66 protein-coding genes and 1 pseudogene (2 of these 67 cut by a window edge) are annotated in these 55,470 nt (G+C 41.8%); 20 read left to right on the top strand and 47 right to left on the bottom strand.

What is annotated here, in order from left to right:
- Both GVT53_RS07670 and GVT53_RS07665 read right to left on the bottom strand, forming a co-directional pair.
- Window positions 1–563, bottom strand: the 5' portion of a protein-coding gene (locus GVT53_RS07670; RefSeq protein WP_166248094.1) for a 3-keto-disaccharide hydrolase. It extends 385 nt beyond the left edge of the window; only the first 563 of its 948 coding nucleotides appear in the window; it begins with the start codon at window positions 561–563; the stop codon falls past the left edge of the window.
- Between the two features lie 74 nt (window positions 564–637).
- Window positions 638–1,720 (bottom strand): vWA domain-containing protein, encoded by a 1,083-nt coding sequence (locus GVT53_RS07665; RefSeq protein ID WP_166248093.1) that lies wholly within the window; start codon window positions 1,718–1,720, stop codon window positions 638–640.
- Between the two features lie 215 nt (window positions 1,721–1,935).
- On the opposite strand from GVT53_RS07665, the gene GVT53_RS07660 reads away from it, so the two are divergent.
- Together GVT53_RS07660 and GVT53_RS07655 are read left to right on the top strand one after the other, a co-directional pair.
- Window positions 1,936–2,187: a MoaD/ThiS family protein gene (locus tag GVT53_RS07660; RefSeq protein WP_166248092.1), complete on the top strand. Its 252-nt coding sequence runs from the start codon at window positions 1,936–1,938 to the stop codon at window positions 2,185–2,187.
- A 17-nt stretch (window positions 2,188–2,204) separates the two neighbouring features.
- Complete coding sequence (locus tag GVT53_RS07655; protein WP_240905176.1) at window positions 2,205–2,834, top strand: NTP transferase domain-containing protein; 630 nt, start codon at window positions 2,205–2,207, stop codon at window positions 2,832–2,834.
- Here GVT53_RS07655 and GVT53_RS07650 read toward each other — a convergent pair.
- Genes GVT53_RS07650 through GVT53_RS07640 form a run of 3 tightly spaced genes read right to left on the bottom strand, consistent with a single transcriptional unit; the run spans window position 2,831 to window position 4,183 of the window.
- Complete coding sequence (locus tag GVT53_RS07650) at window positions 2,831–2,977, bottom strand: hypothetical protein (protein ID WP_166248091.1); 147 nt, start codon at window positions 2,975–2,977, stop codon at window positions 2,831–2,833. The genes GVT53_RS07655 and GVT53_RS07650 overlap by 4 nt on opposite strands.
- A 57-nt stretch (window positions 2,978–3,034) precedes the next feature.
- On the bottom strand, window positions 3,035–3,673 hold the full coding sequence (locus GVT53_RS07645) for a GntR family transcriptional regulator (RefSeq protein WP_166248090.1): 639 nt from the start codon (window positions 3,671–3,673) through the stop codon (window positions 3,035–3,037).
- 33 nt (window positions 3,674–3,706) lie between these two features.
- On the bottom strand, window positions 3,707–4,183 hold the full coding sequence (locus tag GVT53_RS07640; RefSeq protein WP_166248089.1) for a DUF5004 domain-containing protein: 477 nt from the start codon (window positions 4,181–4,183) through the stop codon (window positions 3,707–3,709).
- A gap of 148 nt (window positions 4,184–4,331) precedes the next feature.
- Here GVT53_RS07640 and GVT53_RS07635 point away from each other — a divergent pair, with 148 nt between their 5' ends.
- From GVT53_RS07635 to GVT53_RS07625, 3 genes are all read left to right on the top strand, one after another.
- Complete coding sequence (locus GVT53_RS07635; RefSeq protein WP_166248088.1) at window positions 4,332–5,120, top strand: hypothetical protein; 789 nt, start codon at window positions 4,332–4,334, stop codon at window positions 5,118–5,120.
- A 107-nt stretch (window positions 5,121–5,227) separates the two neighbouring features.
- Complete coding sequence (locus GVT53_RS07630; protein WP_166248087.1) at window positions 5,228–6,598, top strand: aldehyde dehydrogenase; 1,371 nt, start codon at window positions 5,228–5,230, stop codon at window positions 6,596–6,598.
- 133 nt (window positions 6,599–6,731) lie between these two features.
- Window positions 6,732–7,505, top strand: a complete 774-nt coding sequence (locus tag GVT53_RS07625) for a universal stress protein (RefSeq protein ID WP_166248086.1) — start codon at window positions 6,732–6,734, stop codon at window positions 7,503–7,505.
- Between the two features lie 89 nt (window positions 7,506–7,594).
- Here the strand turns inward: GVT53_RS07625 and GVT53_RS07620 are convergent, their stop codons facing one another.
- Window positions 7,595–8,476: a hypothetical protein gene (locus tag GVT53_RS07620; RefSeq protein ID WP_166248085.1), complete on the bottom strand. Its 882-nt coding sequence runs from the start codon at window positions 8,474–8,476 to the stop codon at window positions 7,595–7,597.
- A 28-nt stretch (window positions 8,477–8,504) separates the two neighbouring features.
- The gene (locus GVT53_RS07615) at window positions 8,505–8,735 is read right to left on the bottom strand and encodes a helix-turn-helix transcriptional regulator (RefSeq protein ID WP_166248084.1); all 231 of its coding nucleotides are present in this window, start codon (window positions 8,733–8,735) and stop codon (window positions 8,505–8,507) included.
- Window positions 8,736–8,927: 192 nt separating this feature from the next.
- Between GVT53_RS07615 and GVT53_RS07610 the strand changes: the two genes are divergently transcribed.
- Entirely contained in the window at window positions 8,928–9,155 is a 228-nt protein-coding gene (locus GVT53_RS07610) for a hypothetical protein (protein ID WP_166248083.1), read from the top strand.
- A 76-nt stretch (window positions 9,156–9,231) separates the two neighbouring features.
- On the opposite strand, the gene GVT53_RS07605 is transcribed toward GVT53_RS07610, so the two are convergent.
- Window positions 9,232–10,473 (bottom strand): glycosyltransferase, encoded by a 1,242-nt coding sequence (locus GVT53_RS07605; RefSeq protein WP_166248082.1) that lies wholly within the window; start codon window positions 10,471–10,473, stop codon window positions 9,232–9,234.
- Between the two features lie 235 nt (window positions 10,474–10,708).
- A complete protein-coding gene (locus GVT53_RS07600) occupies window positions 10,709–12,220 on the bottom strand; it encodes a DEAD/DEAH box helicase (protein ID WP_166248081.1) in 1,512 nt (503 codons plus the stop codon).
- Window positions 12,221–12,463: 243 nt separating this feature from the next.
- Here GVT53_RS07600 and GVT53_RS07595 point away from each other — a divergent pair, with 243 nt between their 5' ends.
- On the top strand, window positions 12,464–13,327 hold the full coding sequence (locus tag GVT53_RS07595) for a sigma-70 family RNA polymerase sigma factor (RefSeq protein WP_100818963.1): 864 nt from the start codon (window positions 12,464–12,466) through the stop codon (window positions 13,325–13,327).
- A 403-nt stretch (window positions 13,328–13,730) separates the two neighbouring features.
- Here GVT53_RS07595 and GVT53_RS07590 read toward each other — a convergent pair whose 3' ends face one another.
- Complete coding sequence (locus GVT53_RS07590; RefSeq protein ID WP_166248080.1) at window positions 13,731–14,084, bottom strand: hypothetical protein; 354 nt, start codon at window positions 14,082–14,084, stop codon at window positions 13,731–13,733.
- A gap of 13 nt (window positions 14,085–14,097) precedes the next feature.
- Window positions 14,098–14,874, bottom strand: coding sequence for a hypothetical protein (locus GVT53_RS07585; RefSeq protein ID WP_166248079.1), 777 nt, complete (start codon window positions 14,872–14,874; stop codon window positions 14,098–14,100).
- 129 nt (window positions 14,875–15,003) lie between these two features.
- Between GVT53_RS07585 and GVT53_RS07580 the strand changes: the two genes are divergently transcribed.
- Window positions 15,004–16,290, top strand: a complete 1,287-nt coding sequence (locus GVT53_RS07580) for a dipeptidase (protein ID WP_166248078.1) — start codon at window positions 15,004–15,006, stop codon at window positions 16,288–16,290.
- Here the strand turns inward: GVT53_RS07580 and GVT53_RS07575 are convergent.
- Complete coding sequence (locus tag GVT53_RS07575; protein WP_166248077.1) at window positions 16,287–16,706, bottom strand: acyl-CoA thioesterase; 420 nt, start codon at window positions 16,704–16,706, stop codon at window positions 16,287–16,289. The genes GVT53_RS07580 and GVT53_RS07575 overlap by 4 nt on opposite strands.
- 589 nt (window positions 16,707–17,295) lie before the next feature.
- On the bottom strand, window positions 17,296–18,180 hold the full coding sequence (locus GVT53_RS07570; RefSeq protein ID WP_166248076.1) for a DUF72 domain-containing protein: 885 nt from the start codon (window positions 18,178–18,180) through the stop codon (window positions 17,296–17,298).
- Between the two features lie 154 nt (window positions 18,181–18,334).
- Here GVT53_RS07570 and GVT53_RS07565 point away from each other — a divergent pair, with 154 nt between their 5' ends.
- The gene (locus GVT53_RS07565; RefSeq protein WP_166248075.1) at window positions 18,335–18,652 is read left to right on the top strand and encodes a hypothetical protein; all 318 of its coding nucleotides are present in this window, start codon (window positions 18,335–18,337) and stop codon (window positions 18,650–18,652) included.
- Window positions 18,653–19,103: 451 nt separating this feature from the next.
- Here GVT53_RS07565 and GVT53_RS07560 read toward each other — a convergent pair whose 3' ends face one another.
- The 3 genes from GVT53_RS07560 to GVT53_RS07550 form a co-directional block, all read right to left on the bottom strand.
- The gene (locus GVT53_RS07560; RefSeq protein ID WP_166248074.1) at window positions 19,104–19,535 is read right to left on the bottom strand and encodes a hypothetical protein; all 432 of its coding nucleotides are present in this window, start codon (window positions 19,533–19,535) and stop codon (window positions 19,104–19,106) included.
- 25 nt (window positions 19,536–19,560) lie between these two features.
- Entirely contained in the window at window positions 19,561–19,950 is a 390-nt protein-coding gene (locus tag GVT53_RS07555; RefSeq protein ID WP_166248073.1) for a hypothetical protein, read from the bottom strand.
- Window positions 19,951–20,354: 404 nt separating this feature from the next.
- Window positions 20,355–20,642 carry a prefoldin domain-containing protein gene (locus GVT53_RS07550; RefSeq protein WP_166248072.1) on the bottom strand — a complete coding sequence of 96 codons (288 nt, stop codon included), beginning with the start codon at window positions 20,640–20,642 and terminating at the stop codon, window positions 20,355–20,357.
- Between the two features lie 142 nt (window positions 20,643–20,784).
- Between GVT53_RS07550 and GVT53_RS07545 the strand changes: the two genes are divergently transcribed.
- Complete coding sequence (locus tag GVT53_RS07545; RefSeq protein ID WP_166248071.1) at window positions 20,785–21,039, top strand: helix-turn-helix domain-containing protein; 255 nt, start codon at window positions 20,785–20,787, stop codon at window positions 21,037–21,039.
- Window positions 21,040–21,047: 8 nt separating this feature from the next.
- On the opposite strand, the gene GVT53_RS07540 is transcribed toward GVT53_RS07545, so the two are convergent.
- The gene (locus tag GVT53_RS07540) at window positions 21,048–22,136 is read right to left on the bottom strand and encodes a hypothetical protein (RefSeq protein WP_166248070.1); all 1,089 of its coding nucleotides are present in this window, start codon (window positions 22,134–22,136) and stop codon (window positions 21,048–21,050) included.
- An 844-nt stretch (window positions 22,137–22,980) separates the two neighbouring features.
- Between GVT53_RS07540 and GVT53_RS07535 the strand changes: the two genes are divergently transcribed.
- From GVT53_RS07535 to GVT53_RS07515, 5 genes are all read left to right on the top strand, one after another.
- Window positions 22,981–23,337 (top strand): hypothetical protein, encoded by a 357-nt coding sequence (locus GVT53_RS07535; protein ID WP_166248069.1) that lies wholly within the window; start codon window positions 22,981–22,983, stop codon window positions 23,335–23,337.
- Window positions 23,337–24,056, top strand: a complete 720-nt coding sequence (locus tag GVT53_RS07530; protein ID WP_166248068.1) for an SOS response-associated peptidase — start codon at window positions 23,337–23,339, stop codon at window positions 24,054–24,056. Before GVT53_RS07535 ends, GVT53_RS07530 begins: the two co-directional genes overlap by 1 nt.
- A gap of 521 nt (window positions 24,057–24,577) precedes the next feature.
- On the top strand, window positions 24,578–25,837 hold the full coding sequence (locus GVT53_RS07525; RefSeq protein ID WP_166248067.1) for a Y-family DNA polymerase: 1,260 nt from the start codon (window positions 24,578–24,580) through the stop codon (window positions 25,835–25,837).
- Window positions 25,812–26,186 (top strand): LexA family protein, encoded by a 375-nt coding sequence (locus tag GVT53_RS07520; protein WP_166248066.1) that lies wholly within the window; start codon window positions 25,812–25,814, stop codon window positions 26,184–26,186. Before GVT53_RS07525 ends, GVT53_RS07520 begins: the two co-directional genes overlap by 26 nt.
- A 24-nt stretch (window positions 26,187–26,210) precedes the next feature.
- The gene (locus GVT53_RS07515; RefSeq protein WP_166248065.1) at window positions 26,211–26,450 is read left to right on the top strand and encodes a hypothetical protein; all 240 of its coding nucleotides are present in this window, start codon (window positions 26,211–26,213) and stop codon (window positions 26,448–26,450) included.
- On the opposite strand, the gene GVT53_RS07510 is transcribed toward GVT53_RS07515, so the two are convergent.
- A complete protein-coding gene (locus GVT53_RS07510) occupies window positions 26,447–27,043 on the bottom strand; it encodes a hypothetical protein (protein ID WP_166248064.1) in 597 nt (198 codons plus the stop codon). The two genes, GVT53_RS07515 and GVT53_RS07510, sit on opposite strands and share 4 nt — an antisense overlap.
- 11 nt (window positions 27,044–27,054) lie before the next feature.
- On the bottom strand, window positions 27,055–27,516 hold the full coding sequence (locus tag GVT53_RS07505; protein ID WP_166248063.1) for a hypothetical protein: 462 nt from the start codon (window positions 27,514–27,516) through the stop codon (window positions 27,055–27,057).
- Between the two features lie 185 nt (window positions 27,517–27,701).
- Between GVT53_RS07505 and GVT53_RS07500 the strand changes: the two genes are divergently transcribed.
- A complete protein-coding gene (locus GVT53_RS07500) occupies window positions 27,702–27,929 on the top strand; it encodes a hypothetical protein (protein WP_166248062.1) in 228 nt (75 codons plus the stop codon).
- Between the two features lie 24 nt (window positions 27,930–27,953).
- Here the strand turns inward: GVT53_RS07500 and GVT53_RS07495 are convergent, their stop codons facing one another.
- The 7 genes and pseudogenes from GVT53_RS07495 to GVT53_RS07470 form a co-directional block, all read right to left on the bottom strand.
- A complete protein-coding gene (locus GVT53_RS07495; protein WP_166248061.1) occupies window positions 27,954–28,499 on the bottom strand; it encodes a tyrosine-type recombinase/integrase in 546 nt (181 codons plus the stop codon).
- 43 nt (window positions 28,500–28,542) lie between these two features.
- Window positions 28,543–28,665, bottom strand: a complete 123-nt coding sequence (locus GVT53_RS21155; RefSeq protein ID WP_258537649.1) for a hypothetical protein — start codon at window positions 28,663–28,665, stop codon at window positions 28,543–28,545.
- Between the two features lie 56 nt (window positions 28,666–28,721).
- Window positions 28,722–28,925 (bottom strand): hypothetical protein, encoded by a 204-nt coding sequence (locus tag GVT53_RS07490; RefSeq protein ID WP_166248060.1) that lies wholly within the window; start codon window positions 28,923–28,925, stop codon window positions 28,722–28,724.
- A 448-nt stretch (window positions 28,926–29,373) separates the two neighbouring features.
- Window positions 29,374–29,946 carry a hypothetical protein gene (locus GVT53_RS07485; RefSeq protein WP_166248059.1) on the bottom strand — a complete coding sequence of 191 codons (573 nt, stop codon included), beginning with the start codon at window positions 29,944–29,946 and terminating at the stop codon, window positions 29,374–29,376.
- A gap of 117 nt (window positions 29,947–30,063) precedes the next feature.
- Window positions 30,064–30,774 carry a DUF4145 domain-containing protein gene (locus GVT53_RS07480; RefSeq protein WP_166248058.1) on the bottom strand — a complete coding sequence of 237 codons (711 nt, stop codon included), beginning with the start codon at window positions 30,772–30,774 and terminating at the stop codon, window positions 30,064–30,066.
- 46 nt (window positions 30,775–30,820) lie between these two features.
- The gene (locus GVT53_RS07475) at window positions 30,821–32,566 is read right to left on the bottom strand and encodes a recombinase family protein (protein ID WP_166248057.1); all 1,746 of its coding nucleotides are present in this window, start codon (window positions 32,564–32,566) and stop codon (window positions 30,821–30,823) included.
- 90 nt (window positions 32,567–32,656) lie between these two features.
- A pseudogene (locus tag GVT53_RS07470) lies at window positions 32,657–32,833 on the bottom strand (DUF72 domain-containing protein); the annotation flags it as partial.
- Window positions 32,834–33,144: 311 nt separating this feature from the next.
- Between GVT53_RS07470 and GVT53_RS07465 the strand changes: the two are divergent.
- The gene (locus tag GVT53_RS07465; protein WP_166248056.1) at window positions 33,145–33,561 is read left to right on the top strand and encodes a glyoxalase; all 417 of its coding nucleotides are present in this window, start codon (window positions 33,145–33,147) and stop codon (window positions 33,559–33,561) included.
- Here the strand turns inward: GVT53_RS07465 and GVT53_RS07460 are convergent.
- Complete coding sequence (locus GVT53_RS07460) at window positions 33,547–34,230, bottom strand: DUF2461 domain-containing protein (protein ID WP_166248055.1); 684 nt, start codon at window positions 34,228–34,230, stop codon at window positions 33,547–33,549. The two genes, GVT53_RS07465 and GVT53_RS07460, sit on opposite strands and share 15 nt — an antisense overlap.
- Before the next feature lie 92 nt (window positions 34,231–34,322).
- Here GVT53_RS07460 and epsC point away from each other — a divergent pair, with 92 nt between their 5' ends.
- From epsC to GVT53_RS07445, 3 genes are all read left to right on the top strand, one after another.
- A complete protein-coding gene (gene epsC, locus GVT53_RS07455; RefSeq protein WP_166248054.1) occupies window positions 34,323–35,114 on the top strand; it encodes a serine O-acetyltransferase EpsC in 792 nt (263 codons plus the stop codon).
- Entirely contained in the window at window positions 35,107–35,991 is an 885-nt protein-coding gene (gene cysM, locus GVT53_RS07450; RefSeq protein ID WP_166248053.1) for a cysteine synthase CysM, read from the top strand. The genes epsC and cysM overlap by 8 nt, the downstream gene beginning before the upstream one ends.
- A 153-nt stretch (window positions 35,992–36,144) precedes the next feature.
- Complete coding sequence (locus tag GVT53_RS07445) at window positions 36,145–36,627, top strand: hypothetical protein (RefSeq protein ID WP_166248052.1); 483 nt, start codon at window positions 36,145–36,147, stop codon at window positions 36,625–36,627.
- A gap of 4 nt (window positions 36,628–36,631) precedes the next feature.
- Here GVT53_RS07445 and GVT53_RS07440 read toward each other — a convergent pair whose 3' ends face one another.
- The 20 genes from GVT53_RS07440 to GVT53_RS07345 all read right to left on the bottom strand — a co-directional run.
- Entirely contained in the window at window positions 36,632–38,101 is a 1,470-nt protein-coding gene (locus GVT53_RS07440; protein WP_166248051.1) for a magnesium chelatase, read from the bottom strand.
- Window positions 38,102–38,109: 8 nt separating this feature from the next.
- Window positions 38,110–39,273, bottom strand: coding sequence for a vWA domain-containing protein (locus GVT53_RS07435; protein WP_166248050.1), 1,164 nt, complete (start codon window positions 39,271–39,273; stop codon window positions 38,110–38,112).
- Between the two features lie 63 nt (window positions 39,274–39,336).
- Window positions 39,337–39,933, bottom strand: coding sequence for a bifunctional phosphoribosyl-AMP cyclohydrolase/phosphoribosyl-ATP diphosphatase HisIE (gene hisIE, locus GVT53_RS07430; protein ID WP_166248049.1), 597 nt, complete (start codon window positions 39,931–39,933; stop codon window positions 39,337–39,339).
- Window positions 39,934–39,935: 2 nt separating this feature from the next.
- Window positions 39,936–40,691 carry an imidazole glycerol phosphate synthase subunit HisF gene (gene hisF, locus GVT53_RS07425; RefSeq protein ID WP_166248048.1) on the bottom strand — a complete coding sequence of 252 codons (756 nt, stop codon included), beginning with the start codon at window positions 40,689–40,691 and terminating at the stop codon, window positions 39,936–39,938.
- A 19-nt stretch (window positions 40,692–40,710) separates the two neighbouring features.
- Window positions 40,711–41,037 (bottom strand): DMT family transporter, encoded by a 327-nt coding sequence (locus GVT53_RS07420; RefSeq protein ID WP_166248047.1) that lies wholly within the window; start codon window positions 41,035–41,037, stop codon window positions 40,711–40,713.
- Between the two features lie 17 nt (window positions 41,038–41,054).
- Window positions 41,055–41,573, bottom strand: a complete 519-nt coding sequence (locus GVT53_RS07415; protein ID WP_166248046.1) for a DinB family protein — start codon at window positions 41,571–41,573, stop codon at window positions 41,055–41,057.
- Complete coding sequence (gene hisA / locus GVT53_RS07410) at window positions 41,566–42,297, bottom strand: 1-(5-phosphoribosyl)-5-[(5-phosphoribosylamino)methylideneamino]imidazole-4-carboxamide isomerase (protein ID WP_166248045.1); 732 nt, start codon at window positions 42,295–42,297, stop codon at window positions 41,566–41,568. Before hisA ends, GVT53_RS07415 begins: the two co-directional genes overlap by 8 nt.
- The gene (gene hisH, locus GVT53_RS07405) at window positions 42,294–42,881 is read right to left on the bottom strand and encodes an imidazole glycerol phosphate synthase subunit HisH (RefSeq protein WP_166248044.1); all 588 of its coding nucleotides are present in this window, start codon (window positions 42,879–42,881) and stop codon (window positions 42,294–42,296) included. The genes hisA and hisH overlap by 4 nt, the downstream gene beginning before the upstream one ends.
- On the bottom strand, window positions 42,882–44,018 hold the full coding sequence (gene hisB, locus GVT53_RS07400) for a bifunctional histidinol-phosphatase/imidazoleglycerol-phosphate dehydratase HisB (protein ID WP_166248043.1): 1,137 nt from the start codon (window positions 44,016–44,018) through the stop codon (window positions 42,882–42,884).
- On the bottom strand, window positions 44,018–45,064 hold the full coding sequence (gene hisC / locus GVT53_RS07395; RefSeq protein WP_166248042.1) for a histidinol-phosphate transaminase: 1,047 nt from the start codon (window positions 45,062–45,064) through the stop codon (window positions 44,018–44,020). The genes hisB and hisC overlap by 1 nt, the downstream gene beginning before the upstream one ends.
- Window positions 45,064–46,347 (bottom strand): histidinol dehydrogenase, encoded by a 1,284-nt coding sequence (gene hisD / locus GVT53_RS07390; RefSeq protein WP_166248041.1) that lies wholly within the window; start codon window positions 46,345–46,347, stop codon window positions 45,064–45,066. The genes hisC and hisD overlap by 1 nt, the downstream gene beginning before the upstream one ends.
- Before the next feature lie 61 nt (window positions 46,348–46,408).
- Window positions 46,409–47,266: an ATP phosphoribosyltransferase gene (hisG, locus tag GVT53_RS07385; protein ID WP_166248040.1), complete on the bottom strand. Its 858-nt coding sequence runs from the start codon at window positions 47,264–47,266 to the stop codon at window positions 46,409–46,411.
- A 200-nt stretch (window positions 47,267–47,466) separates the two neighbouring features.
- The gene (locus GVT53_RS07380; protein WP_166248039.1) at window positions 47,467–48,282 is read right to left on the bottom strand and encodes a prohibitin family protein; all 816 of its coding nucleotides are present in this window, start codon (window positions 48,280–48,282) and stop codon (window positions 47,467–47,469) included.
- A 12-nt stretch (window positions 48,283–48,294) separates the two neighbouring features.
- Entirely contained in the window at window positions 48,295–50,328 is a 2,034-nt protein-coding gene (locus GVT53_RS07375) for a VWA domain-containing protein (protein ID WP_166248038.1), read from the bottom strand.
- A 4-nt stretch (window positions 50,329–50,332) separates the two neighbouring features.
- A complete protein-coding gene (fabG, locus tag GVT53_RS07370) occupies window positions 50,333–51,082 on the bottom strand; it encodes a 3-oxoacyl-[acyl-carrier-protein] reductase (protein ID WP_127136633.1) in 750 nt (249 codons plus the stop codon).
- Window positions 51,083–51,449: 367 nt separating this feature from the next.
- Complete coding sequence (gene sucD, locus GVT53_RS07365) at window positions 51,450–52,322, bottom strand: succinate--CoA ligase subunit alpha (RefSeq protein ID WP_166248037.1); 873 nt, start codon at window positions 52,320–52,322, stop codon at window positions 51,450–51,452.
- A 62-nt stretch (window positions 52,323–52,384) separates the two neighbouring features.
- On the bottom strand, window positions 52,385–53,320 hold the full coding sequence (gene lpxD / locus GVT53_RS07360) for a UDP-3-O-(3-hydroxymyristoyl)glucosamine N-acyltransferase (protein ID WP_166248036.1): 936 nt from the start codon (window positions 53,318–53,320) through the stop codon (window positions 52,385–52,387).
- 5 nt (window positions 53,321–53,325) lie between these two features.
- A complete protein-coding gene (efp, locus tag GVT53_RS07355) occupies window positions 53,326–53,892 on the bottom strand; it encodes an elongation factor P (protein WP_166248035.1) in 567 nt (188 codons plus the stop codon).
- Window positions 53,893–53,896: 4 nt separating this feature from the next.
- On the bottom strand, window positions 53,897–54,682 hold the full coding sequence (gene lpxA / locus GVT53_RS07350) for an acyl-ACP--UDP-N-acetylglucosamine O-acyltransferase (protein WP_108246092.1): 786 nt from the start codon (window positions 54,680–54,682) through the stop codon (window positions 53,897–53,899).
- Window positions 54,683–55,470 carry the 3' portion of a bifunctional UDP-3-O-[3-hydroxymyristoyl] N-acetylglucosamine deacetylase/3-hydroxyacyl-ACP dehydratase gene (locus GVT53_RS07345; protein WP_166248034.1) on the bottom strand. Its footprint extends 625 nt past the window's final position, so only the last 788 of its 1,413 coding nucleotides appear in the window; its start codon lies off the right edge, out of view — the gene reads right to left on this strand; it ends in the stop codon at window positions 54,683–54,685.

The raw sequence follows: 55,470 nt of genomic DNA, 5'->3' as shown, positions 1-55,470 counted from the left end.
TGGAATTTCTCATCCGTGATCAAATTGGATCCTGATTCGGGACTGGTCAAAATGCCATCTTTTACCACCCATTGGTTCTTTTCGCCATCTACATGCCAGCCAGTAAGGTCCTTTCCGTTGAATACCTCAATGGTTTTTCCCCATTTTGGATTTTCGGTATAGGCCAAATCAGGGGCTTTGACCCCGGTCCAATTGATGATGGAACCATCGGTATAGATCATTGTACCCTTCAATTTCCCACCGTCCAATTCGCCATGGAAGATCATATCGCTGCCTTTGGGCTCCCATTGGTTGGGAATGCTAAAGGTGAATTTGTTTTCTCCATAGGTTTCCACTTCGGCAATGGGTCGCGCGCTGCCAAAGGCAAACACAAAACGTCCCAATAACGTAGCATTTCCGGAGTGTTTAATTTCCAACCACGAAGGAGAGGTCTTCCCCATAAAATCCATTTCCAAATCCCATCTGCCCTCTAACGGACTGATGTGCTGGGCATAAAGACTGCTCGCAAAACTTAAAAATAGGGTGCAAACTAAGGTGTAAATTGTTTTTCTAGGGTCAATCATAGGTATGTTCAGTTTAATTGCTGAACAAGATACGGTATAATCCCAAAATTTACTAGTTCAACAAATATCCTGACTTATTCACAACCCCCTGTGAAACCATTCGCGCTGAATTTGGTCTGAACTGCTCCTTGCAGGCCATTATGGGTAAGTTGGATCACCAAGTTGCTTTCGCCGCTACCGTCACGTTTTGGGGTACAATATTCGAATAGGTAATAGCTTCCCGCTTGTTCCTCCACACGTTCGGATATATCGTTAAAGGTATTTTCCAACTCTTCGGAATTGCTTGCAAACACACTGGCTGTTTTCCCGATTTGCTCCAAAACCTCGGTATCGATTTCGGCACCAAGTCCAATAGAGAAGAAAGAAATGTTTCTATCCGCTTCCTCTACAGCTTTTAATGCATCGGATTCCCTGTAGCGGGATGCTTGGTCGGTACCATCGGTGAACAATACCACGGAAGCCGCATTGATCACATCGGAATTTTCATCCAAAAGATCTTCGGCAATCCTTGTTGATTTGATTACCGCTCCGTACAAATCGGTTGATGGGTCGCTACTGATATCGGTTGTGATGCCATCTATGGAAGCTGTCAATTCAGCTGCAGATGAAGTCAATGGGTTCAATAAATGAAGTTCGTCCTCACCATCAAACCAATAAATGGCCATTTTGAAGGATTCCGGACCTGATTCGGGCATTACATTATTTATAAAACTAGTGGTGGCCACCTTTAATTCATCCAAACTGCTTTCCAAAACACTGTTGCTCAAATCCAACACCAATAAGGTATTGTTGTTGAACACCTGCGAATTGGGAGAAATCCGAGCAAAGGATTCGGAAGAGGATATGGAATTGAAACAGTCGTCGTTCCTACCTTGTTCGTAAATGGAGAATTGGTCGGCGGACAAGCCAGAAATAGGATTGCCCATAAGGTCGGACACCCTGAACAGAACGGAGACCTTGCCAGGTTGTGTGGTATATTCATCCTGAATGGACAATAAAATCTCGTTTTCATCAAAACCTAAGCAGTCATCCGGTTCTTCACCGAGCCCAAGTTCCCTGTCGTCAATGTCAAAACTCACGTCGTCATCGGCATTTCCGCAGGAGAATAAAATAAGTCCAAGAGATATAAGGAAGGTAAATCGAAGTATATTTTTCATTTTCATAAAAGTTAAGGTTCTGCATGCAGAACGCCGAAATTACTGGAAAAGTATATACGACCGCCAGAATTAAATTAAAGAAAAGTTAAAAGAAATCCATGCTTGTTAAAATGATACGCGTTCGGTCAATTTTTAATAATTTCACCTTTTAATATAACCTACCGGCCTATCTAACCAAGATTCAAAACAAACAATAACGCTAATAGGTTGATATTATGACTATACTTTTGTTCGGAGCTACCAAAGATATTATCGGGACCCCAACATTATCCGTTCCAACGGCGAGCTTATCGGGAAGAAAAATACCGAATACGGTAGGAGAGCTCAAGAAATTTCTTGAAAGCACCTATCCAGAACTAAAATCCTTGACCAAAGTAACCGTTGCGGTGAACCAAAATTACGCCTCGGACCATGATAGGATAAATTCGTATGACGAAATTGCACTGATACCGCCACCGAGTATTTGAAGCATTAATAGACCATTGTGAAGCCAAAACCCAAAACATCCAGCAAAAGCCCATCAAAACTTTATGGACTGATATTGTCCGGTGGGGAAAGCTCAAGGATGGGAAAGGATAAGGGCCTCATAAATTATCATGGAATGCCGCAGCGGGAATACCTGTGCCACCTTTTAGAGGAGATTTGTGACGATGTGTTCCTGAGTATCCGCTCGGAACAGGTTTGTGAAGTCCCATCAGGTTTTAAGAATATCGTGGACCAAAATGACCATAAAGGTCCCTACAACGGAATATTGAGCGCTTTTAAGGCCCAACCCAACGTTGCATGGCTGGTACTGGCCTGCGATCTACCTTTGATAAATTTGCAGACCATTGGGCAATTGATATCGGGAAGAAATCCAAATAAGACGGCAACCGCTTTTGCAAACCCTGAAACGGGCGAACCGGAGCCGTTGGCCTGTATTTGGGAGGTTAAAGGGCTTGAAGAGTCGTTGCAATTTTTAGAGGACAGGAACACCAGGAGCCCCAAAAAGTTTTTGATGAACGCCGACATTGCCCTGGTACACCCAAAATATGGGCAGGACTTGTTCAATGCCAACTCACCCCAGGATTATGATTTTGTAAAAAGGAAGCTGGAAGAGCGGGAGGGAGGCTAGCGCTTTGGAACCGGTTTTTTAAGATTGTCCAAATCCAAGATCTCAAAATCTTGGAAAGTTCCACAAGAAATCTGTCTTTTTACCAAAGATTTGGATTTCTTTCTTTTGGTGCGCGATTCTATTTCTTTGTTCAAGTAATTCATGCTGAATTATTTTTCCTAAAACGAAATTAGAATTATTTTATTTTGACAATCAGAAGATTAACCATTTTTAACACCTATCTGCCCTTCAATATGTTCCAAAATGGACATCCAATGCATACGTAGGATCAATGCGGCCGTAGGCACATTGTCCTCCTGTATGGCATCCACCACGGAGCGTGTTTGCGCACTTAGTTTTTGGAAAAAGCCATGGTCTTTGATAAAATCGTGCTCATAAAAATGAAGCCGGACTTTTAGGTCCCTCAAGATTTGCAATAGTATTTTATTGCTGCAATGCTGTACCAAATAATTGTGAAAATTGAACCGGGCCCGTAATCCTTCCGCAATGGTTTCCGTGGCTTCGAGTTCGGATTGCAGCTTGTCCAAGGTTTCCATTCCCTCGGTTTCAAACTCGGAATTTTCCAAGGCCATCACTTCCAATTGCGCTACAATTTCGATCAGGTCTTTGACCTCATGCTTGGACAGCTTGGCTACCACAAACCCACGATTGGGCACCGCTTGGATCACCTGTGCTTGCTCCAACTGCGTCAACGCCTCACGAATGGGCGTTACGCTAATGCCGGTTGCCCGGGACAGCTCCGCCAGATTAATGGTCTTGCCCACCTGCAATTCACCGTTCTGAATCTGCTCCAACAGATGCGCCTTGATTTTATCCCTTAAAGCTGAAAGTTTGCCCATGTTTTAAGGTAATCGCTCATGACAAGGCCAAGGCTACTGTTTTTCATATACATAGGATGATACTCCGGGTAATTCCTCATCCTGGTTCCAAATAAGTTGATTCCCCATCAATTGGAAATTATCGCTCAAAATATTGCTCCCTTGAAAGGCGACTTTGGTGCCATCGCTCGCCCAAGCCCCTGTTGCCAAGTTGGTTCCGTTGCAATCTAGGTAATACTGGTCGTTGGTTATGGAGTTGATGGTGAAACTGGCCTGCTCAAACTGGTAGGTGGCATCGGCATTGAAAATAATGCTCCCCGAAACGCAATCCGCTTCATCCATCAAGTTGCTGGAAGCCTGCCCGTCAGCATCAATATCGACTTCGTCACTCAAATTGATCTCTATCAAGGTCCAAGTACCCACAAGTTCTTCATTGGAAAGACCAGATGGGCCATCATCGCCGTCATCACTACAGGAAAACATCAGTGTTAGGGACAAAATCAACAAGGTTAATATTTTGGTATTTTTCATGGAGGCTTTTATTTATCTCGATGAAATTAACATAATTCCAAGGAACATTGGCTCCATCCCCCATGCATTTCATCGAATTGAAGCCCGTATTTTACACTAAAAATGAAGGTGTTTCGTTTTTTACACATACATCTTAGAACCAAATAACATGAAGAAACTTAATCTACGTATTTTATCCATCGCTTTTTTTACCGTTGCTTTCCTTGGCTTTCAATCCTGTAGCGAAGACGGCATGTCCAGTGATGGCGAATCGCTTACCCAAACGGAATTACAGACTATTTTAACGACTGATGCCATTGCAGGGGTCGCAGATTTTACCATTGCGGAGCTTTATAACAATAATACCGCCAAGCAAGCATCCTCCGCAAAAGATGATTGCTACACTGCAACGTATACCGAAACTGGTTTTGAAGCTACTTTTAACAATTGTGTGTTAAATGGAACGGATAACGTAAATGGTACGGTAAGCGTATCGTATACCGAAGGGGAGGGGAATTCCACTTTTGTGGCGACTTTTACCGACTTTTATGCAGGCAAGGCCAAATTGAACGGCACAAGAACTTATAAAATCAGTGCCAATAGCACAGAGGCAACAGGTGCTTTTACCGTAACAAGTAATATATCCGTTGAAATGGAAGATGGTTCCACAATTTCGGAAACCGGGACCAAAACATTGAGTATTTCCTATGATGGGGAAGCGCAAAACATCCTATTTGCACTTTCTGGAAATTGGAGCGTTGAGACCGAGGGCAATACCTATGCCGTTGAAACCTTGGATGACCTTGAAGGAAACTCTGCGTGTGAACATATCACTACCGGTGCCATGGTGGTTTCCAAAAATGGATTGGCCGTGACCGTTGACTTTGGAAACGGTGATTGTGATGCCATTGCAACGCTTATTTACCCGAACGGGGCCACGGAGAAGATTACCTTATAATATATCTTCCTTAATAATAGAATTGAAGAGCACCGGTGATTCCGGTGCTTTTTTATTTAGTCGGGTTTCCATGTTGTTTTGTTTATATTTAAGGAAACAATCAATTTATGGTGAAGCAATTGGTGGCCGCCCAAAACGACTTTTTTGCCACACAAAAGACCAAGGATGTCAGCTTTAGAAAGCAGTATCTCAAAAAACTGCAGCAAGAGATCATAGATCAGGAGGATGCTATTTGTGATGCCCTGTACGCCGATTTTAAAAAACCGAAGTTCGAAAGTTTGGCCACGGAGACGCAATTGGCGCTCGCCGAACTAAACTATGCCATAAAGAACATTGCTTCGTGGAGCGAACCGGAAAAGGTCTCCGGCTCTTGGTCCAATTTCCCTTCAAAAGAGTGGATACAGCCCGAGCCCTATGGCAAAGTACTCATTATTTCACCGTGGAACTATCCGTTCTTGTTGGCCATTTCCCCTTTGATAGGAGCCTTGGCCGCAGGCAACACGGCCATTTTGAAACCTTCGGAATTCAGTGTGCATACGTCCAAGATCATTTCGCAGATCATCCGCAAAGTGTTTCCGCCCGAGTATGTAACCGTGGTGGAGGGTGGAGTAGAGGTGTCCTCGCAATTGTTGGCCCAAAAATGGGAATACATTTTTTTTACGGGCAGTACCAAAGTGGGAAAAATTGTTTACAAAAGTGCCGCCGAGCACCTAACGCCCGTTACTCTGGAACTTAGCGGAAAAAATCCGTGTGTTGTGGATAAAACAGCTACCATATCATTGGCGGCCAAACGTATCGCATGGGGAAAGTTCATCAATGCGGGGCAAACCTGTATAGCCCCGGACTATATTTTGGTGCACCAAAGTGTGAAAGATGCCCTGGTGGACAACCTTAAAAAATCGATCACCGAGTTTTACGGGGAAGATATGGAGGCTTCCAACGACTTTGCCAGAATCGCCACCGGCAAACATTACGATGAACTTAAAACAATGCTCAAAGGTGAGAAAGTGCTATTTGGGGGCAAGTTTACGGACAATGACCGGTATGTGGCCCCCACTTTGGTGGACGAACCCGAACGGGACAGTGCAATTATGGAAGGGGAGATATTCGGGCCCGTTTTGCCCTTGATTTCCTATACGGATGAAAGTGAACTGCATCCCATCATTTCCAAATATCCAAACCCATTGGCATTCTATGTGTTCTCCAGCAGCAAAAAGTTCCAAAAACGTTTGATGGACCGTTATTCCTTTGGCGGCGGTGCCATTAACGATACCGTGGTGCACATCAGCAACAAGGACCTACCGTTTGGCGGAGTGGGCCAGTCCGGGATAGGGGGGTATCATGGAAAACATACGTTCGACCTGTTCTCCCACCATAAATCCATAGCAAAAAGGGGAACGTGGCTCGATGTTCCGCTCCGTTACGCACCTTATACAATTTCAACAGGTTTGATGAAAAAAATCAAACATTTATTTTAATTTTTTGATGATAATGTGTTATTGTAACCATTTTATTGAAAAAATCACATTAAATTATTAAACAAAAGTTAAATCCCTGATTTATAAGTGTTTTGCCGCTAACTTTAAGAGTGACCATGATAAACAAACCCTTATGGAAGCTGCAAAGTACCGTATATCCGTGTTGCTGGATATGTCCAAAAGCTCTGCATTTGTATTGACCAGTGCTTTGGAGCTGGCCAAGCAAATTGGCGGTTCCTTGGAAGTTTTTCATGTTAACTCCAATTATTCGCTTAACGGAGGAAATGGTACCAAGACCGAGGATTACGACTCTTCACAGGCACAGATCAAAGAGCTCATTATAAATATGGGCAAGCAGGAGCAATTGTCCATTAGTTACAAACTGGAGCGTGGGAACGTAAAACATAGGGTGAGGGACTATTTGGCAATGTACAAACCCGATATTCTGGTTTTGGGAAGGCGCAGACCCAGATTTGGATTTTTCTTTGAAAGCATAACCGATTTTGTCATCAACCAGACCCGGAGCACCAATGTGCTGATCTTGGGAGAGGATGATAAATTCCACACGTTTAAGGATATTAGCCTTGGTTTTTTCGGAGATGAGCTTAAAGAATCCGACCTGGAAGTGATCATGGATCTGACCCGGAACAGCGAACAACCTGTACGACATTTTAATATTTCCAAAGATTCACCAGAAAAGCATGTGTTTCCGTTGCATAACTCGGTTTCGTACCAATTTCCCAAAGGTGTTAATGCGCTGGATGGTTTGGTAAGTTATGTGTCGCGGACCAACATACAATTGCTGTGCGTTCCCAAAAAGGCGGGCCAACGGATTATGCTGACATCAAACCCGATCAAGGCCGTGATCCGAAAAACCAAAATTCCCTTGTTGATTTTACCAAAATAGAAGATTTGAAGTGGGGAACAGCGGTTTTGAAACACTCTATTTTACATAATGTAAATTATAGTACGAGGAATAACCTGTAGGGTATTTATCTATAATTTATTTAATTGGTTTGCGATTGTTTTATTTTTCTTTTGTCTTTCATTGATTTCGATATGTTCATCAAGAACTATTTCAATAGCACTTTTTAATATGGGAAAAAATTGTTTGGACTCTTCCTCTTCAAGCTCGTGAATCCCTTTACTTAAAACTGAATAAATTTTAGGGTTTTCTACGAGAAAGTTTGGTAGTCCATCCTTAGACAGGTTTATTTTCCCTTTAAAATCAAGTTTAGATACTTGTTCTTTTGTAGTTATTCCATTTTTAATAAGTCTTTCAATTTCTGGATTTACTATATGTTTTTCAATTATTCTTCTTAAGTAAACGAATGCACCAATTCCTACACCATGAGTTGATAATCCAACTGCCCTATTTAGTTCTGAATAAATCTGTTCACCTAGTTTTTTATATTTCTTTAAATTTTCTGAAAGTAGTTCAGCTAATGGTGGATGTTGTCCAACTTTTATTAGTGTTGTACCAATAATTCGAAAAACGAAAATCTGACTATGTGCTGAGTCATTAGGTTTTCTTGGGCAATTGAATTTTCTAACGAAAGTGCAATTCTTTTCTAATTCCTTAATTAATTCTGTATGGGAGTTTTCTGGTGTTTCAAAACGTATTTTTGGACTGTTCAAAATATCATTAAGTAGACTGATTTCCTCTTTGCTAGAAAATTCACTATTGAAAGTTGTTTCCTTTTTACAGATCGTGCAATAACTGTCTATTATTTTCAATTGATTGTATCTGCCATTTCTCTCTAAATGGAATAGAAGATTAAGAATGGAGTTTTTATCAACATTGTATAGAGGGTATTCTGTGAACAAAGAATCCTGTAAAAGAATTTTCTCATAGTTAAGATTAGTTTTACTATCCATAATTTCTCCTCTTTTAAGAAATGGCTGTTTAAGTGTCTTTAAACTTATTACCCGTCGTTGCCACTAAAAGCTCTCGAATATCCACCCCAAGAGCCTCAGCAATTACACGAAGTGTTTCTAAAGATGGCTGCATTTCATTTGTACACCATCTAGAAACAGTAGTTCTACTCTTCCCTACTTTTTCGGCCAGCCATTTATTAGTTCTATCCTGTTCTGCAAGGACTACTCTAATTCTATTGATTGGCTTTTTAGTGCTCATTTGAATCGTTTTACGTTAAATCTGTAGCATTTTAAACAAACTTAGTTCTCTAGTTTGTTTTTAATTATTAACTTTAAACGATGCTTATGATTCATTTTAGTTTTATTATATATCGTTTTAATTAAATATTTAATATTCAAACGACATATCTTGTTCTTTTGCTGTTTTTTCAACAATTTAATAACCAACTATATGACTCCCAATGAAATTAACCTACTCCCCCTACTCTCCTACTTCGAAGAATGCCATGAGGGAGATTTACTTTCCTTTACGCAATGGTTGGACAAGGCCATTTATATGTTTCATTACTTACCTACTGATTCATTTTCAGAGACGGAGCGCCAAAATGTTTGTCATGTGCTTATGGAGTTAAAAGAAGCTGTTTTGGAAATCCATATTGCGCAAAACAATTGTGCCTAAAACCCAATTCACACCCATTCCCCCACTCGTCTTCTACCATGCTAAGGGAACGCAGGACATTATGGTTAAAATGCTGTTATACTGCTTTATTTTTCTCCTCTATCCATTTGGCCATATATTTTGTGCCCGCCATGGTCTGGTGTTGTAGCAGTTTCCCGATAAAATTTTGTGAGCGGTGGCTTTCCAAATTTTTGCTTATGTGTTGCAAACGCTCTTTAAACCGGGATCGTACCGTTTCTTTGTTGTAAAAAGAGCGGAGTATTTGGTCGCCATTTAGTTGTGCCGCTTGCCATGCCTTTTCCTCTTGATGTATTTCCACCGCAGTCCGGGCAAAGTCATCCCAATCGTCTGCAATGGCGCCGCTCCAAGGCAGCTCCGTTAGCATACCCTCGGCACCGATGGTGGTGGTTATACTCGGGGTTCCCGTTCGCATGGCATCGAACAATTTTCCCTTGATTCCCGCACCAAACCGTAACGGGGCCAACAAAACCCTTGCTTTTTCAAGTACTGTATGTGCGTTTTCTGCCCATCCTTCCACATAAAAGCCAGTCTTAGGGCTGTGCATTTCGTTTATTTGTTGGGGCAAGTAGGCTCCATAAATACGTATTTCGGCATCCGGAAGTCGTTTTCGGATGCTAGGCCAGACCTCCTCCTTTACCATTTTGACCGCATCCACGTTGGGTGCATGTTTGCCATTGCCAATGCTCACAAAACCCTTTCTGGCCTCAAATGGGACATAGTCCTTCTTGGTCGTGTCCGAAGGTGCATCTGCCATAAATGGAACGTGGAGCAATAATCCATCTGGAATGCCCAGCTGTTCCGATAAAATTTTCATCTCGTAGGTGGAAATAATCAAGCTTAGGTCGCAACGATATATACTGGCCACCTCGCGCAATGTTGTTGGGTGGTTTTTCCATTGGGCCAAATTGAACGACCGTCCCTTTTTGTGGGCTTCCTCCCTAGCCTTCCGAAGTGCATGAAGGTCTTCTGTGTTCAAGATCCTAACGGCGTTCGGTGCAAATTCGGCAACACGCCATCCAAATTGTTCCTCGACCATAAAGCGGTCAAAAAGCACCACATCCGGGGCAAGTCCTTTTACAAATTCATCGAAACTGGAATGGTTGAGCCGGACAGGGACCCCTTGTATGCCCATGGACTCCAGATCCATGCTATATTTGGTTTTAGTGGCGGTACTGGCAAAGGTGATTTCGTAACCAAAGGTTACAAACGTTTCCAGCAATTGCTGCATTCGGCATCCGGCGGCCGTTGTATCGGGCTCGGGCCAAACGTAACCAATAACAAGGAGTTTTTTTTGCATGTTGGTAAATGTACGGGTTACTCCGTTTAAAGTGCAAGAGCAGGGAATCAAATTCAAGCTCAAGTTCAAGTATCAAGTACAAGAACAGGGATTTAGGAACCAGGATACAGGACACTCTTTTTTACTGATGGACAAGTTCCAAATAACTAAACCTGAAACACCAATAACTCAATAACCAAATAACAGAACACCTGACATCGAGCACCGAGCATCAAACTCCAAACTCAATAACCAACTACATCCGTGCAGCGAACATTTTGGAGATGCTCGAACGCAGTTTGCGCTCATAATCCTCCTCCAGCCACTCCTTGTAGTTCTTGGTGTTGTTCATGATACAGTAGGAATACTGCTTTACGCGATACTGGATCTCATCCTTGAGCTCTTTGGCCAAAATGCGGGCGTCGAACACGTCCTCACTGTTCTCCACACAGATTCGGGCGTGCTGTTCAATGCTTTTTTCGAGTACCAATTTTGATTTTTTGCCCTGTGCAAAAATCTTTTTGTACTCTTCTTTCACGTCAAAAGTGATGTTGTCGGAGTTACTGAACTTGGCACGGAGCTCATCGGGCATCTCGTAAACAAAATCACGCTCGATATCTTCATCGTTTTTGATGTTCTCCAAGTAAAAATCAGGGAAATGGAAGATTTCCTGCCAATCAACGGGAGCGTCCCAAGGCCCGAACCGGGCAATGTTGTTCCCCATATCGATCACGTTGAACTCGTTTTTATCCGGAAGCACCCTAGATCCCCTTCCGATCATCTGAAAATATAGGGTGAGCGACCTTGTGGCCCTGTTCAAAATAATGCTTTCAACGGTCGGTTCATCAAAACCAGTGGTAAGGATGCTCACGGATGTTAAGATGGCATCCGGGGTTTCGGCAAACCATTCCAAGATATCCTTTCGCTCGGTGGCCGTGTTCTTGTTGTCCAAATGCCGAACGTTGTACCCCGCTTTTTTAAAGGTCTCGTACACGTACAGCGAAGTGTTGATCCCGTTGTTGAAAATCAATGTTTTGGTGCCCTTCGCAATCTCCTCGTAAGCCGTGAGCAATTTGCCGAGCATGCTGTGTGCACTGTAGAACTCATCGGAAGATTTTACCGTATAATCCCCATTGATGCCCAGTTTTAGGGTACGCAGGCTAACATCGTAATTGTACAAATTGGCCTTGGCCAAAAATTGTTTGTTGATCAACGATTGTATGGACTCCCCAATGATCAAGTGTTTGTAATTATCCTTCATCGGGAGTTTGATGTTGGAACTCAACGGGGTCGCCGTTACGCCCAAAATGGTCGATTTTTCGAAATATTTGAAGAGTTTCCTAAAGGAATTGTAGTGGGCCTCGTCAATGATCACCAGACCAATGTTATTGATCTTCACCTTTTCTTCCTGTAAACGGTTGTTCAAGGTTTCCACCATGGCCACAAAGCACATATAGTCGTCCTGGTCGTAAAGTTCCTTTACCTCACTGTTGATGACCTTGTTGGCGACGCCAAACCCCTTGAGCATTTTGGAGGTCTGCTTGCTGAGCTCAATGCGGTGGGTAAGCACCATCACCTTTTTTCCGGTCTGCTCTATAAATCTTCTGGTAATTTCCGAGAACACAACGGTTTTACCTCCCCCTGTCGGCAGTTGGTACAAAATATTGGTGCCCTCCGGAAGCTTGTCCAGTTGTGTGAATATTTTGTTCAGGTCTTCTTCCTGATAACCGTACAATGTTTTCTTCTTGACTTTTTTGTTTACCTCCAAAGGGAATTGCGTTATGGATTCTTAAATAAAAAACCCTACAAAATTAGGGGTTTTTTGTGCTTGTGACCAATACTTGTCGGCTTTTCTATCAAAATTGTATTAACAATTAAAATCGCGTGTCTTTTTTTCGCAAATCGCGTATTTGCTCATAACATTTTGATAACAATAACATTTTGGACTTGGAAAAATGGAGATTATAATGTATAATGTTAGTTTATAACACTAGTAAACCAGATAATAAGAATGAGGCAGCTAAAAATCATCAAACAGGTCACGAACCGGGAATCCAAATCACTTGACAAATACTTGCAGGACATCAGTAAAATAGATTTGATCACCGCGCAGGAGGAAGTTGAGCTAGCACAGAAGATCAGGGCCGGTGACCAAGCTGCTTTGGAAAAATTGACGAACGCAAACCTAAGGTTTGTGGTCTCCGTGGCAAAACAGTACCAGAACCAAGGCTTAAAACTGCCCGATTTGATCAACGAAGGGAACGTTGGCTTGGTAAAAGCCGCCAAACGTTTTGACGAAACCCGTGGATTTAAATTTATATCCTACGCCGTTTGGTGGATTCGTCAGTCAATCTTACAGGCCTTGGCGGAGCAATCCCGTGTGGTGCGCTTACCTCTGAACAAGATCGGGTCCATCAACAAGATCAAAAAAACATTTTCTTACTTGGAGCAGGCGCATGAGCGTCCGCCATCCCCGGAAGAGATCGCCAAGGAATTGGACATGACGGTTTCCGAGGTAAAGCAATCTTTAAAGAATACGGGGCGTCACGTGTCCATGGATGCGCCCTTGAAAGAAGGCGAGACTTCCAATTTGTACGATGTGCTGAATGCCGGGGACTCACCAAAGCCGGACAAAGGGTTGATGCACCAGTCCTTGAACACCGAAATAAATAGGGCGTTGGACACCTTATCCCCGAGAGAAGCCGATGTGGTACGATTATATTACGGAATCGGCGACCAACCTTCCATGACCTTGGAAGAAATTGGCAGCACTTTTGATCTGACCAGGGAGCGTGTACGCCAAATCCGTGAAAAAGCAATCAGAAAATTAAGGCATACCTCAAAAAGCAAGATTTTAAAGTCTTATTTGGGATAATAAGCTAACAACTATAAATAGAAAAGGGGATGTTGTTCGCAACATCCCCTTTTCCATGATATACACTTAAGCATCACGATTTGCTCAAAAGACTAATATCAAAGTCGGTGAGCATATCCTTTAGGTCATTAATAAAATTCAAGTAAGCGGTGTTTTCTTTGTTCTGGTTGTTCATGATAACAAATTTTGGGTTTTTGGCTTATAGGTAGTCAAGTTCTGCAAGCTCGTTTACGGTCAAGATTTCGTTAAGTTCTTGTAAAAAAGCCAGGTACTCTTCTCCGTAGGTATCGTATAACATGGTAATCTTTGATTTTTATTTGGGTATTGGTTATAACGTTCTTTTTATTTAAAGATTATATGGTTCCCACTAATTGTGGTGAAACACCTACTTTTGGTTGTTTTTCTACTTCATGTTCAAAATATCCAGTTCTACCTCAAAATCAAGGTCATTCTCCACCTTGCTTGGACGTATATTGAATTCATCATAAATAAAGCAAAGGTTCATGGGCATTCTTCTGCGTTCCGTATCGGACAGAACGCCCAATTTTGACTGCAGCTCGTTTTTTATGGCAAATGCCTTGTTGCTTATTCTAGGATCATCATGGGACTCCAGCTCGGAAAGAAACGGAATTTCTTTCCTATCCCCTACCTCCAACATTTCATCCATCAACATTAATCGGCATCCGATATCTTCTGTATGTTGGAACAACGGATAAAAAATACTTTGAAGGTATTCGGGCAGTTGGGTGTTTTCCATGTCGGTGTCGGTATTAGATGGTTCGGAATATTTCCATTTCAAAATCTATTTGCTCCTGTATGCGTGGATATTCCTGCAAAAATTGATCGTACAGAAAATCAAGGTGCTTTTTGTCCCTGTCCGTTTTGCACAACCTTGAGATTTGTTGGGTCACCTCCAAAAGTCCCGATGTTTTCATCATGCGCAACGAGGGCGTTATTTTTTGGCAGGAAAGCTCCAGTTCCTCGTAGTTTTCGTTCATCAGGTTGATTTTGGCACTGCCGATAAACTCCCAAATGTTCTGTTTGAACATGCGTACCAGCTCTTCCAAAAGTTCCATTTGCCCCATACAGTCCTCCAAAACAGGCTGAAGGTCTATTCTTTGGGAAGAAAATCCGGCCCGAAGGCTTTTTTCTATAAATTCAAAATCGGACATACGTTCTGTATTATTGTGCTGATCTTGAGGTTGATCTTGTGAATGCTGCACTAACTTTTTCAGCTCTTCAACAATATTTTTTTGTGTTCCTGAAAGATTTGTCTCTTCCAAAGACTTTATAAGCGATAATAGTCCGGCATCGTTGATCTCGGTGAAAGCTTTGGTGTCCAAGCTCTGTATGCCCACTTTTTCGTAGATACTTTCCAGCTGTCTCATTTCCGGGATTCCAAAGACTTTGCTCTCCAATCCAAATTTGAACATTTCAAAGGATTTTTTGAGTTCCCCGGCTTCCACTACGCCCAGTTCTTCATAAGAAAAGGAGCTTAATCCTATTTCCAGTTTTTCCAGATACGTTAACAATTCGCGTGTTCCCAATTTTTTGCGGTATATGGTTATTAATCACATTAAAAGTGTTGATTAAACTGAGGGATTACAATTTATTGTTCCGTAGCATTCGGATATTGTTGTCAAATTGCGTTATTTGTATGTGTAAAAAAACCAACCATGAAATATTTTTATCTATTCCTTAGTATTGCCATGTTTATCTCCTGCGGGGAGAAAAAACCAGAAAAGAAAGAAGAAACCTTGGAAGAAAAAGCGCAACGGATTCACGATTCCGTGATTACCATTGATACGCACGACGACATCAACGTGCAGAATTTTACCGACAGCATCAACTACACCCAACGACTGGAAACCCAGATCAATCTACCCAAAATGGAAGAAGGTGGTCTGGATGCCGTTTTTTTGATCGTGTACACCGGACAGGACGAATTGAATGCCGAAGGTTATGCCAAGGCTTCGGAAAACGCCATTTCCAAGTTTGATGCCATACACAGGCTATGTGAGGAAATTGCCCCAGATCAAATTGAACTGGCCCTGACCTCCGACGATGTGAGAAGAATTGTGGCCGCAGGCAAAAAAGTGGCCATGATCGGGGTGGAGAATGCCTACCCTATCGGTGAGGACCTTTCCCAGATTGAAGAATACCAAAAACGTGGGGCGCGCTACATGTCCCTTTCCCATAATGGCCATAGTCAATTGAGTGATTCCAATACCGGTGAGCAGGACAGTGTTTGGCTCCATAATGGTTTGAGCGAGCTTGGAAAAAAAGCCGTTGCCGAAATGAACCGTGTGGGAATGATGATCGATGTCTCCCACCCGTCCAAAGAAGCGATGAAACAAATGATCGAACTTACCAAAGCTCCTATAATCGCATCGCACTCCTCGGCAAGGGCACTTTGCGACCACAGCCGCAACTTGGACGACGAGCAATTAATGTTGATGAAGGAGAACGGAGGGGTTGTACAGACAGTTGCCTTTAGTTCGTATTTGAACACAGAAAAGCACGAAGCACGCGCCGCTTACATGACGGAAGTATATAAAAAAGTAGCAGACTCGCTCGGTGTTGCCTGGTACGAGCGTTCCCAGTTCGGTTCCTTGACCGATGAACAGCGGGAAGAATTCTTTGCCAATTACCGAAAAATACGAAGCATTGGCGAAGAAATGGCCGAGACCGACCCCAATGTGCCACCCGCCGTAAACGTATCCGATTTTGTGGATCACATCGACTACATGGTAAAGTTGATAGGTATCGACCACGTGGGCATCAGCTCCGATTTTGACGGAGGTGGCGGCATCGAAGGTTGGTCGGATGCATCCGAAACCTTCAACGTAACCTTGGAACTCGTAAAAAGGGGCTATACCAAAGAGGAAATCTCCAAATTATGGGGCGAAAACCTATTAAGGGTATTGGATGAGGTACAAGCCGTTGCCAAGACCTTGAACTAGGAAGTGGTTTTCTGCTCGTCTTTTTCCTTTTTGGCCAAACGGTCCTTAACGTATTCTATTTTGGTTTTGCCGTGAGCCTTGGGATTGCCGTTCTCATCTAGATTTACCATAATAATATTGTCCACCGTAACAATACTTTCGTGGGTCATCTTATTCCTGACTTCGCAGTTGAGCGAAATTGAGGTGACCCCGAATTTTATGACCTCGATACCAATTTCTATGATGTCCCCCTCGTGGGCGGTACTCATAAAATTGATTTCGGACATATATTTGGTTACGATTTTCTTGTTCTCGAGCTGTATAATGCTGTACAATGCAGCCTCCTCATCTATCCAAGCAAGGACCTTACCGCCGAACAGTGTTCCATTGGCGTTCAAATCCTCGGGCTTTACCCATTTTCGTGAATGAAATCGCATAGTTGAAACTTTTATAGTTCAAGTACAAAGTTAGCGGAATCCTTTGAAGATTTTCTTGATAAAACCTATAATTTCTGCGAATTATGAATTTGAAATATTTGCTGCTCGCGGAATATTGAGTAAACAATTTTAAATGCACAAGATTTTAAACTTGATCAATTTGTTCCGTTTTAATCGAACAAACATTCGATGATTTGATTAATGGTTAATGGTTGAAGGGTAAAAGGTTCTCGAACTGACAATTGGTAACTGTTGATTGTTAATTGTCGTCCTATGTCTTATGTCATGACTCTTGAGTCTACTTTTGGTTATTTGTTGATGGGTTAAGGGGAAAAGGTGATGGGTGAAAGTTTCTCGATTTGCTAACTGCCTACTGACTTCCGACTTCGTACCTCGTACTTCCGACTTCTGATTGTTTGTTGTCGTCTTATGTCATGGCTCTTGAGTCTACTTTTGGTTATTTGGTGATTCGGTTATTAGTTGATGGATTAAGGGGAAAAGGTGATGGGTGAAAGTTTCTCGATTTGATATTTGCTAACTGCCCACTTCCAACTGACATCCGACTTCTAACATCTCATATCCAAACCCCTTAATCGAACAAACCTTTTTGAGGGGGCAAGGTAGTTTTGGGTATGTGCAGGTCACAACCCATTTTGGCATTGAGCTGTTCAATAAAATAGGCAGATAACAACGGAGATTCCAGTTCAAGGTTCTGATGCACAAAAAAGTGGATGTTTTCCAGTCCCATAGCTTTCCAAGCACTTAACCGTTCTATCCAATCATCCAAACGGGGGTAATCGGATTCGTGGTTGGCACCGACATATCTAATAAAGGCCTCGTTAGTGGTCAACCGCATGTGCATCAGGTCCCTCCTACCTGCGGTATCCACCAAAATGTTGGATATGTTGTTTTCTTCGAGCAAATGGTATAGTTCCTGCGCCACTTTTTCATCATTGAACCAATCGGTGTGCCTAAACTCCATGGCCAAGGGGAATTCTTTGGGCCAATATTCCACAAAGCGCACTACCCTTTCCCAATTTTTGGGGCCAAAATTGTTGTGCATCTGCAAAAAGATGGTGCCCAGTTTATCGCCAAGCAATGATGTTACCTCCAAATATCTATCGGCGATTTCATAAACTTTGTCGTTCATTCGGCGAAGGTGACTGACCTCGTTGGTCATTTTTGGAAAGAATTTAAAACCCTCCGGGGTTTTATCGCGCCATTTCTCGTATTGCTCGGCGGGGAAAATCCGGTAAAATGTGGCATTGAGCTCAATACAGTTAAATTGAGAGGAATAGTAGCCCAGTTCATCCTTTGTTAAACTTGTTGTTGGTAAAGTCCATTTAGGGAGTCCTACCCTGACATTCAGCGGCCTATTGTCTGAAGCCATTATCAATAATGGATGTGTATCGGGGTGGTCTGGTGGCAGTGTGAAGTCAATAAGTTCTGGTCTATCGACCTTTCCGAATTTCATAATATTGAATTATACATTCAAATTAAAACAAATATTCCACAATCAAAGATTTACCAATGGTCGTAGTATGTTCCAATAATAATAAATACGGTACGTTAATTGAAATAATAGATTGTCCCAAACATATCGAAAGGGACTCAAAACAATTAGGATCATGAATTTGGCAAAAAGGATTCCGTTAACGGACGCACAAAAATTGGAGATTGATAATGAAGCCCATAAAAGAGTCAACTTTTTCTTGAAACACCCAGAGGTTCAAGTTTTGATCAAAGACCATACGGACGACCAGATTATAGAGGCAATTGGATGCACAAAGGAATACCTTTTAACTTGGAGGGAATGGGCTGAACCAATTTATAGCTTTTCAGGGGAAAAACCTGAAATTGTAGGTTGGTTGATTCCTGATTTCAAAAAAATTGTCACAGACCTTAGACTTGATAAAAGAACTTTGATTTTTAATCAATCGAAGTAGTTGAGAATTAGTAAAAAAATAAGCCCCTACCATAATTGGAGGGGCTTTTATCTTTCACAAATCTTTTACAAAAATTTTACACTAGAAGGTTTTTTTTATTTGTGATATCGCAATTTGAAAAAAGAGTTTTTTTATATGATAACAAAACTTTTTGTTGTTTATGGATTTTTTTAAAAAGGAAATCAATGAATTTTCCTGTGAGGATAACTAAAATTTCATATAAGTATTGGTACAAGAACTCTCCCACGGCATTTCCGATTTCAAGTACTTTGTAAAATAACTCTATGATGTAGACAGTTGTTTCCACATAGTAAAAATACTATATCCCCACTTAACTTACTGATATACAGCAGAAACTTTTCAACTTTGTATTAACAGTTGGTGTTATACTTCAAAATGGCCTTGGAACGGTTTAGCCATCCCCTAAGGAGTATCTAAGCAAACTGTTAATTTATGGTCTTTCATATTCCTCATGGTAACTACCTCCATAAAATTCAATTATAAGTCCATCTGATGTAAGCTCAGTGATTTCCGCAGAAATATCAAAAGTGCCACTCGGTTTATTAAAGTAAGAAATTGTATTACCATCAAGGGAATAGCTTCGATTGTCGTTTGAACCAGCGCATCCACCACCTTCAGCATAATCACCTTCTTTCGTAAAGATCACGAATAAAGGTTCTTGATAGAAATATCCGCTTTCCAAACAGTCCTGTTCCATTGCTTCATAGTCATAGACAATTGGATTCTCATATGAGCCTTTTTGGACTAGGTACCATTTTCCAACAATTGTTGCTTCGGTTTGTCCTGCATCTGTCCCATCATCAGACTTGGAGCAGGAGACAACAATTAAAATTGTCAATAAGACTAAAATAATCTTTTTCATGATATTAGATTTAGGTTTTGTATTTCTATTTTTGGTTCCAACCTGAACTGGCATTGCAATTGAAGATGTTCTTGACCTTTCCATTTACGATTTCAATTACATAGGCAAATCTGGGTGTTGATTTCTTGCCGTAAAACTCATAGGTCTTGTGCCCCATTACACATAGCTCACACCGTCCAGTTCTAACAATCATCTTTTTGAGACCTTGTGACCTTGCCGAATCAAATTGTGCCCTTAGAAAGGCCAAAAATCGATATTTGTCCAAATCATCAAAAAATTGATCCTCTTCTATCATTGGCTCCAGTATTGACGCATCCAGATTGATGCATGATTTAATAAAGCTGTCTATAATTCTTTCTCCATTTTCGCCTGTGGAGGATTCTTCTTTGATCTTTAATTTTATCAATTGTTCCATGCTATAATATTTTGCCGCAATAATGGATTTTGAAAGATGTGATCCAAACATTTGGGACTATATTCGATCAAAGGATTGAATACAAGGATTAAAGAATATTTAATGTCCATTATGAAATATTTAATGGTTTTCTTTTCCTTAATCTGTTTCTCTTCGGATTTCAAGAGGTATCTATTTAAAGAGTATTTTGAGGTGATTTTCAGCCTTAATTTTGCTGGGCATTATTATCGTATTACAAAATCACCTCTTTTTTACCAGAGCAAAAGGGAACCTATGAAAGACCCCCACCCCCATATTTCACTTTTGGGTACCCGCCCCCCAATTTTGCAAGTGAAGATTTTCTAAGAACGCAGGTGAAAGTTTAAGATTTTTGAACAACTTTTTTTGGGTTGAAAAGAACTGGGTTAATTTTCTTTCAAACTGCTTATAGTTTCATCAGCTTTGGAGGATTCCATAAAAATAGATCCAACCTGTTTGTAGACCATTCTGGTTCCACATACGTTCAACGCATAAGTAGCTCCGTGGAGTCCTTTTAGCTTCTCCAGTATTTCGATGTTTTCCGTGTCACATCCTTGTTCTATGGATACAGTCTTCAATAAGTTTTTCTCTGTTGTCCCAAACATTGTTCTATTGACCGAACCGCAGGAAACAAGAATAAAAAAAATGAATAGTGACGATAGAGCTTTCTTCATAAATCCAAGTTTTAAATTTTATTAAAATGACAAATGCATATTAATAACTAAATATATTTAAATATATTTTATCAAAAGTGAAATAAAATTATATGTGCCTATGAGCGTCAAATAGTGAGTCACTATGTCCTGATATTGGGATATGGATTTTCGTGACGAAGAAAGAAGAAAGAAAGAATCGGAATACAAAAACAGATTGGGTAGAAAACTCAAGGAGCTTCGATTAAGCAAGGATATGTCTCAACTTGATCTAGCCCTTGAAGCAGATTTAGCCAGAACTCAAATAAGTAGGATTGAAAATGGGCAGGCCAGCCCAACGGTTTTGAGCTTTCTTAATATAGTCAACGCATTAAACCTTTCCAAGGACCAAGTATTGGAATTGATGGATTTAGCTTAAAAAATTCTTTATGCTGCTTTTTTGTCTTGTTCGGTATCTTCATCATTATTGTTTCCCGATACTTTTGAGAACTCCTTTATATTTTCCTTAAGTTGTTTTTTGTCTAATGAGAAGAGATTTTCATTTGGTAGGAGTTCCTTTCTTTTGGGTTTCAACATCTCATTGAAGAGTTCTTCCACCATTGCTTTTTCTGGGTTGACTTTGTACCTCTTTCCATCGATTGTCAATTGACAGAGCCCTTGGTTGTCCACGCTCATTGGTTTAAATTCCCCTATAGAGTTCTTCTTGCAAATTTCACCAAAGTTGTTGACGGTGTAATTTCCCATCAAAGGGAAGTAGATTTTATTGTTGGTTTTCAATAGATAGTATTTGTTGTACTCTACACCGTTGATGTCATATCTAAATTTCTCCTCATCTCTTGGCCTTGGCTGTACCAGTTTTTTGATACCTTTCTTTGCCATGGCCTTTTCCTCCTTCAAAAGTGGGCTGTAGCTCCTTGCTATGGTCGGCTCTGAAATGTCAATAAGCTTTGCCAAGTTTTCATTGGTGGGCTTACCATATTTTTCTGAATCCCAATTCAAAAGAAGTGTCCTTAATTGACCCAACCTTTTGGACATGGTAAATTCATGCTTGGCCTTACCTGTCAAAACATTGTACTCATCCGTATCCAATTCTATTGATGGGTCGATTATCCACGCCCTTTCAAGTGTGACCTGCTTAATGGCCCTATCATCCTGAAGCATTAGTTTTATGGTATCCTCTACCAACCCCTCTGTCATTATCGTGGCAAACTCCATGAGTATCTCATTCTTTACCCATTGAGGAATTGACAACTTTCTATCCAATATATCGAACTGCCTAACGATGTCGTCCATGGTAAAGTCGGGATTACAGTACATAAGTCCCACAAAAGAATTCATTATGTAGCTCACCCCCCAATGGTCGAAAAAATCTTGATGCTCGGATATGGTTCCGAAGGATTCCAATTGGTTCAATCTTACCTCGATGAATATCTTCTTGGGCTGGAAAACTTCATACTGTTTTCCCTGCAAATCGTATAGATGTAGGTTGTTGAAATATATTTTTTTGGAGCGCATTTATTTTTGGCGTTGCCCGAATCCAGAACCAAAAAATTGGTTCATGTACCACCGTGGCTATGCGTATAGCTCGGATTGGCGTACCCCTTGGGGTAACTCTAAAGATTCAGAAATTAAAAGTCCGCAAGATACAGAAAAAATGTTAAAAAAACAAATATTAACAAAATATATTTTCATATCTCATTTATTTTACTATACATGGATTGGAAGAATATCTGAGAATATCGAAACCCTTAAATTTCCAATAATGTTTTACTCCTAAACCCTTGTATTCACTGGCGCTATGAAAAAATCAATTAAAAACTTGTGTAAATCAACTTAATCAATTTGCTTATTGTTCCACCTCGACACCAATAGTGGAAAAACCAAAATGCCCCGTAGATTAGTTAGTTTACGGGGCAAATAAGGGTAATTTTCCCCTAAAACATGTAGGTTTGCTCACTAATATATACTAAGGGAGCAGATATACATAAAAACAGGCTTTTTTGCATAAAAATGCCCCGTAGAACTAATTTTCTGACCTTAAATTGGGTGTTGACCAGTACATGGGGTACGCATTACGGGGCAATGATACCAGTAAAAGCCTTGGAGGACACACAAAGCTGTTCATGCTTTATCTGGGAACCAATTAAGCTATTCAGTATTTATTGTTGGAAAACTCCCCACCTCTAGCTATGGTGTACGTCTAGTGAGCAAATCTACATGTTCGGTACCCAGCAAGACATTGTTAACAGCTTTATAAATCCCACTTTAATGGGTATATTTGAGTATGAACGACATAGAACTTAATGAGAATATAAAAAGGTGTATTGGTCTTAATCTCCCAGAGATTATCACAAAGGCAATGGAAGTACCCTATATTCTCACCAACGAGGGAAAATCGATTGGTGAATTGCAGCTTAAGGGTGCCGAACTTTACTTCAGACCATATGAACGGTTCAAACCCCATGCACATATCATAGAGGATTTCATTAGTGATGAAGATTTCAAGGAAAAGGTGAAAAATATCTGTTCCCTTGTTATCCAATTCAGGAAATCGGAAACCCAAGGTTACAAGAGAATAGTTTCGATAAAGGAAAAGGACTACCATTTACTATTGGGGTCACATATGTTGGATGCTATCATAGAATCTTTAAAGGAAAACTATGACGGTGAGCTGCATTTCAAGATCATGGAAACAAATGAACTAATAAGAATTTAATGTGCTTCTCAACCTCACTAAGAAAGGAAAAGCGGGTCATTGAAATGGTCAGGGCCACTGAGATCCAGTTCCACATCGAGTTCAAGCCGTTTTTCCGTGCAAATGGTTTTGCCCATCCAAACCTTTGGATAGTGAAGCAGGATGAGCAGGACAAATTGTACCCAGCAACATGGGGATACGTTCCGCCGTTCGCATCCGATGACCCAAAGGGCTTCTATGCCAAATACAACACGTTAAACGCCAAGAGCGAGACGATCTTCACCTCAAACACATACAAGCACTCAATTCACGACAAACGCTGTCTGATCCTCTCTGACGGCTTCCACGAGCCTCATAAGGTCAAGAACGTTTCCTATCCTTACTTCTGCCGCTACTTCGATGATGCCATGTTCTGTTTCGCTGGGCTGTATTCAGAACTGGATGACGGCAGCCTCACCTGTACCATCATAACGATGAATGCCAACGAACAGTTTGAGAAGATCCACAACGTGAAGAAACGGCAGCCGCTGATCCTACAGTCAAACTTGGAGGATGACTGGCTGGATGACATACATGAGCCACACCTGAAGGATTTGATGAAGGAAGGTTTTACGACCAAGCCAATAGAGGCATACCCAGTATCACGGGACATTTACAAGAGGAACGTGGATTCAAATAACCGCCTTGCGATTGACAGGGTGGACTACCCAGAACTGAACCAGCAAGATACACTCTTCTGATATTAACAATCATTTGTTCATATTCTATAAATTCGGATTTCAAAAATTTTAAACAAAACTTTACCTTTGATGAAAGAATTCTTTATTTTTCTCACAAGTTTTTACTTGGATGGAATCAAATAAAAAACGCCATTGCTGGAACAATGGCGTTGAAAATCAAGGTTGAAGTCTATCACTACTCAGCTAGGATAAGGTAAATGAACCTATTTTACGGCTAATGAGACCGTCTTCGCCCACTTGATTTTAGAGTAAATTAAGCCCGACCTTCTGGTTGGGCCTTTCTTCACGGTAAATTTCTGACTTTCTTTGTTATGCTTTTAGTTTTCAGCGATTAGCTTCTTAACACTTTTATCAACATTTGCCTTTTTGAGGGGCAAAAACCCTTGGGAACAAACGTAAAACAAAGGCTCCGTAAAAAGTCCGACAAGTGTCATTTCGGCAAAATCTTTTTCCACCACTTTATCAACATTTCTTTTCAATGACATGGAATAATTCCTAATTTTGGGATTATTTCCAAATATATGTATGCACTTATCGATTGCAACAATTTCTATGCTTCCTGTGAGAGGGTTTTCAACCCCTCGCTCAATGGTAGACCAGTAGTGGTTCTCTCCAACAATGACGGGTGTGTCATAGCCAGATCGAACGAGGCCAAGGCAATCGGAGTGGCAATGGGCGCACCATATTTCCATTTGAAAAAGCTTTTTAAACAATACAATGTCAAGGTGCTTTCCTCCAACTACGCACTCTATGGTGACATGTCCTCTAGGGTTATGGCAATATTGGCAAGGTTCACGCCAGAGATCGAGGTCTATTCGATTGATGAGGCATTCCTTAAGTTCAACGGTTTCCACAGGTATGACCTCCACAGTTATGGATCAGAGATCAAGAGAACCGTGGAACGGTCAACGGGGATCCCGATCAGCATCGGTATGGCCCCTACCAAGGCACTGGCGAAGGTCTCCAACAAGATTGCAAAGAAGTTCCCTGGGCAAACCAAAGGTGTCTATGTTATGGAAGATGAGGGCAAGCGGCAAAAGGCCCTGAAATGGCTCCAAATCGATGATGTCTGGGGCATAGGAAGGCAGTATACTAAAATGCTCCAATCAAACAATGTAAAGAACGCTTTGGACTTCACCAACCTGCCCAATGAATTTGTAAGGGACAGGATGAGCGTGGTCGGCCTGAGGCTCAAACGTGACTTGGAGGGATTGGAGACATTGGCACTGGAACAGCCCGAAAACAAAAAGGCCATTGCCTGTACACGCTCCTTCGATACGATGTACACGGAGCTTGGTGACCTACAGGAGCGCATCAGTACGTTCGCCTCTGTGTGCGGGCGCAAGCTCAGGAACCAGAAATGCAATTGTGAGCTTATCCAAGTCTTCATCAGTTCCAACCAGTTCAGGGAGGATCTTCCCCAGTACCATGGCAGTATTTCGGTAAGGCTCTCCTACCCCACCAATTCCACCATTCACCTGACCAAGGCTTCCCTTGTCGGGCTGGAAAGGATATTCAGAAAGGGCCACCACTACAAAAGGGCTGGGATAATGGTGATGGGCCTGACACCAGACACAGGAAGGCAGCTCAACATGTTCAGGCCAATAGACCATAGACAGGGGCCGCTGATGAAGGCCATTGACAGGTTGAACCTGATGAACGGGTATGACCTAGTGCGCTTCGGCGGCATGGATCTCGAAAGGAAATGGAAGATGAACCGAAACCACCTATCACCCAATTACACCACAAGAATAGATGACATCATTAAAGCTACTTCCTAACATCAACTGCGGATTCCCCTCCCCAGCGGAGGATTTCACGGAACTGCGGATCTCACTGGATGAACATTTCATCAGGGACAGGGAGGCCACGTTCTTTGTCAGGGCCAACGGGCATTCAATGGAACAGGATGGTATCTCCGATGGTGATCTATTGATAGTTGACCGTAGCATCGAACCCTATGATGGCTGTGTTGCGGTCTGCTATGTGGACAGCGAATTCACGGTAAAGCGTGTGGTAAAGAAAGCCGATAAGGTATTGTTGGTAGGAAATAGAACTATCGAAGTTGAAGAGGGATCGGAACTTTATGTTTGGGGGATCGTTACCTATGCTGTCAAGAAAATTAGCTGACAGGAAAATCAGCTATATTTGGATATGGGAGTAAAATTCATCAAAATCTTTATCGATGAAATGGTCACTTTGGAAAAGCTGGACGGCGAAAGAATCCAAGGCATTATCCAATCCTCTAAAAATGACATTCAACAAATAGAGGGGCTTTCAACTGACTTGCAGGATTTACATGAGATACTTTTCACCGTCAAGTTGGAGGGAAAGGAAAGGCTTGATTTGCCCATAAAATTGAAAGACATCCACTCCATTGAAAGAATGGATTAATTTGAAATGGAATCAGATACTTGGGCTTCCAACATCATTTCGGCCTTGTAAAGCTCTTCCTTCAGCTGACCGTTCTCTTTTTCCAATTGCTGGGTTCTGGTTTTGTCCTCCATGATCTTGACATTTTGGGTACTGAGCAATGATATTATCCCAAAAACTATACTTATGATGATAGCACCAATTGCCAGACCTATGGAGATATTGGACTGCCTTTTGGCTTCGGCAGCTGTTTTTCGGGATTCGACTAATTCTAAATATTCCTGATACTGAAAAGCACCAGAACCTTTTAAAAAAAACAAGTTGTTCAAAAGATTATGAAGGTTGACATCATGGTCTTTGACATGATAGTGCTTGGAGTTCTCATTTCTAGTCAAATAATTTTTAAATTCCAGATTGTTGTTGATATGGCTCCAACTTGGCCCCTCACAATCAAAATTATCTTGGAACCATTTAAAAAATGTGATTTCCGCTTCTTTTGAAAACACTTTTTCCTTTGTCCCGTGCAATTCGTAAACCAGATCAAAATAGGAAATTCCTTCATTTTCATGGGCAAGACCTATTTCCATTGCCTTTATGTATCTGTTCGGTTTCATCAGCTTATCAATTAAATTACAAAGAATTTGTTCTTTTCTATTTCAATCAATTTTAAATAAACTTTTTCCCCTTTAACCTTGTCCACCAATCCAGTAACAATATATTTATCACCTTCCTTGGCACTTTTGATAATTGGAAATTTCTTCAGGTCAGTTTTGAAGTTCACAAAAAGAAATCTTTCGTAAAAACTCATCACCTTTACCACCCTCCCCATTTGGTACGTTTCGGCAATTGCATAGAAACTCACATGCCATTTGACCTTCACACCTTTATAGCTTGACTTGAACTTTTTCTTTTGAAGTGGGGTGACATTGTTGTATTCTTCCAGTATCTTATCAAAGCTGACATCCTCCACAGGCATTTCTTTTAATTTCTTCTCTTTTCTATCCTGCAAGTAATGGGCGAACTTCCAAACCAAGAACACAAACCCTACAAGAGTTATGACGGCAGTTGCCACCTTCCAATATTCCATAATCTAAACGTTTTGAGGTCAGCAAGATAGACCCATATTCCAATTTCGTGAAATTTATCTTACTTCGGTTCTCAACACTTTTATCAACATCTGTGCAAAAAAGAGGGGCAAAAATAGTGCTTTGATTATTGTCGTATCTTTGCATAACATCCTGAATTAATGGGATGTACGCAAATCTTATTTATATGAAAGCATTTAACCTAACGATGATAATAGAATTGGAACAGGGTAAGCTTACTGGGCAAAAGCTATTGGATGTAGTTATCTGGGCAAAAGATGAAGTAACGGCACGTAAAAAGGGTGATATCCTTGTCAAGGAATATGACAAGGTAAGTAATTGGCCTAAAGTTTTAGGGTCTTATACCTTGGGGGTTTCGGTAAGGGAAATGAGTTTTCCAAGAAATGATTCCTAGACCAGTAGAATTAACTACATATCGTTAAAGGTTCAAGTAAATATCCCTTATTTCCTCAGCCCTTATCCCAAGGTACTTTCTTGTTATGGCAGGGCTTGAATGGCTGAATATCTCGGATAGGTACAACAGAGCCTCGTCACTCTTTCCATTGTTCTCCCAGACCCTACGACCAAACGATTTCCTTAAGGAATGACTGGATACGTTCTTGGGTGTTGGGAAGTGCTGCTTCATCAACCTATTTACATGCTGCACGGAGTACACAGAGCCTTTCTGTGATGTGAACGGATGGCCTCCTTTGTCATAGGTCAGATTGTCCACAAAGTACCGCAGAGCCTCTTTGATGTTGTCGTTCACTTGAAGTGTACGCTGCTTTTTGGTCTTACCCTCAACAATGGTGAACTCATCCCTTTTGAGTTGGTCAAATGTGAGGTTGAGCAAATCATCGATCCGTAGTCCCAGATTGATGCCACATATTACCAATAGCCCGAAGTTTGGGCTTTCACCCGACCTGATTAGTTTCTTTGCGGTGGCCGTGGCCTTATCGAATTCTATGTATGTGCTTCCTGTCATATCAACAAATATAAGCCCCTTGCCACGTTGTAAGGGGTGGAGGTTAAACTTTCTCGCCTAGCATCCTAAGCATTTCTTCTGCTGTTCTTCTTTTGTCGGAGTAGACATATTCCCCAACTCTTTCCTTTTCTGCTTCGATGATACTTCTTAGTTTTTCGGCTGTCATAGTTGTAGTTTTTTATAGGGGGTCGGCCTTGGTTGTCCAAACCCCCAAATCAATGTTTAAAAATTCGTATGCAATTCAGTCCCCATATCATAGTTCACATAGTTGCCGTAAAACTTTTGATAACCATTCTTCAAAGAATCCCTAAGAAACTTTTGGGCATCCTTCTTGGTATCGAAACTGTTTACCCCAATAGTTTGGTCAGGGGTATCATAAGCTCCTGTTCCCGTTCTTCCGTATTTGATTGTTTCTACTGTGTACATGATTACTGATTTTGATACCACAAATATAATGTTCATTTACATAACTAAACAAGTAAAACTGAACATATTCGATGAACTGCACGATTGTACCCCTTACAAACACTCATAATGTTCATTAAGGTTATAAGTGAACATTTTTGTTTTCCTATTAGGGATTATTGAAAGATCCTCAAAGAAATGGCTGTTTCATTGACAGGGTATGGTAAAATCCCCGTGGTTTTATTGATTCGGGATGAGGATAATGTAACAAAAACCTGATTTGGCTGAGGATCATAAAAAAGCCCCCTAAGTTTGACCTAGAGGGCAGTCATCAAATTGTAAATTACCAGTTTTCAAACGATGACACTGGCAATATAATGAATTTTCCCCGTGTGTGCGTTAGGGAGATCGGGATGGGGCCTCTACCTTTATCAAATCCCCCACAAACTTTGCATTAAAGTATTGATTGCTATTCCCCTATAATATTGAGGATCAAGTTGAACGGGGGCCAGAATGGTTTTCCCCCTACTCTCTGGGCATAGATCCTGAGTCCAAAGTCCTTGTTCTCCATTGCCACCATTATATAACCTCCAAATAATAGGTTTGGGTTGGAAATGTCCATCTCTTTGATCTTTGATTTCCTGTATACGTCATAGTGGAGGGTGAATGCTTGGATGTCGTCCTTAAGGTGTATTATTATGTCTTTGGTATTATCAAGTTTTTTATGGATGGGGAGTTTGTCGATCTGAACTGGTGCGCATACCATTACCAGCCTTGAAACCTCTATGTCATCGAAATTGATCCCTTTATTTCCATCGGTCAGTTTATTGCCCTTCTTGTCCTTGGAGTGTATGGCCCCGCTGTGGTGGTGTGATAGATGGTCACGTTTGAATTCCGAAATCTGATAGTCGTTGAAGTCTATTTTGCCGTCCCCCCTCTCCTGTAACGGGGTATTTGGGATTCGGACGGGTTCTTCTGCATCGCTGTAAAAATGGAAATAGAAGGAATTGTCCCCCTCTGTATTGCTTATGGAGAAGTTCATGTACTTGTAGTACTTTCCATTGTATTCAAATATTATCCTAGTGTAGTGTCTCTTCACTTATGGTTAGGGGTTGTCATTGAAAAGCTTTTAAGGTTTTGCCGCCCGCTTATCAGTTTTTCATGTGGCTTGATCTCTATTATTTCCCTTTTTCTGGTTGTCCTTTTCATCTGCCATGGCGGTGATGGCATTCAGCTTCAGTTCCCTTTCATGTCGGTGTATGTACCATTCCTCAAATAGCATTTCTATCAGTCCTATCAAGAGTTTTGCTTCTTTGGGGTCTACTTCTATTATTAGGTTGATGTCCTTCTCCATGTGTGCGCCGATATTGCCGACCTTCCTTACCGCATCTATGGATTTCCATGTCAAGGGGTCTATTTTTTCTTCCAGCGCATTTATTTCATCGATCAACCTGTTTTTACTGATTCCCCAGAAGTCACGTATAATCCCTTGCAAGCACCTTCTGGATAATGTCGCCGAAGCCTTTGGGCTTAGTTCAAGGATGGCACACGCCTCTTCATAGTCATCTGTTAGGGGCTTAGGTATGTATTCAGGATAGGATTTAGCAAAGGAATTGGGCAAAAGGTTCCATTGATTTACTAAGGACAATTTTAGCCAAATATGTGAAATATGGTCATGTTCTGTATTGTAGAGCTTGGCGGTAAGTGTTATTTTCTTGCAGTCTTCATTTGGGCAGACAATCCATTGAAAATCCAATCTTTTGTGACCGCTTGGATTCTCTATTTGCATTATCTCATAACCCTCACGATGATTGTCACGGTTTATTGTTGTCTTGCTTGCGCAATACGGACATGTCCAATTAAATGCCATTCCCTTAAAATTTAACTTATTTAGGACTAAGATGCTGAAAAACAATTTATGTTCCAAGTGATCTGCCAGTGAAAACATCATGATGGATCTTTGGCCCACCAGTGACCGCCTCGAACTTCTTTCTGAACTTGTGGTACTTCTTCAATATGTTCTGTCCCGATGGATATGGGCTGTAATCGATCATTTCCTTTATCGGGAATATGGTCTTTGTCACCGTGTTTCCCGCAAAGTCCTGTAGGTCGTTGATGATATAGGTCTCATTGGGTATGGGTATGTTGAAGGCCACCTCTATTAAAAAGAACTTTCTGGCGTGGTCGAATGTCACCTTTATCTGTTTGATGTACTTGCCGATGATCTCCTTCTTCTCTGAAAATGGGATCGAGCTGTCGATTATCTGTTTGTTGCTCTTCAACTCGGCATTTGCCAGACTGTCCCTCCAAAGCCTTTCATTGTACTGTCTATAATACTGGTCATTGCTGTCGCCCATCCATACCTTTGGCATAGGGATGTCCTTCTTGATCTCGGTGAGAAAGCGTTTTTCGTCATTCAGCAATTGCTGTTCCTTTTCAAGGGCCTCCTGTAGCTCCATTTCCATCTGTAGCTTGGTTTCCAAGCTGTTCTTTGTCGAGATATAGTTTTCCTTGTCCACTAGCTCCTCAATGAGGTTCTGGTAGTTGCTGGCGATCTTCTTCTTGATGTTTTTGATGGATTTTTGGTTCTCTTTAAGCTTTAGGGCATTTGCTTTTGATCTTTCTTCGCTGCCGCCCTTCTTAAATGCTTCCTTTACCCTTTGGTACATTTCGCCGTTCCTGAAGAAATTGTCCCAGACAAAGTTCTCGAACACCTCTAGGTTCAAGGCCCTGTTTCGGCAGTCCTCCAACCTTGATTTTCTGCTGGCACATAGATAGTAGGCCCATTTGGTGTTGCTGTTCTTCCTTCCAAAATAGTTCTTGCCGCATACACCGCAAACGATCATTCCTTTGTTGAGTAAATACTTGTGGTCAACGCCCCTGCCAGAAAAAATCCTGTTCTTCTTAAGGTTGTCGTTTACCTTCTGCCAATAAGTCTCATCGAACATTGCGGGTACCTCGTACTCCACCCCACCCTGAACCCTTACACCTTTATAGTATGGGTTCTTGATGATGTCCAATACAGTGTTGGAGGCCCAGAACTTTTTGTTTCTCTGGGTGGGGATGCCTTCTTCGGAAAGCTCGTTGGCAATTACTTTGGTTCCCTTCCCGTTCAACGAATCCTTATAGATCCTTTTGATGAGCTTTGACTGCTCTGGATCGATCTCGACCTTGCCGTTCTCCCCTTTTCTATATCCTATTGGTGGTCGCCCCTGAACCATTCCGTTCTTTGCATTCCTTCTGAGTACAGATTTGATTTTCTCAGAAGTCACCTTAGAATAGTATTCGTCATAGGATGCCTTTTGGGTGTAGAACATGTACTGTTGTGGGTCGGAAAGGTCAATTGCAGCTCCATTGTCGTAGAGAATTACCTTATTGTCCTTCAGTAGGTCTGCAAATTTCAGCCAACTTTTGGTATTCCTTGCTGCCCTAGAGGTTTCCCAAATGAATATTCCTGTGAGCTTGCCCTTTTCGATGTCGGAGATCATTTCCTTGAACTTGGGCCTTTCCGCCGAAATATCGGCTCCTGATACTATCCCCTCATTGTAGATTTCGTAGCTTGAACCAAGCCTTTCAGCAAGTTCTATTCCAAGGAGTTCCTGCTCCCTGAGGGACTTCTGTTTGTCGTGGTCAACTGATTTTCTAATGTAGATTCCAAGCATGATTTTTTGTTTTATTGTTCGCTTCAAGACGACGATAAATAAAAAATTTGTTGGGAAGATATATAGAAGTTTACCAACATACAATTAAGCCTTTGTGCCCCTGGGGTAGAAATTCTTAAGATCTTGACGGTTCCATTTGGCACATCCCACAAAAAACTTGGTATCCGCACCGGTTTTGTTCTTTTGGAGAACCACTGGCGTTTCAGGGTGATTAGGTGGTATGGTAAAATCTATGTTTTCTGGATGGTCTACTTTTCCGAATTTCATTTTGAATTCAATTTGAGATAAAAATAAGGCTTTTGGTCCGTAAACGATTTAATACATTTTATCTGTTTTTTCGTTATATTTAGTCATGAAACATTTTCACAGACCTTCTAGATTACCTAAACTATTTAGATTTTGGGTGCTGATTGAATTTTCAATCTGTTTATTGTGCCTTATCGTTTACTGGATTTCAAAATTGATTTAGGGTGCCTTTATTTTTCAGGTCCGAAGTTGTTCATAACATCGTTGACAACTATTGCCATATTTAAAAGTGTGCGATTCATCATTCTGTAATTTTATTAAAAATCACAGCCATGGATTCACAATCCGACCGCAGATTGGACATTCGTCCCACAATTTCAGCATCACATTTTAACAGCCAAATGGGTTTTGATGAGCATTTTCAGAACAAGACCCTTCGTCCTGTGATCAAACTCCAAAATGATTTGTTGGTAGAGGCATTCAAGAATTATGCGAACAAGCATAAGGGTGTTTTCTACGACCTTTCTTTGGAAAAAAAGATGCAGTACATCGAAAGGGCCATTCAAAAGGACATCAAATTCAGGAATTCTTTAAAGGGAATGATCATTGGTCAGTTTACCGTGGAGGAATACCGCAATTACATTACCAATTCTTCCGCCCTGAACAAACGGATGATGAATATGGTGGTGGAACGCCTCAAAGACCAAATTCAACTTTTGGAGGAAGAAGAGGCGCTATTCCAGAATTGATTCCCCGTTAAGGTTGGTGGTGAGGATATCGCTCATCAAATCAAAATAAGGGCGAATGGCCTTAAAGGACTTGTCCACTTCATCCAAAAATGATGGCGAGAGCACTTCTTGGTCCGATAGGTTGCGGATGAAAATAAATTGTTTTTTTCGGATCAGGTCAATGTCCGGATGCGCTTTATCGAATCCTTTTGGAGCCGTTTTTAACTCATCGCCACGCAATTCACCCCAAATTTCTTTCAATGCTTTTTGGTTGATGACTTTACGGAACTCCTCCGCATCCATTTCCAGTTCTTTTCGAATACGAAACAGGTCTTCCTTGTTCGGGTCCCAGAATCCCGTGGCCAAAAAGGACTCCCCTGGTTTTATGTGAATATAGTAACCACCCCGTAAATGTGCCCCCAATCGGGAAAAAGAACCCGCAAAGTGACTTTTGTAAGGTGTTTTGTCCTTGGAGAACCGCACATCCCTGTAAATCCGGAACAGCTTCATTTTTTCAATATCATCGTGTTGGCTTAAGTTTGCCTTTGCAGCTTCTAGAAATGACTTTACCTCGGACTTATGTTTTTTGAAATCAGTTTTATGTGCTTCAAACCACTCTCGGTCGTTGTTCTTTTTAAGATCATTCAGAAAATCAAAAACACCTTGGGATATTGTAATATTGGAAGCCATATACCGATAATATGTTATTTTTAAACTAAAGTTAGCCTTTTATATCTTCGTAGCGTTAGGATTTGTCTAATTTTAAGACAATATAGAGCAGTATGGACAAGGATAAAATCATCGCCGAACTCAACAGACATAAAAAACTGCCTTACCTGGATTATAGGTTAAAGCAGGAAACCGAAGATTTCACCGACACGCTTTTTTACACCTTATTTGATGCCAACACACCTGTTGCCGTCAATTTGGAGCTGTTGGAGAATAAATTCAACCAACTTATGGACATGGCCTGTTGGGATTTGGAAAAACCTAATGAAGAACTGTGGAACAATTATGTTTCCCATCTTCCACAAATTCTTGAAAATTTGAATTTGGATGCAGAGGCCATATTGAATTGCGACCCTGCTTCCCTCTCCCTTCAGGAAATATACATGGCCTATCCCGGTTTTTATGCCATTGCCATTTATAGGTTGGCGCACGAACTTTATGAAGAGGGCGTGCCCTTGATTCCACGGATGATGACGGAATATGCGCACAGGCAAACTGGTGTGGATATTAATCCCGGAGCTAAAATCGGCAAATCCTTTTTTATTGACCACGCAACAGGTGTCGTAATCGGGGAAACAGCCATTATTCATGACAATGTAAAAATTTACCAAGGAGTAACCTTGGGAGCACTCTATGTGGCCAAGAATTTGGAAAAGACCAAGCGTCATCCGACTATAGAAAACAATGTGACCATTTACGCCAACGCCACTATTTTGGGAGGGGAAACCGTGGTTGGAGCCAATTCCGTTATCGGCGGCAATGCTTGGATCACAGAATCCGTACCCCCTAACTCGACCGTTTATCACAAACCAGAAATTAAAATAAAGACAGCCCCAAATGTCTAACAGCATACTCGACCTTATCGGAAACACCCCAATGGTGGAATCCAAAGTACTGAATACCAATCCAAACGTTACAATCCTATTTAAGCTCGAAGGGAACAACCCTGGCGGAAGCGTAAAGGACCGACCTGCTTACAATATGATCAAAAGTGGTTTGGAACGTGGCGATTTTACCAAGGAAACCAAATTAATCGAAGCCACAAGCGGCAATACGGGCATTGGCCTGGCCATGATCGCTGGTCTGTTTGGGCTTGATATTGAACTGGTAATGCCCGAAAACTCTACCAAAGAACGGGTACAGACCATGAAAGCTTATGGAGCAAAAGTCACTTTGACCCCTGCCGATGTAGGCATTGAAGGGGCTCGCGATTATGCCGAAGCCAAAGTCAAAGAAGAAGGTTTTCAAATGTTGAACCAATTTTCCAACGATGACAATTGGAAGGCTCATTATAAAACCACTGGGCCGGAGATTTGGCGGGACACCAATGGCGAGATTACCCATTTTGTGTCCAGTATGGGGACTACCGGCACCATTATGGGAACTTCCACTTACTTGAAGGAACAAAATCCCAACATCCAGATTGTGGGCGTGCAACCTACTGACGATGCCAAAATTCCGGGCATCCGTAAATGGCCCAAGGAGTATCTACCCAAAATATTCAATCCAGACAAAGTAGATACCGTGATGGAGGTCAGCGAACAAGAAGCCACCGAAATGGCAAAGCGATTGGCCAAGGAAGAGGGCATATTCTCTGGCATGAGCAGTGGCGGAGCCGCTACCGTTGCCCTGCGCTTGGCCGAAACCTTGGAAAGTGGTACCATTGTATCCATTGTTTGCGACCGCGGGGACCGTTATTTGTCCTCGGACCTTTTTGAGTAGCAGTAGTCACATTGTTTACATATCAATTTTCAGGACTTTCATGTCGGATTTTTAAGGTTATCCAACATTGTTTGCGGGTCATCGATTTCTTTGAAATACTCGATTTAAATACCCGTTCTTTATGCTGTTTAAGTCCCAAATCCAAAGCTTAAGATGAATACGCTTTCAAAAATCATTACCTGGAAAAGAAATATACTGGCTAGTGCGGTTGTACTATTCACCTTGATCGTATTGAGTTTTTACGGTGTTTATACCAATCAATTCTACTTTTTAAAAGCCGACAACTATATTTTTCCCATACTCACTTCTGTACATTTTCTTTACCTGTACGTTATTTGGTTTAAAATTACCGAGGATGAGTTGCCTGACCCTAAAATGCGAAATATTGAGTATGTGCTCTATGCCATCATGATTGTGTACGTTTTTAAGGTATATGACAGTATTACGGTTCTGAATTCCATCAAAACGTATGGTGAACATGTTATACCCGCCACATTTAAACCCATGGCAACTCTTTCTGTAGTGCTTTACAGTATTCTGCCGATTTTAACGCTTTACTCATTTTGGTTGAGAAAACGCTATGTTGGCAGCTACAACTTTGAAAACTACAACGACAACCTAAATATTTGGCAATAGTAGTTTAGAGCCCTCGGATGTAACTTCCGTAGAGGTCTTTAAACTGATACCCTTGCTGAAAGCGGTGTTTGCTCAGTTTTTTATGGGCCACCAATCCCCAAAGTACCAATTCCTTTAGGAAATAGGCATCTTCTTTTGAAACTTCAGGCTGATATTCTTTCATTAGGTTGTTCAGCGGGCCAATGGAATCCAATTTGGATTTGTAATCGGCTTCTTTTTCGTCATCCAATAAATCAAAACCTTCACCTTCAAAAAACCAAGTTACCAGTTCGTCATATTCATTTTCTTCCTCTTTTCGCTGAAGCTTTTCAATTTTAGGAAAATAGCTCGGGAATAGGGTTTTCGTAGCATCTTCAATCAAATTCTCGGCTACGGAGCCTGCTCCCTCCTGCTCTCCTTCGTAAACAAGTTCTATTTTTCCAGTGATGGAGGGCACAACGCCCATAAAATCACTCAGACGAACCGTGGTTTTTTTATCACCGGCAACAATGGCCCTGCGCTCGGCTGTACTTAAAAGATTTTCAAAGGCCGTGATGCTCATACGGGCACTTACCCCACTTTTGGCATCCACATATTCACTCTTTCTGGCCTCGAAACTGATTTGCTCCAATAAATCCATCGCAATTTCGGGCACATGCACAAAATCGGACTGACGTTTATCCAGCTTCGCCTCCTGCTTTGTTATTTTCTTCGCAATCTCGATACTCTCTGGATAATGGGTCAAAATTTGAGAACCAATTCTATCCTTCAAAGGAGTGACAATGCTTCCCCTGTTGGTGTAATCCTCAGGATTGGCAGTGAACACAAACTGAATGTCCAAATGCAAGCGCAGTTTGAATCCTCGAATCTGTATATCCCCTTCTTGTAGTATGTTAAATAATGCTACTTGAATCCTTGCTTGAAGATCGGGAAGTTCGTTAATCACAAAAATACAACGGTTGGCCCTCGGTATCATCCCAAAATGAATCACACGATCATCCGCGTAGGACAATTTTAGATTGGCCGCCTTTATCGGGTCTACATCCCCAATCAAATCCGCTACGGTAACATCGGGTGTGGCCAATTTTTCGTAGAAACGTTCATTCCTATGCACCCAACTGATGGGAGTATCATCACCTTTTTCTTTGATGAGCTCCGTGGCATATCTAGAAATGGGCGCCAATGGGTCATCGTGGATTTCAGAGCCCTCCACAATGGGCATCCATTCGTCCAACAGTTGCACCATCAAACGGGCCAAACGGGTCTTTGCCTGCCCGCGCAAGCCCAATAAATTAATATTGTGACGGGATAGAATCGCTCTCTCCAATTCTGGAATTACGGAGTTTTCATAGCCCCAAACACCTTCGAACACTTGTTCACCTTTGGATATTTTCTCCAAAAGGTTTTCCCGAAGTTCGTCCTTGATGCTTCTGCTCGTATATCCCGCTGACTTTAATTCACCTAGCGTTGTAATATTGGTATAATCCAAATTCATATGTTGTGTTATCCTTTAATTCTTCTTTTTCTATTTTGTTCGTAATCTTCAAAAATCATTTCGCCCAAACCCTTTAGTCCTGTATAAAAGGCTTTCCCCTTGTTCGCTTTGGTAAATTCACGCACAAACTGCATCAAATAAGGGTCTTCTGCAATCATAAAAGTGGTTATGGGGATATGAAGTTTCCGGGCCTGTTGGGCCATGGCATAGCATTTTTCAACGATATATTCGTCCAACCCTACGCTGTTTTTGTAATAATCTCCGTTCGGAAGTCGCAAACACGATGGTTTTCCGTCGGTAATCATAAAAATCTGCTTATTGGTGTTCCGTTTTCTACGGAGCATATCCATCGCAAGTTGCAATCCCGCCACGGTATTGGTGTGGTACGGCCCTACTCTTAAATAAGGCAAATCCTTGATGGGAATGGGCCAAGCATCATTTCCGAACACCAAAATATCCAATGTATCCTTTGGATAACGGGTCGTGATCAGTTCAGCAAGGGCCATTGCCACTTTTTTTGCGGGTGTGATTCTGTCCTCGCCGTACAAAATCATACTATGGCTGATGTCAATCATCAGCACGGTACTCATCTGGGCTTTGTGCATCGTGTCCTCCACGACCAAATCTTCTTCACTCAAGGAAAAATTATCCAATCCGTGGTTTACTTGGGCGTTCTTGAGACTTTCCGTCATACTGATACGCTCCAACGAATCCCCAAAACGGTATTCCCGGAACTCGCCTGTATGCTCATCGCCTTTCCCGGATTTTCCTGTTTTGTGGTTTCCGGAACCACTTCGCTTGATTTTTCCAAAGATTTGGTCCAAGGCGCGTTGTCGGAGCATGCGCTCCAACTTGGCGGTAACGGACAGGCTTCCGCCTTTGCCGGTTTCATCCCCTTGTTCGCCTTCGCCGCCCTGTGGATTATCCATATCAAATTCCTCACGGATGTATCCCTTGGCCTTAAGGTCTTCTATAAAATCATCGATGGTGTAATCGTCGTCGGTAAGTTCGTATTCCTTGTCCAATTCACGGAGCCAATCCAGAGCCTCCTCCACATCACCCGAAGTGTGGGTAACGAGTTCTTGAAAAATCTCAAAAAGTTTTTCGAACGGAGTTTGGTCCGGCGCTTCGTAATTGGTAAAACGAAACCCTTTTCTTGTGTTCATAGCCATTACATAAATTTACGGTATTTCGCTGTAACGACTAAACGTTTAGAAAAAACTTAACGGATTTGTTTAATGACGCTTTTCCAGTACTTGGGCAATATCGTCCAGGGAATAGCCTTTGGCTTGCAACAGAATCAAATAGTGAAATAGCAGGTCGGCGCTTTCATTCAAGAAAAGTTCCTCGTTGTCGTCTTTGGCCTCTATCACGGTTTCCACAGCCTCTTCCCCAACTTTTTGGGCAATCTTGTTGATGCCTTTTCGGAACAAGGAGGCCACATAGCTATCCGGATTCTCTTGGTCCTTTTTTCTGGATTCGATGATGTTTTCAAGTTTTGACAAGAAACCATACCCTTGAACATTTTCTTCGGCCCAGCAGGTGTCTGTTCCTGTGTGGCAGGTAGGCCCAACGGGATTCACTCTAACCAAAAGCGTATCCTTATCACAATCCACTTTCATATCCACAAGGTTCAAAAAGTTCCCGCTTTCTTCGCCTTTGGTCCATAAACGCTGTTTGGAACGGCTGAAAAATGTGACTTTTTGGGTTTCCTTGGTTTTTTCAAACGCCTCTTGGTTCATATAGCCCAGCATCAACACATTTTTGGTGTTTGCATCCTGAATGATGGCTGGTACAAGTCCGTCTGAATTTTTATTGAAGTCTATTTGCATTATTATATCCTTACAGGAATTCCTTCTTCCCTTAATTCTTTTTTGAGTGTATTGATTTCGATTTCCTTAAAATGAAAAACGCTTGCAGCCAAGGCAGCATCCGCTTTGCCATCTTTAAAAGTATCCGTAAAATGTGATATGTTTCCCGCACCACCTGATGCAATCACTGGAATGTTCACTAGGTCTGACAACGCTGCCAAAGCTTGGTTGGCAAAGCCTCTTTTGGTACCATCGTGGTCCATCGAAGTGAACAAAATCTCCCCTGCACCACGTTCTTCCACTTCTTTCGCCCAATCAAAAAGGTCAATTTCCGTGGGAACCTTCCCTCCCACCAAATGGACTTTCCATTGTCCGTCTATTTGCTTGGCATCAATGGCAACAACGATACATTGAGAACCGAACTTGGCGACCAGTTCATTGATCAATTCCGGTCTTTTAACCGCAGATGAGTTGATAGAAACCTTGTCAGCTCCATTTTTTAAGAGAATATCCACATCTTCCACGGAAGAAATCCCGCCGCCCACGGTAAAGGGTATGTTGATGGTCTCCGCTACGTGATAGACCAATTCCGCCAAAGTCTTACGTTTTTCTTCGGTCGCTGAAATGTCCAAAAAAACCAATTCATCGGCACCTTCTTTGGCATAAATGGACGCCAGTTCCACAGGGTCACCTGCATCGCGAAGGTCCACAAAGTTGATTCCTTTTACGGTTCTACCGTTTTTGATATCGAGACAGGGTATGATTCTTTTTGTAAGCATTTATTTTTCTTTGATTGCACTAATGCGATACTACTTTTAAACCAATAATTGAAGCAATCAAGGTGGTTATAAAAAATAGTCTCCAAAATGTTGCGGGCTCTTTAAAAACAAAGATACCAAACAGTACGGTCCCCACGGCACCGATTCCGGTCCATACAGCATATGCGGTACCTATTGGCAATTCCTGTGTGGCTTTAACCAGCAAAATCATACTTATGGCTAAGCAGACCACAAACCCTATGTACCAATACATCATTTCCGTGCCCGTTGTTTCTTTCGCCTTTCCTAAACATGCTGCAAAGGCAACTTCAAAAAAGCCGGCAATTATCAATAATATCCAGTTCATAGGCTTTATTTACAGCGCTAGCTTTCGTTCTTGGCATTCAGGTTGACACCTCCATAAAAGCCCAAATCCCGGTTCTGCAAAATTTTGGTCCAAAGTGCTATTTGACCCGTGTGATAGGATAGGTGCTCCGTGACATGGATAATGTTGCCCACACCGGAAAAATTAAATCCTTGTACGTTTCGTTTACGCAATAATTCAGTGAGCGGAGCATCGTAGAACGCCCTTTTGGCATCGGAGATAGTGTCCTCCAATTTTTTAATGAGTTCCGTTTTGGTATAACCTGAATCCGTTGAGAATTCTTCGTCCCTTATCCGTTCATCTTCTAAATTTTGAATGGAAGCAATCCCATATTGGGTAATGTTTCCACATAAATGCAGAATGAGGTTGGCAATGCTGTTGCTGGATTCATTGGGCTTTTCCCATACCTGCTCTTCCGACAACTGATCCAAACAAATTTTGATCATACGAAGGCTCTCGTTCATACGGTAGCCCGCGTTCCAAACCAATTCTTCCTGGAGTTCTTTTTCCTTATCCATTTTCAAGAATATAATGTTCCAATTGCTTTAAACTGATCTTGCCTTCATAAATGGCTTTGCCAATGATTGTGCCTTCACAGCCAATCTCTGCAAGTTTGGGGAGTTCGTCAAAGGTGGAGATTCCACCACTGGCAATTAAATGTAAGCCTTTTTTGGTTTTTGACAGCATTTTTTTGTACAACTGGAAGGCAGGACCTTGTAGCATGCCATCCTTGCTGATATCGGTACAGATAACATATTCAATTCCTTCGGATTGGTATTCTTGAACAAAGGGAATTAGCTCCAAATCAGATTCTTCCTGCCAGCCGGATACCGCTACTTTTTCATCTTTGGCATCGGCTCCCAGAATGATTTTTCTGGCGCCATAGGTCGATAACCAGCTCAAAAAGGTTTCCCTGTCCTTCACCGCAATGCTTCCACCGGTAATTTGGTGCGCACCGCTCTGAAATGCAATATGTAAATCATCTCCGGATTTTAGTCCACCCCCAAAGTCAATTTGTAAATTGGTTTTTAAGGCAATGGTCTCCAAGACTTTGTAGTTGACAATATGCTTGGACTTTGCGCCGTCCAAATCCACCAAATGTAAATGTTGAATACCGTGCGCCTCGAACTCTTTCGCGACCTCCAACGGATTTTCGTTGTATATTTTTTTGGTGCTATAATCGCCCTTGGAAAGTCGCACACATTTTCCGTCAATAATGTCTATGGCTGGAATGATTCTCATACTGCAATATTTAGAAAATTTTGAAGGATTTGACTGCCTACATCGCTACTTTTTTCGGGGTGGAACTGTACACCGTAAAAATTAGCTTTCTGCAAAGCAGCACTATATTCCACATCATATTCAGAAGCGGCAATGGTTTCCGAACCAATCGGGGCATAAAAGCTATGCACCAAATAGATATAGGATTTCTCGGGAATATCGGTGAACAATTTGCTTTTTAAGTCTGAAATTTGGTTCCAGCCAATTTGTGGCACCTTCACTTTGTTGGAGAATTTGACCACATCCAAATCAAAGATGCCCAAACCTTCGGTATTTCCTTCTTCGGATGAATGGCACATCAACTGCATACCCAAACAGATGCCCAAAACCGGCTGTTTCAGCGTTGGAATCACCTTGTCCAATCCAGTTGCCTTTAATTTTGCCATAGCTGAACTGGCCTCTCCCACTCCTGGAAAAATGACTTTATCGGCATTTCGGATTTCATCCGCATCGTGGCTTAAAACCGCTTCGTAACCTAGCCGCTTTATGGCAAACATAATGCTTTGGATATTTCCGGCACCGTAATCAATTATAACAATTTTCATCTACAGCATTCCTTTAGTTGAAGGTAAAACCATTTTCTCCGCATCGCGCTTTACCGCCATTTTTATGGACTTGGCAAAAGCTTTGAAAATAGCCTCGATTTTATGGTGTTCGTTGGTGCCTTCTGCTTTAATGTTCAAATTGGCCTTGGCTCCATCGGTGAACGATTTGAAAAAGTGCATAAACATTTCGGTGGGCATATCCCCCACTTTTTCCCGCTTGAATTCAGTGTCCCAAACCAGCCAATTGCGTCCACCAAAATCAATGGCTACTTGGGCAAGGCAGTCATCCATTGGCAAGGCAAAACCATAGCGTTCAATGCCCAGTTTGTTGCCCAAGGCTTTGGAAAACAATTCGCCCAGCGCTATGGCGGTGTCTTCAATAGTGTGATGTTCGTCCACTTCCAAATCACCATCCACTTTTATTTCCAAATCCATTTGTCCGTGACGCGCCAATTGGTCCAACATATGGTCAAAAAATGCCAAACCGGTATTGATGTCACTTTTTCCAGTTCCATCCAAGTTGATTTTGATGTATATGTCAGTTTCATTGGTTTTTCGGGATATTTCCGCCACCCGGTTTTCCAATTTTAAAAACTCGTATATTTTTTCCCAATCATTGGTTTCCAAAGCGATGTAGTTATCCAGTTCTTCGCGCTTCACCGTGATTTCTCCAGTGCCCAAATGGGTTTCATCATTAATAAAAATTCCTTTGGCGCCCAAGTTTTTGGCCAACTCCACATCGGTCAAACGATCACCGATGACAAATGAATTCTCCAAATCGTACTCCTCGGAAAAATAGGAGGTCAACATTCCCGTTCCAGGTTTACGGGTGTCCGCATTGTCCTTTGGGAAAGTTCTGTCAATAAATACATTATCAAATACGACCCCTTCATTTTCAAAGGCTTTGACGATAAAATTGTGCACCGGCCAAAAGGTGTGTTCAGGGAAAATATCGGTACCCAGCCCATCTTGATTGGTGATCATTACCAATTCGTAATCCAGTTCCTTGGCAATTTTACCCAAATAGGTAAACGCTTTGGGATAAAAAATCATTTTTTCGAAGGCATCTATCTGCTCATCAACAGTTTCCTTGATAATGGTTCCATCACGATCAATGAATAGTACTTTTCTGCCCATCAGTTCAATTCTTTTAAAATAGCAATCAGTTTTTTGTTCTCTTCTGGTGTGCCTACCGTAAAGCGCAGTGTGTTTTCGCAGAGCGGTTGGGTACTTCGGTTGCGTACCACAACCTGTTTTTCCAACAATTGTTGGTAACGTTTGTTGGCATCATCCACTTTGGCCAATACAAAATTGGCGTCGGTTGGATATAATTCCTTTACAAATTCCAAACCGTTCAATGCTTTAATCAATTCTTCCCTTTCATCCAATATCTGCTGAACCTCTTGCTTGACCAAATCTTGGTTCAAAACACGTTGCAAGGCCTGTTGCTGCGTCAATTGGTTGACGTTGTAAGGCGGTTTGATTTTGTTCAACACACCAATAATCTCTTCCGATGCATAGCATATCCCCAGTCGGATGCCCGCCAGCCCGTAGGCTTTTGACAAGGTCTGGGTCACAATCAGATTCGGATAGGTTTTAAGTGCAGATAACCAACTTTCATCTTTTGAAAAATCGATGTAAGCCTCGTCGATGACCACCAATCCACTGAAGGATTCCAATAGTTTCTGAATCCCTTCTTTTTTGAAAGCATTACCGGTTGGATTATTGGGCGAACAAATGAAAAGTAACTTGGAATTGGCATCAACCACATTCTGGATTTCATCTACATTGGGTTCGAAATCAGTTGTCAGCAACACTTCTCTGTTCTCTACGGCATTTATTCCCGCAAGTACTTTATACATCCCGTACGTGGGGGGCAGACTGATGATATTATCCTGATTGGGCTCACAGAACGCCCTAAAAATCAAATCCAAGACTTCGTCGCTACCGTTTCCAAGCAGAATTTGCCTTTCCGACAAACCTTTTTGCTCGGCCAAGAGTGATTTAAGGCTTCGCTGATAAGGGTCTGGGTAACGATTTACGCCATTGTCAAAAGGGTTTTCGTTGGCATCCAAGAATAGCATCTCAGAACCATCGGAAACATATTCATCACGTGCGGAAGAATATGGTTGTAGCTTACGAACCGATTCTCTGACCAATTTATTTAAATCAAACCCTTCCATTATTTTAAACTTTTTAATCTAAGGGTCACCGCATTTTTATGCGCTTGCAATCCTTCCGCTTCGGCCATCAATTCTATGGCACTTCCGATACCTTGTATGCCTTTTTCCGATATTTTTTGAAAGGTCATACTCTTCATAAAACTATCCAGATTTACACCGCTGTATTGTTTGGCGTAACCGTTGGTAGGCAAAGTGTGATTGGTGCCAGAAGCATAATCTCCGGCACTTTCGGGGGTGTAATTTCCAATAAAAACAGAACCTGCGTTCATCGTATTTTCCAAATAGTAACTCTCGTTTTCTACGCAAACAATGTAGTGCTCGGGACCATATTCGTTGATGAGACCCAAAGCCTCTTCGTCGTTTTTTACCAAAATCAATTTACTGTTGCCAATCGATTTGCGAGCGATTTCTGCTCTTGGCAATTCCTTTATTTGATTTTCGATTTCTTCCTCAACTGCACCAATCAGTTTTTCTGATGTCGACACCAAAATCACTTGACTATCGACCCCGTGCTCGGCTTGACTCAATAAATCAGAGGCTACAAAGGCGGGATTAGCAGAATCATCTGCGACCACCAATAATTCACTGGGACCAGCTGGCATATCGATTGCCACCCCATATTTGGTTGCCAATTGCTTTGCCACGGTCACATACTGGTTCCCCGGACCAAATATTTTATAGACTTTTGGAATGCTTTCCGTGCCAAAGGTCATTCCTGCAATGGCCTGAATGCCTCCAACTTTAAAAATTTGCGTTACACCACACAATTGGGCCGTGTATAAAATCGCTGGATTGATTTCACCATTGGTATATGGTGGAGTGCAAAGAACTATTTCCTTGCATCCCGCCAATTTGGCTGGAATGGCCAACATTAAAATGGTCGAGAACAAAGGGGCTGTTCCTCCCGGAATATACAACCCTACTTTTTGAATAGGGCGTTTTTCCTGCCAACAATCCACCCCGGGCATTGTTTCGATTGCAACTTTGGTTGTTTTTTGGGCTGAATGGAATTTTTCAATATTGGATTTAGCCAAATTAATGGCTTGTTTCAAAGCATCTGAAACGTTTCCATTTGCTGTTTCTATTTCAGTTTCGGTCACTGAAAGGGAATCCAAAGCAACTTTATCAAACTGGGCCGTATATTTTTTGATGACCGTATCACCATCAGCTTTCACCTCTTTGAAAATGCTGTTGACCACCGCTTCAATATCGGAAACGGTCTGCGTGGGACGCTTTAAAATTTCGTCCCAATCACTTTTATTTGGTTTGACTATTTTCTTCATTTTACACCCCTAAGGTCCCCTCAAGGGGACAATTATTCATTAAAACCTTATCTGTCATTGTTTACAATACCATTTTTTCGATAGGACACACCAAAATTCCTTCTGCACCTGCTTGTTTCAGCTCATCGATCACTTCCCAAAACGTTTCCCGGTTGATTACGGTGTGCACCGAGCTCCAGCCCTCTTCCGCCAAGGGCAAGACCGTAGGGCTACGCATCCCTGGTAAAATAGAAATAATTTTGTCCAATTTATCGTTCGGAGCGTTCATCAACACATATTTGTTCTGACGCGCTTGAAGCACGGATTTGATCCTGAACTGGATTTTCTTCAACAGCTCTTTACGTTCCTCTGAAATGGTTGGCGATACGGCAAGAACCGCCTCGCTTTTCAACATCACTTCCACTTCCTTCAAATTATTTTTGAAAAGCGTACTGCCACTGGAGACAATATCACAGATTCCGTAAGCTAAGCCAATGTTGGGGGCAATTTCCACAGAACCATTGATAATGTGCAAATCGGCCGTCACTCCTTTGGATGCCAAATATTCCTTGACGGTATTCGGATAGGAAGTGGCAATCTTTTTACCTTCAAAGTCCTTGATGGAATTGTAGGTCTCGTTTTTCGGAACGGCCAAGGATACACGGCATTTGGAGAAATTCAAACGTTCTGCAATAGAGATGTCCTTTCCTTTTTCAATCAAAACATTTTCTCCGATTATGGCAATGTCCACTACCCCATCCCGCAAATATTGAGGGATGTCACCATTCCGGAGGTAAAACACCTCTAAAGGAAAATTACGGGAAGTCGCTTTTAATTGGTCTTTTCCATTGTCGATGGAAATACCGCAATCTTTTAAAATGGCGAGCGAATCCTCATTTAATCGGCCACTTTTTTGAACAGCAATTCTAATTTTTGTCATTTTTCAATCGTTTTGTCTGAAAAACCAAAGGGGTACAAAAAATAAACCCGTTTGATTTCTCAAACGGGTTAGAATATATTTTTAAAAACAACAATACATTTCTATCTCGCTTGAGGGCAAGTATAAAAATGATGATGTGTGTTTTTGTTTCTCATTATGCTTCAAAAGTAGGATATATTTTTATATCAAAAAAGGGAAATTTAGTTATTTCCCAAAATTAATGGCAACCCACTTTCACCAGACCCTACGACCACAATTTTGGCATTTGGTGATTCCGATAGTTTCAAGGTTGCATCTATACCTTTGTCCTGCAATATTTTATCCGTTAAAGATGCACTCAAAATTCGGTTCGCATCTGCCTTACCTTGGGCTTCAATACGGACTTTTTCTGCTTCTTTTTCAGCGGTCACCAATCTAAATTCGTACTCCAACGACTGTTGCTCTTGCTTTAATTTACGCTCAATGGCATCCTTAATTGTGGGCGGCAACGTAACATCTCGTACCAGCACCTCATTTAATTGAATGTATTGGTCTGCCACAATTTTTTCCGTTTCCTCAAAAATTTCTTGTTGGATGGCATCTCGTTTGCTTGAGTACAATTGCTCCGGGGTATACCTGCCCACTACACTACGCGCGGCTGAGCGGATGGCCGGAAGCAGCACACGCTCGATATACTGTTCGCTTTTCTCCTGATGCAATTTTCCAAGCTCATTATATTCGGGTTGAAACCAAACGGACGCTTCCAATTTAATGTCCAATCCGTTGGATGAGAGTACGTTCATTTTTTCCAAGCGTTCCTGTTGGCGAACTTCATAAATGTAGACCTTGTTCCAAGGCGCCACCAAATGAAAACCTTCTCCCAATGGCGGTTCGTCCGTAACCACACCACCACCAAAATATTTATACAAAACTCCAGCTTCACCGGAGCCAATGGTCACGGTTGACCTTGATGCAAAAATGATGAGAAAAATAATTCCTGCTAAAGCAGGCAAAGCAATTTTTGGTAATTTATCCATTTGTATTTTGATTTAAATTAATCCATTATATTTTCTGATGAACCATTCCGCTGCAAGCGAAAGAATGATGAGTCCGAGCAAAATACGGAAATCTATTAAAGATACAATATTATCCCTGCTCTTTTGAACAGGAAGAAATTCTTCGCCCGTAGCCAAGTCATTTTGAAGGGTTTCAATACCGTCCAAGTAGTAGATTTGACCTCCATTTTTCTGCGCCAATCGCTGCATTTTTTTGTAATTGGCGGAAATCAACTGTTTTTCTGGATTGAAGTCCAAAATCCGGAATGTCCCAGACCTTTTCAGGTTTTCATCTTGAACGGTTACGGTAAAATTATATTCCCCAGCCTGCAAATCGCTTAGGTCCACTTCATAAAACGAACCTTTTAAAAGTACGGGGGACACTCTGGAAAAATCAGTATCCTTGCCTTCTATTTTTATGGAAATACTGGCATTCGGGTCAAACTGGTAACTTTCATCAAAATAAGAAGCTCTTATCTTGGCCATACTGGCATTGTCAAAAACCAACTCGTAATCAAGTTCCAATCGGTTCCGCTGTCTATCGGAGCCCAAATACACCATTAAATTTCCAATGAAATCATCAAACTTTTGAAAACTTTGGTCGTTTCGGTACACCTGTGCCCGCCAGCGCCATATATCTTCTCCAAAAAGCACCGCCTCTTTTTGATTGGCCTCTGTGAGAATGGCAAACAAAGGTTTGTCCAAATTGATGCCCTGCAACTGCTGGAACATCAGTATTTCACTATCCTTATTCAGTTGGATGTCGCCCAGTGTTCCTTGCAAAGGCGGAAATCCATCCACAGAAAATTCTCCAAGACCGAATAAACCAAAGGCGTTGTTTAAAACAGGCAGTATATCTTCTGGTTGTCTGCTTCCAGAAACTTTAAAACTCTCTTGTGCCCTATTTAAGTAGTTCCAATCCGTTTTGCTTCCTGTGATGGTGAAGTAATTGGCACCAGAATTTTCCAGAAACTCATAAACACTCCGAAAATTTCGATTGGGTTGATACAGTATTGTAAGGTCGGATTCTTGGAGTTCTGACTGACTGATATTGGGTTTTAGCAGGGTAACGGAGCGCTGTTCGTTCGATTCGATGGACTTTTTTAAGGCCCCAATATCGGGATGCAGCATATCCGAGACAATGGCCACATTGGTTTTTTCATCAATAACTTCAATGGCCGTTTCTTTGACGTTATTCGCTGTATTTCGTTCATTTTCCAGCTTGCCGACCTCAATTTTGATGGTTTTGATGCCCACGCTTTGCGCCTCGACCAAGGTATTTAGGGTTTGACTGTTCTTTGTGCCATCTAGATTTATTTTTTCTTGATGCACCCTGCTACCGTTGATGGAAATCGTAACCGTGCTTGAGATAGGTCTTGAACCTTGATACCGAATGGAGGTCTCAATGGGAAAACTGTTCCGTAAAAAGGCAAATTTGTTGACGTTGATGAGTCCAATGGAAACATCTTCATATTGTGTGGTATCGCCAACCACAACTGGGTTTACCGTAGTATTTTCATTTAGTGTGACATACTCAAAATCCCTGCCCAGGGTTTGATTCCCATCTGAAAACAGGACAATCGCATTGTTTCCGTTTACAAAAACATCATTCAACGTAGAAAGTGCATTGGAAATATCGGTATTTCCTTGATCAAATCGAATGGTATCGGTAGCAGTAATGGTGTTTCCAAACCCATATTGATGAATGGTAAAACGCTCACTTATGGCATCATTCTGACGGATTTGTGCAATGGCTTGGGCAATCTCGGTTTCGGAAGAAGCATCTTTCATCGAGGTGGAATTGTCCACAAGCAAAATCAAGTTTGCTTTTTCAACAAAATAATCCTTGCTGATAAACTTTGGGTTTATCAAAAGCAAAAGGCCGCAAAACAAGGTAACAAACCTTAATGCGGCCAATATAATTTTAAGTGAACCCTTTTTAGGGTTTTTATAGAAGTATTGAAAATAGACAAGGGTAAGCGCGGCAGCAACTGCTAACAAAATAAGAAGTACCGTGCTCAATTCCATTCATTTAGGTTAACATTCCACCATCAACATTCAATACCTGTCCTGTGACGTAGTCGGATAGGTCCGATGCCAAAAATACGCAGGCATTGGCCACGTCTTCGGGGCTTCCGCCGCGTTTCAATGGAATACCTTCTCTCCAACCTTGAACCGTTTTTTCGTCCAGTTTTTCGGTCATTTCGGTTTCAATGAAACCTGGGGCAATGGCGTTGCAACGGATGTTCCTAGATCCCAATTCCAAGGCCACGGACTTGGTAAAACCAATCATCCCTGCTTTGGAAGCTGCGTAGTTCGTCTGTCCGGCGTTGCCTTTTACACCAACCACACTGCTCATATTGATAATGGAGCCTTTGCGCTGCTTCAACATCGTACGTTGCACTGCTTTGGTCATATTGAAAACGGATTTTAGGTTGATTTCGATGACTTTGTCAAAATCATCTTCTCCCATTCGCATCAATAGGTTGTCCTTGGTGATACCTGCGTTATTGATCAGCACATCGATTTTGCCGTCAAAATCTTCCAAAACCTTGGCCACAAGGGCTTCTGATTCTTCAAAACTTGCGGCATTACTTTTATAGGCTTTGGCCTTTACGCCCATTTCGGTCAATTCCTTTTCCAATTCCAAGGCAGGTGCTTCGCTGGAACTGTAGGTAAATGCCACATTGGCACCGTGTTTTGCAAATACTTCGGCAATTCCTTTGCCAATTCCCCTACTGGCTCCTGTTATGATTACGTTTTTCCCTTCCAAAAGTTTCATCTGTGGATATTTATTTGTTTTTAACTGTCAGATGCAATTCGCCAATTAACACTTCTTATTAGTGTCGAAAATTGTTATGGCTCATTTCATACAATGATTGTGTTTGAATGGTTGTTAGCCAAACATAGTTGTTGTTCATTTTGCTAAAATTCGTCATTTCGAGTGGATTTCACGACTCTAGAAGTGAAATTTATATCGAGAAAAAAAGTTCTCGATACGATTTTTCGTTCCTCAAAATCACTCGAACTGACACCTAGCGCGAGTTTTGTATTCAAAATAGACAACAGGTCAAATATAGTTGTTGTTTTATGTTTAGACGAAAAAAAATCCCGCATAAAACGGGATTTGGTATGGTTTTAACGGTCGGTTACCCAACCACTTCCTTCACTTTTACGCCAATCTCAGCGGGTGAATCCACCACGTGGATACCGCAATCGCGCATAATCTTTTTCTTGGCTTGCGCTGTATCGTCGCTACCACCTACAATGGCACCTGCGTGCCCCATCGTACGTCCGGCAGGAGCAGTTTCACCAGCAATAAAACCTACAACTGGTTTTTTGCTTCCACTTTCTTTGTACCATCTAGCGGCTTCGGCTTCCAACTGACCGCCGATTTCACCGATCATTACCACGCATTCGGTTTCTGGGTCGTTGATCAATAGCTCAACGGCTTGTTTTGTAGTGGTTCCGATAATAGGATCACCCCCAATACCGATGGCCGTTGTGATGCCCAATCCTTGACGAACGACTTGGTCAGCAGCTTCGTAAGTCAAAGTTCCCGACTTGGAAACGATGCCCACTTTTCCTTTTTTGAAGACAAATCCTGGCATAATACCAACTTTGGCTTCACCTGGGGTAATTACACCGGGGCAGTTAGGACCGATCAATGTGCAGTCCATATTCTTGATGTAATCGTTGGCTTTTACCATATCCGCAACCGGAATACCTTCGGTGATGGTAATGATCACCTTGATTCCTGCATCGGCAGCTTCCATAATGGCATCCGCAGCAAATGCGGGCGGAACAAAAATAATCGTGGTGTCGGCACCAACTTCTTTAACAGCTTCTGCAACTGTATTGAAAACTGGTTTTCCCAAATGTTCTTGACCTCCTTTTCCGGGGGTCACGCCACCAACCACGTTGGTTCCGTATTCAATCATTTGTTCGGCGTGAAATGTTCCTTCACTACCGGTAAATCCTTGTACAATTATGTTTGAATCCTTGTTTACTAAGACGCTCATATATTTAACTTAATGTAGAAATACAAAAATATGGTTTACTAAAGTTTTTTTCTATTGATTTCCTAAATCTTTTTCAGTTTTTGCAAGATTTCTGGAATCCTTTTGATGGATGCAATCTGTTTCAGTTTTTCCCTAGCTTCTTCAGCTGGGTAGCCAAAATAGGTTTTGCCTCCTTCAAGGGATTTGGAAATACCTGATTGTGCCAAAATCACTGCTTTTTTGCCAATGGTTGCCCCACTTGTGATTCCGACTTGTCCCCAAAGGGTCACCTCGTCTTCAATGATGCAGCAACCGGCAATCCCTACGTGGGATGCGATCAAACATTTTTTACCGATGACGGTATCATGACCAACTTGGATTTGATTGTCCAATTTGGCCCCTTCTTTGATCGTTGTTGAACCTGTCACGCCTCGGTCAATGGTGCATCCAGCACCGATGTCCACATTGTTTTCAACTACAACGTTTCCACCAGAAAGCAATTTATCAAAGCCTTCGGGCCTGTTTTTATAGTAGAATGCATCTGCTCCCAAAACGGTTCCTGCGTGGATGGTCACATTATCACCAAGGATACATCCGTCATAAATGGTCACATTGGGATGAATCACGCAGTTTTTACCGATTTTCACATAATTGCCGATGAATACGTTGGGTTGAATCACTGTTCCCTCCCCTATCTGAGCTGAATCAGCAATAGATGATGCCGCACTTTCAAAAGGTTTGAAATGTTTTGTCAGTTTATTGAAATCCCGAAAAGGATCATCGGAAACAAGCAAAGCTTTGCCCTCGGGACACTCGACCTCTTTGTTGATGAGCACTACGGTAGCTTTGGATTGTAGCGCCTTATCATAATATTTGGGATGGTCCACAAATACAATGTCGCCTTCTTCCACCACATGGATTTCATTCATGCCCAAAACTGGAAAATTTTCATCCCCCACGAAATCGGCATCAATGATCTCCGATATTTCCTTAAGTGTATAGGTTTTAGGAAATTTCATTAACGCTACTCTTTAGCACGTTCCAAATAAGCGCCTTTCTCTGTATCAATTTTAATCTTGTCACCTTCGTTGATGAACAGTGGGACGTTGATACTAGCACCGGTCTCAACCGTCGCAGGTTTTGTCGCGTTCGTGGCCGTGTTGCCTTTTACGCCCGGTTCTGTATGTGTCACTTCCAAAACAACACTGGCAGGCATTTCTACGGATAGCGGCATATTGTCCTCGGCATTGAAAATAATGGTCACCACTTCGCTTTCTTTCAAAAGATCGTAGGCGTCCAATGCATCCCTCTGCAAGGCAATTTGGGTGTAATCATCGGTGTTCATGAAGTGGTACGTTTCCCCTTCATTGTACAAAAATTGATAACTACGCGTTTCCACACGTACGTCTTCGATCTTATGTCCCGCAGAAAAAGTATTGTCAATGACCTTGCCTGTGGTAACGCTTTTTAATTTGGTACGGACAAATGCAGGTCCTTTACCGGGTTTTACGTGAAGAAACTCTACAATCTTGTAGATGTCGTGATTGTACCTGATGCACAATCCCTTTCTTATATCAGAAGTACTTGCCATAAATTTAATTTGAACTGAAATAACCTTTCATGATTCCACGTTGCGAATCCCTTATAAATTGAAGAATCTCATCTCGCTCCGGAGTTGCCTCCATCTCGGCTTCAATAATGGATGCCGCTTGGGAATTGTTATAATTTTGTTGATAGAGTAATCGGTAAATATTTTGAATCTCGCGAATCTTGTCGGACTCAAAGCCTCTCCTACGCAATCCAATGGAATTGATTCCCACATAAGAAAGGGGTTCCCTCGCCGCTTTTACGTAGGGAGGTACATCTTTACGAACCAAGGAACCGCCAGTTACAAAGGCGTGGTTTCCGATGGACACGAACTGGTGCACAGCTACCATTCCCGCCAAAACCACATTTTGACCTATGGTCACATGGCCCGCTAAAGTGGAATTGTTACTGAAGATGCAGCCATCGCCAACAAAACAATCGTGTGCAACATGGCAATAGGCCATAATCAAACAATTATTTCCGATTACGGTTTTCATACGGTCAGAAGTACCTTTGTTGATCGTGGCGCACTCTCTAATGGTCGTATTGTCACCAATTACAACCGTGGTCTCTTCGCCTTGATATTTTAAATCTTGGGGCATTGCGGAAATTACGGCCCCAGGAAAAATGCTGCAGTTTTTTCCGATTCGGGCGCCTTCCATTATAGTTACGTTGCTACCAATCCAAGTTCCTTCACCGATCGTAACATTGTTATGTATGGTAGTGAAGGGCTCGATCACCACATTTTTGGCAATTTTGGCTCCAGGGTGTACGTATGCTAAGGGTTGGTTCATCTAAGAATCTGTATTTTTTGTTTTTACAATCTGTGCCATAAGCTCAGCTTCGGAGACCAATTTTCCATTGGCATAGGCGTATGCTTGCATGTGACAGATCCCTCTACGGATCGGTGAAATCAAATCGCATTTAAATATGAGTGTATCGCCGGGAACCACTTGTTGCTTAAATTTTACCTTATCAATCTTCATGAAGAAAGTCAAGTAATTTTCAGGGTCTGGAACTGTACTCAACACAAGAATCCCGCCCGTTTGGGCCATGGCTTCCACCTGCAGTACTCCCGGCATAACCGGCGCACCGGGGAAATGACCTACGAAGAAAGGCTCGTTCATGGTTACATTTTTGACACCTACAACGTGCGAGTCGGAGAGTTCCAAAATTTTATCCACCAATAAAAATGGTGGGCGGTGCGGCAACCTCGCCATGATTTCGTTCACGTCCATTAGAGGCTCTTGGTTCAAATCATAGCTGGGAACTTTGTTCCTTTTTTCTATTTTGATGATTTTGGACAGTTTTTTGGCAAATTGCGTGTTCACAAAATGTCCTGGTTTATTGGCAATTACCTTGCCTCGGATACGTGTTCCTGCCAACGCCAAATCCCCTATCACATCCAACAGCTTGTGTCGTGCAGCTTCATTGGGATGATGCAAGGTTAAATTGTCCAAGATACCATTGGGCTTTACGGAGAGCTTTTCCTTTCCGAAGGCTTTCTCCAACTTCTTCATGGTAGACTCCGAAATCTCCTTGTCTACATAAACAATGGCATTATTAAGGTCACCACCTTTTA

This window comes from Flagellimonas oceani, assembly GCF_011068285.1.
GTDB lineage: Bacteria > Bacteroidota > Bacteroidia > Flavobacteriales > Flavobacteriaceae > Flagellimonas > Flagellimonas oceani.
Note: the sequence above shows the minus strand (reverse complement) of the source record. Positions and strands in the feature narration are given on the sequence as shown.

Bases quoted from the DNA above. Each gene is read 5' to 3' on its own strand.
- sucD (WP_166248037.1), bottom strand. From the start codon at position 52,322: ATGAGCGTCTTAGTAAACAAGGATTCAAACATAATTGTACAAGGATTT.
- hisB (WP_166248043.1), bottom strand. From the start codon at position 44,018: ATGGGCAGAAAAGTACTATTCATTGATCGTGATGGAACCATTATCAAG.
- GVT53_RS07625 (WP_166248086.1), top strand. From the start codon at position 6,732: ATGGAAGCTGCAAAGTACCGTATATCCGTGTTGCTGGATATGTCCAAA.
- GVT53_RS07565 (WP_166248075.1), top strand. From the start codon at position 18,335: ATGAATTTGGCAAAAAGGATTCCGTTAACGGACGCACAAAAATTGGAG.
- GVT53_RS07520 (WP_166248066.1), top strand. From the start codon at position 25,812: ATGACATCATTAAAGCTACTTCCTAACATCAACTGCGGATTCCCCTCC.
- GVT53_RS07525 (WP_166248067.1), top strand. From the start codon at position 24,578: ATGTATGCACTTATCGATTGCAACAATTTCTATGCTTCCTGTGAGAGG.
- GVT53_RS07475 (WP_166248057.1), bottom strand. From the start codon at position 32,566: ATGCTTGGAATCTACATTAGAAAATCAGTTGACCACGACAAACAGAAG.
- GVT53_RS07500 (WP_166248062.1), top strand. From the start codon at position 27,702: ATGAAAGCATTTAACCTAACGATGATAATAGAATTGGAACAGGGTAAG.
- GVT53_RS07560 (WP_166248074.1), bottom strand. From the start codon at position 19,535: ATGAAAAAGATTATTTTAGTCTTATTGACAATTTTAATTGTTGTCTCC.
- GVT53_RS07505 (WP_166248063.1), bottom strand. From the start codon at position 27,516: ATGGAATATTGGAAGGTGGCAACTGCCGTCATAACTCTTGTAGGGTTT.
- GVT53_RS07510 (WP_166248064.1), bottom strand. From the start codon at position 27,043: ATGAAACCGAACAGATACATAAAGGCAATGGAAATAGGTCTTGCCCAT.
- GVT53_RS07640 (WP_166248089.1), bottom strand. From the start codon at position 4,183: ATGAAAAATACCAAAATATTAACCTTGTTGATTTTGTCCCTAACACTG.
- GVT53_RS07635 (WP_166248088.1), top strand. From the start codon at position 4,332: ATGAAGAAACTTAATCTACGTATTTTATCCATCGCTTTTTTTACCGTT.
- hisA (WP_166248045.1), bottom strand. From the start codon at position 42,297: ATGAGAATCATTCCAGCCATAGACATTATTGACGGAAAATGTGTGCGA.
- GVT53_RS07550 (WP_166248072.1), bottom strand. From the start codon at position 20,642: ATGAAGAAAGCTCTATCGTCACTATTCATTTTTTTTATTCTTGTTTCC.
- GVT53_RS07445 (WP_166248052.1), top strand. From the start codon at position 36,145: ATGAATACGCTTTCAAAAATCATTACCTGGAAAAGAAATATACTGGCT.
- GVT53_RS07380 (WP_166248039.1), bottom strand. From the start codon at position 48,282: ATGGATAAATTACCAAAAATTGCTTTGCCTGCTTTAGCAGGAATTATT.
- GVT53_RS07665 (WP_166248093.1), bottom strand. From the start codon at position 1,720: ATGAAAAATATACTTCGATTTACCTTCCTTATATCTCTTGGACTTATT.
- GVT53_RS07465 (WP_166248056.1), top strand. From the start codon at position 33,145: ATGGATTCACAATCCGACCGCAGATTGGACATTCGTCCCACAATTTCA.
- lpxA (WP_108246092.1), bottom strand. From the start codon at position 54,682: ATGAACCAACCCTTAGCATACGTACACCCTGGAGCCAAAATTGCCAAA.
- GVT53_RS07485 (WP_166248059.1), bottom strand. From the start codon at position 29,946: ATGAACTTCTCCATAAGCAATACAGAGGGGGACAATTCCTTCTATTTC.
- GVT53_RS07570 (WP_166248076.1), bottom strand. From the start codon at position 18,180: ATGAAATTCGGAAAGGTCGATAGACCAGAACTTATTGACTTCACACTG.
- GVT53_RS07605 (WP_166248082.1), bottom strand. From the start codon at position 10,473: ATGCAAAAAAAACTCCTTGTTATTGGTTACGTTTGGCCCGAGCCCGAT.
- GVT53_RS07495 (WP_166248061.1), bottom strand. From the start codon at position 28,499: ATGACAGGAAGCACATACATAGAATTCGATAAGGCCACGGCCACCGCA.
- fabG (WP_127136633.1), bottom strand. From the start codon at position 51,082: ATGAAACTTTTGGAAGGGAAAAACGTAATCATAACAGGAGCCAGTAGG.
- GVT53_RS07530 (WP_166248068.1), top strand. From the start codon at position 23,337: ATGTGCTTCTCAACCTCACTAAGAAAGGAAAAGCGGGTCATTGAAATG.
- GVT53_RS21155 (WP_258537649.1), bottom strand. From the start codon at position 28,665: ATGACAGCCGAAAAACTAAGAAGTATCATCGAAGCAGAAAAGGAAAGA.
- GVT53_RS07610 (WP_166248083.1), top strand. From the start codon at position 8,928: ATGACTCCCAATGAAATTAACCTACTCCCCCTACTCTCCTACTTCGAA.
- GVT53_RS07650 (WP_166248091.1), bottom strand. From the start codon at position 2,977: ATGAATTACTTGAACAAAGAAATAGAATCGCGCACCAAAAGAAAGAAA.
- GVT53_RS07480 (WP_166248058.1), bottom strand. From the start codon at position 30,774: ATGGCATTTAATTGGACATGTCCGTATTGCGCAAGCAAGACAACAATA.
- lpxD (WP_166248036.1), bottom strand. From the start codon at position 53,320: ATGAAATTTCCTAAAACCTATACACTTAAGGAAATATCGGAGATCATT.
- GVT53_RS07615 (WP_166248084.1), bottom strand. From the start codon at position 8,735: ATGAGCACTAAAAAGCCAATCAATAGAATTAGAGTAGTCCTTGCAGAA.
- efp (WP_166248035.1), bottom strand. From the start codon at position 53,892: ATGGCAAGTACTTCTGATATAAGAAAGGGATTGTGCATCAGGTACAAT.
- GVT53_RS07440 (WP_166248051.1), bottom strand. From the start codon at position 38,101: ATGAATTTGGATTATACCAATATTACAACGCTAGGTGAATTAAAGTCA.
- GVT53_RS07420 (WP_166248047.1), bottom strand. From the start codon at position 41,037: ATGAACTGGATATTATTGATAATTGCCGGCTTTTTTGAAGTTGCCTTT.
- GVT53_RS07630 (WP_166248087.1), top strand. From the start codon at position 5,228: ATGGTGAAGCAATTGGTGGCCGCCCAAAACGACTTTTTTGCCACACAA.
- GVT53_RS07575 (WP_166248077.1), bottom strand. From the start codon at position 16,706: ATGCGATTTCATTCACGAAAATGGGTAAAGCCCGAGGATTTGAACGCC.
- GVT53_RS07590 (WP_166248080.1), bottom strand. From the start codon at position 14,084: ATGGAAAACACCCAACTGCCCGAATACCTTCAAAGTATTTTTTATCCG.
- GVT53_RS07555 (WP_166248073.1), bottom strand. From the start codon at position 19,950: ATGGAACAATTGATAAAATTAAAGATCAAAGAAGAATCCTCCACAGGC.
- hisF (WP_166248048.1), bottom strand. From the start codon at position 40,691: ATGCTTACAAAAAGAATCATACCCTGTCTCGATATCAAAAACGGTAGA.
- GVT53_RS07545 (WP_166248071.1), top strand. From the start codon at position 20,785: ATGGATTTTCGTGACGAAGAAAGAAGAAAGAAAGAATCGGAATACAAA.
- epsC (WP_166248054.1), top strand. From the start codon at position 34,323: ATGGACAAGGATAAAATCATCGCCGAACTCAACAGACATAAAAAACTG.
- GVT53_RS07515 (WP_166248065.1), top strand. From the start codon at position 26,211: ATGGGAGTAAAATTCATCAAAATCTTTATCGATGAAATGGTCACTTTG.
- GVT53_RS07415 (WP_166248046.1), bottom strand. From the start codon at position 41,573: ATGGATAAGGAAAAAGAACTCCAGGAAGAATTGGTTTGGAACGCGGGC.
- hisC (WP_166248042.1), bottom strand. From the start codon at position 45,064: ATGGAAGGGTTTGATTTAAATAAATTGGTCAGAGAATCGGTTCGTAAG.
- hisH (WP_166248044.1), bottom strand. From the start codon at position 42,881: ATGAAAATTGTTATAATTGATTACGGTGCCGGAAATATCCAAAGCATT.
- GVT53_RS07660 (WP_166248092.1), top strand. From the start codon at position 1,936: ATGACTATACTTTTGTTCGGAGCTACCAAAGATATTATCGGGACCCCA.
- GVT53_RS07540 (WP_166248070.1), bottom strand. From the start codon at position 22,136: ATGCGCTCCAAAAAAATATATTTCAACAACCTACATCTATACGATTTG.
- GVT53_RS07490 (WP_166248060.1), bottom strand. From the start codon at position 28,925: ATGTACACAGTAGAAACAATCAAATACGGAAGAACGGGAACAGGAGCT.
- GVT53_RS07535 (WP_166248069.1), top strand. From the start codon at position 22,981: ATGGAAGTACCCTATATTCTCACCAACGAGGGAAAATCGATTGGTGAA.
- GVT53_RS07375 (WP_166248038.1), bottom strand. From the start codon at position 50,328: ATGGAATTGAGCACGGTACTTCTTATTTTGTTAGCAGTTGCTGCCGCG.
- GVT53_RS07620 (WP_166248085.1), bottom strand. From the start codon at position 8,476: ATGGATAGTAAAACTAATCTTAACTATGAGAAAATTCTTTTACAGGAT.
- GVT53_RS07645 (WP_166248090.1), bottom strand. From the start codon at position 3,673: ATGGGCAAACTTTCAGCTTTAAGGGATAAAATCAAGGCGCATCTGTTG.
- GVT53_RS07460 (WP_166248055.1), bottom strand. From the start codon at position 34,230: ATGGCTTCCAATATTACAATATCCCAAGGTGTTTTTGATTTTCTGAAT.
- cysM (WP_166248053.1), top strand. From the start codon at position 35,107: ATGTCTAACAGCATACTCGACCTTATCGGAAACACCCCAATGGTGGAA.
- GVT53_RS07580 (WP_166248078.1), top strand. From the start codon at position 15,004: ATGAAATATTTTTATCTATTCCTTAGTATTGCCATGTTTATCTCCTGC.
- GVT53_RS07595 (WP_100818963.1), top strand. From the start codon at position 12,464: ATGAGGCAGCTAAAAATCATCAAACAGGTCACGAACCGGGAATCCAAA.
- hisG (WP_166248040.1), bottom strand. From the start codon at position 47,266: ATGACAAAAATTAGAATTGCTGTTCAAAAAAGTGGCCGATTAAATGAG.
- hisIE (WP_166248049.1), bottom strand. From the start codon at position 39,933: ATGCAAATAGACTTCAATAAAAATTCAGACGGACTTGTACCAGCCATC.
- GVT53_RS07435 (WP_166248050.1), bottom strand. From the start codon at position 39,273: ATGGCTATGAACACAAGAAAAGGGTTTCGTTTTACCAATTACGAAGCG.
- hisD (WP_166248041.1), bottom strand. From the start codon at position 46,347: ATGAAGAAAATAGTCAAACCAAATAAAAGTGATTGGGACGAAATTTTA.